Genomic DNA, 57,671 nt, shown 5'->3' with positions numbered 1-57,671 from the left:
AGGTCCTCGGCGGCCTTCCGGAGGAGGTCGATGGATTCGTCCGCGGACAGCGTCTGCTCCAGAAGGAGCTCGAAACTGTCCCGATAGTCCGTGATCTTGTCGTCGTCTCCGGTGACGAGCGCGCTGGCTCCGGGACGGCCCTCCAGGTACAGGACGTCGTTCAGCCCGCCGTCGAATTCCAGGATCACGAACGGGCCGTCCAGTCCCAGATGGGCGCCGCTCTTGAAGGGAATGATGCGGACGGTGATCCGTTCGTCCTCTTCCACCAGGTCGGCGATGTGCCGGAGCTGGGCGGGCATGATGCCCGGGTCCGAGCCGATGCCGACATGGCGGCGAACGACGGCCTCGTCCAGGATGTACTGCTGGCGCGGCGGGTCCGTGCGCCGGGCGAGTTCCCGCTGGCGCTGCATGCGGAGTTTCACGCCGAACGCCTTCGCCTGCGGGGAGACCCTGCCGGTGTCGAGCACCTCGGCGTACTCCTGGGTCTGCAGCAGGCCCGGGACGATCGTCCCGTGGAAGTGGCGGATGTAGGACGCGCCCGCCGAGTAGCCCACGAACGACAGATAGCTCGGCTCTAGTTCGCCCTTGTAGGTGTTCCACCAAGCGGGCTCGCGCGCGCCGCGCGCCAGTTCCTGCAAGCGTTCCTGCCGGCTCTCGGCCGTCACGTCGTACACCGAGAGGAGGGCTTGCAGGTCGGTGCGGGTGATGGCGTTCTTGCCGCCCTCGATCCGGATGAGCTTCGACGGGGACCATTCGAGCCGCCGCGCCACCTGCTCCTGGGTCACCCCCTTCTCTTTACGGAGGCGGACGAGCTCGGTGCGCAACAACGCGCTCTGGACGATCGGCCCCTGATCACTGGTCATCGAGATCGCTCACTTTGCGTAATCGTTGCCAGCTGCACGACTGCCACATTGCACGGCGTGACCTGGCGGAATACATGACACCAACGAGTCATGTACGTCCCGACCCCGGATGGATGCTCATCGCATGCGCCCTCGCAACGTCGTGGATGACCACATCTCTTGCTGGCAGTGTGCTGCGTGTCGGCTGACTATGTTGTAGCGTGCTAGGTAGCAGATTAGCAGCATCCGAGATGGGACACGCCAGAACGACAGCAACATCTTGAACGGACCGTGAGGATCCGCAGAAGGCTCGACGAGCATCCGGCGGCATCTCACGACGGGGACGCAACGGGAGGCGACACTGGAGACGGACATTTCGGTAGACCGAAACGGCAGTGGCCGGAACAGCAGAAAGAGTCGCCCCCACTTCCCGCCGATCACCCGGTTGGCAGCCAAGAGGATCGACGGAAAGTGGAGAGCGACTCCCGGGACCGCGGAACCGTCCGACCGGTTTTCGAGGATGCCCTGCGATTGCGCGAGCACACCCGTACTGACCTGGTAAAACGCTTCCTGCGGACTCACCCAGTCTAACCGCGCTCTCGCGGTACGGGCTATAGGTGATGCGACTTCCGTCGGCGCGACCGGAGCCATCCGGCGATCCCGAGTGAATCCGGCAAAGGCCACGGAGTCGCCCTTCGAGGGGTAAAACATGTCAACACCGTGCAAGATTCTTCCCCCGACGATCGCCGTCCCGCTCCTGCGTCCCGCGCCGCCGCGGCGCCACGGCAGGTGATCCGATGGACGAGCACGTGCGCGACCACGCCCCCGGTGCGACGCCCGCGTCCTGTCCCGGACGCCGCCGCAAGGACGTCCGGCATCGGCCACGGAACGCCGTCCGGCCCCCCGCCGGCGGCCCGGTGGCCCGGCGGGGCTTCTGGGGCTCCCTGACGCCCGCGCAGCAGGCGGGGTTCCTCGCGGCGGCCGAGCCCGCCCGCTTCTCGCTCGGCGAGGTCCTCTGGCACGAGGGCGAGATCGCCGACCACGTCGTCCTGATCCGGTCCGGCCGGGTCCGGGTGAGCGTCCGGCGCGACGGGCGCGAGCGCCCCCTCGCCGACCGGGGTCCCGGCGACATCATCGGCGAGCGCGCGTCCGTGCGGCTGCGCACCCGCTCCGCGACGATCGTCGCCCTCGAGGACGTCCACGCCCTCGTCCTGACGACGCGGGCGTTCGCCGCCTTCCTCACCCGGCACCCGCAGGTCCTGGCCGTCCTGGAGGACGTGCTGTACGCGCGGCTCACCGAACCCCGCGAGGCCGCCCGGCCCGCCGGGGCTCCCTGGCCCGCCGGGGCCCCCTGGCCCGCCGAGGCCGCCTGGTCGTCCGAGGCCCCCTGGCCCGCTGGGCCCGGTGTCCGGGAACCCATCGCGGACTGCGCGGGCCATGTGTGCCTCCACGGCCCCGCCATGCCTGTGCATGCACCACCGGCCGTCCCGTATCCGCAGTCACCGTGCTGCACGCCCGCCCACGGGAACCACCACGCCGTGCTGCACCAGTACGGGCCGCGCCCACAGCCCGTCCTGGGGCCGGGCGGGACGACGCCGCACTGGGCCGGGCAGAACTGCACCATCATGTTCACCGACATCGCGGGCTACAGCCGCGCGCACCGCGACGACGGCGACCGGCTCGCCGTGAAGAACACCATGTACGAGCTGCTGCGCGAGGCGTTCACGATGTCGAACGTGCCGTGGCACGCCTGCTACCGCGAGGACCGCGGCGACGGCGCGCTGCTCGTCGTCCCGCCCGAGGTGCCGACGACGTCCCTGGTCGATCCGCTGATCACCTGGCTGGCGGCGCGGCTGCGGCGGCACAACAGCCGCGCCGGGGAACTCGCCCGCTTCCAGCTCCGGCTCGCGCTGCACGTCGGGCCGGTCACCCCCGACGGCCACGGCGTCTCCGGCTGGCCGCTCATCCAGACGTCCCGGCTGCTGGACGCCGACCCGTTCAAGGACCGCCTGGCCGCCACCGGGGCCGACCTCGGGTTCATCGCCTCGCCGTTCGTGTACGAGTCGGTGATCGCGCACAGCCCCGGCTACGTGGACGCCGCCGCCTACGAGCCCATGACCTGCAAGGTGAAGGAGACGGAGGTCAGCGGCTGGATGCACCTGCCCGGTGGCCCGTTCCGCGCCGTCACCTGATCCGGCGCGGCCGGCCGGTGCCCGCTCCCCGCGCGGGCCCGCCCCGGCCGCCGGCCCCGGCCGCCCCGCGGCCCGCGACCCCGCGAACGCCGCGGGGTTCTCTGCTTTCCGGGCCGTTCCCTCCGGCCGTCAGCGCTTCCCGTCGCGCTTGTCGGTCCGCGGAACGTCCCGCTGCTCGTGCGGGACGCGCAGGACGAATCGGGCGCCGCGGGCGCTGTCCTCGATCGTCAGGTCGCCGCCGTGGGCCCGCGCGATCTCGCGGGCGATCGGGAGGCCGAGGCCGGTGCCGCCGGCGTCCCGCTGCCGGCCCGCCTGGAGGCGGGCGAACCGCTCGAAGACCTTCTCCCGGTCCTGGACGGCGACGCCCGCGCCGTCGTCGAGGACCTCCAGGCACGCGTCCCCGTCGGCGTGCCAGACGCTCACGTCGATGCGGGACTCCGCGTGCCGTTCGGCGTTGTCGAGGAGGTTCGTGAAGAGCCGGACGAGCCGGAGCCGGTCGCCGCGCACCGTGACGTCGTCCAGGATGTGCGGGACGACCTGCTTGGAGCGTTCCGACCGGGCCAGCTCGATCGTGACCATCGCCCCCAGATCGACGAGCTCGTCGCCGCGCCACGCGGTGGCGTCCAGGCGCGCGAGCTCCAGGAGGTCCGTGACGATCGCCTGCAGCCGGTCGAGGTTCTGCAGCACCGTCCGTCCGGTCTGCGGCCAGTCGACCTCGTCCGGGTACATGAGCGCCTCCTCCATCTGCGCGCGCGCCGCCGCGATGGGGCTGCGCAGATCGTGGGACGCGTCGGAGGTGAAGCTGCGCTGCCGCTCCAGCGCGGCGTCGAGCCGGTCCAGGGTCGCGTTGACGGCCTCCGCGAGCCGCCGGACCTCGTCGCGGTTCTCCGGCACCGTGACACGGCGGCCGGACTTCTTCGCGGTGATCTCCGTCAGCTCGGCGCGGATGGCGTCCACCGGGACGAGCGTGCGGTCCACGGTCCCCCACGTCCGCAGGCACGCCAGCAGGGTGACGAGCACCGACATGCTCAGCAGCACGGTCACGAGATCGCCGCTCACGTACCACGGCGTCGCCGGGACGGCCGCGTACACGATCCAGTCGCCCTCGGGTTCGTAGATCCGGAACGCCACCACCTCCATGCAGCGTTCGAGGCCCACGGGCGGGCACAGCTCCCGGACGGCGTAGACGCTGGAACGCCCCGGGACGAACCGGGCGATCCGTCCCCCGCCCTGGAGTTCGGGCGTCGTCGCGACGATGCGGCCGCGATCGTCCAGGACCTGGATGGCCACCTGCTGCGGCGACCTCAGCCGGGGCGGCACCCGGCCCTGCTTGACGAGGAAGACCATCTGCAGCGCCGCCGCGCCGGCCTGCTCGCGCCGGTAGTCCACGGCCCGGGCGCGCACCCCGATGATGATCAGCGTGGTGAGGATCGCGCAGATGAGGACGGTGACCGTCCCGGCAATGACGGTCATCCGCACCCGTATGGACCATGTGCGCCGTCCGTACACCCGAACCCCCCGGTGGGGAGGTAATCACCCGCAGAGCCGGATCCAGTCCTCCGGACGGGCGACTCGCGGCAAAGGAACGAGAAAGAAGTGGTTACCCCGAGCCTGCCGTGACCTGCGGTTTCACCGCCGCCGCCCGCGGGCGCGCACCCCGCTGTCTAGCATCGGGCCCATGGAACTGCGCCAGCTCGAGTACTTCGTCGCGGTGACCGAGGAGGCCAGTTTCACCCGGGCCGCGGCCCGGCTGCACGTCGCGCAGCCGGGCGTCAGCGCCCAGATCCGGCAGCTCGAGCGCGAGCTGGGGCAGCCGCTGTTCGACCGGTCCGCGCGGACGGTCCGGCTCACCGAGGCCGGCGAGCTGGTGCTCCCCTACGCGCGCGCCGCCCTCGCCGCCGTCCACGGGGCGCGCCGCTCGGTGGACGAGCTGACGGGCCTGCTGCGCGGGCGCGTCACGATCGGGACGTTCGACTGGGTGAGCGCCCTCGACCTGCCGGGCATGCTCGCCGATTTCCACCGCGACCACCCGAACGTGGAGATCACGGTCACGCAGCACGATTCCGCGACGCTCGCCGACCACCTGCGCGCCGGACTCGTCGACCTCGCGTTCCTCAGCATCGGGGACGAACCGCCCGAAGGACTCGCGACCGAGCTCGTCTTCGAGCAGGACCTCGTCGCCGCCGCGGCCCGCGACCACCCGCTGTCCGGCCGCGCCACCATCACCCTGCGCGCCCTCGCCGAGCACGCCCTGATCAGCCTGCCGCGCGGGACGGGCGTGCGGGCCGTCCTCGACCGCGCGTGCGCCGCCGCCGGGCTCCGGCCCCGGGTCGCGTTCGAGGCCGGCGAACCGCCCGTCCTCGCCGAACTCGCCGCGCGCGGCCTCGGCGTCGCCGTCGTCCCCGAGTCGGCCGCGCGGGCGTTCGCCGACGGCCTGCACGTCCTGCCGATCGTCCGGCCCCGGCTGCGCGGGCGCGTCGTGCTCGCGTGGCGCGCCGAGGGCCCGCGCAGTCCCGCCGCGCGCGCCCTGACGGCCCGCGCCCGCGAGCTTCCGGCGTCCGGACGTCCGGCCGGCTGATCAGGCGGCCGCGGCGCCCGCGCGGGCCGACAGGACCTCGCGGAACACGTCCGGCCGGTCGGTGATGACGCCGTCCACCCCGAGGCCGAGCGCCTTCCGCATGCTCGCCGCGTCGTTGACCGTCCAGGTCAGCACGTCCATGCCGGCGGCGTGCACCTTCTTGACGTACGCGGCGGTCAATTCGCGGTGGTTCGGGTTGATCTGGTCGGCGTACTCGGCGTGCCCGCGCAGCGACGACGCCTTCGGCCTGCCGATCAGCGCGGTCGACACGCGCGGCATGATCGCGTGGAAGCGGCGGACGGCCGCCCAGTCGAACGACTGCACGACCAGCCGGCGCGAGTCCGGGCTCGTCCAGTACGCGTCGCTCCGCAGCGCCTCGGCGACGCGCTTCTCCACCCCCGGGTACTTCGCCGGGTTCTTCAGCTCCACGAGCATCCCCAGGCCGCTGCCGCGCATCTCCCGCATCACCTCCGGCAGCGTCGGGACGCGCTCCTTCGCGTAGCGCTTGCCGAACCAGGAGCCCGCGTCCAGGCGCTTTACCTCCGCCAAGGTGAAGTCGGAGACCTTCCAAGGCTTCCGCTTAGGGAAGACCTCCTCCACGTTCGTCGTCCGCGCGAGCGTGGAATCGTGCAGCAGGACGAGCTTGTGGTCCTTGGTCTCCTGGACATCGAGCTCGAACATGTCCGCGCCCATGCGCGCGGCCGCCCGGAACGCCGCCACGGTGTTCTCCGGCGCGGCGTCGGACGCCCCGCGGTGCGCCACACCGACCGGCTCGTCCTCGACCAGCACCTCGGGGACCGCCCGGAGCACGGGGACGCCCCGCGGCCGGGGCTCCGGCGCGGCGGGCTGGGAGAGAGGCGGCTGCGGGTCCGCCTCGGCGTGCGCCGCGGGTCCCACGACCACCGCCGCGGACACGACCGCGGTGACCATCAGACGCTTCCGTCCGAACATCTTCACCTCTCGAAGCCGGGGCGACTCGTCCGCTTTCGACACTGGGCCCGCCGAATGTCCGCGACGTGACGACACGGTAGCGGAGCGTGTACGGAGGGTGACAATACGCATCGGCTTCGAGGGACACGAGGGAGACACGGTGCGCGACGCGCACCAAGGTCACTCGGCTTCTTCAGGCTCCGCACGGGCCCGCGACGGCCGGTTCACCAGGACGAACGCGCCCCGCAGCGCCCGCCGCCTCCGCCGCCGCCCCGGCTGCTCCGGCACCTCCGGCGGGCGCGGCACCGCGAGCCGCGTCGGGCGCGTCCGTCCACGCAGCGTCACCGGCTTGCCGAGGTCCCAGTGCCCGGCCTCCACCAGGTGCGCGAGGCCCAGCACCGTCCCCGACGCCAGCACCCGCCGCGGCGCCACCTTCGCCAGATCGCTGAGCCGCGCCGCCTCGTTCACCGGATCGCCGATCACCGTGTACTCGAACCGCTGCTCCGCGCCGATGTACCCCGCGACGACCTGCCCCGCCGACACCCCGATCCCCGCGTCGAGCTCCGGCACGTCCGCCCGCAGCCGCACCGCGAGCTCCCGCGCCGCGCCGAGCGCCCCGCCCGCCGCGTCCTCCAGCTCGCTCGGCGCCCCGAAGATCGCGAGCGCGGCGTCCCCCTCGAACTTGTTGATCCAGCCCCCGTGCGCCGCCACCACCGACACCACGACCCCGAAGAACCGGTTGAGCAGCCCCACCACCTCGTCCGGCCCCCGCGTCTCCGCGAGCCGCGTCGACCCCGCCAGATCGACGAACAGCACCGCGACCTCGCGGACCTCACCGCCCAGCGTGATGTCACCGCGTTCGAGCGCGAGGTCCGCGACCTCCTCCCCGACGTGCCGGCCGAACAGGTCCCGGAGCCGCTCGTGCTCGCGCAGCCCCGCCACCATGTGGTTGAACCCCGCCTGCAGCTGCCCGACCTCGCTCGCGTCGTACACCGGGACGACCGCCTGCAGGTCGCCCCGCTCGACGTGCGCCATGCCCGTCCGCACGGACTTGATCGGGTCCGCGATCGCCCGCGTCGCCATGTACGTCACGTACATCCCGGCGAACAGCGCCGCGCCGCCCAGCCCCAGGATCGAGATCGCCAGCCGCGTCACGTCGATGTCCGGCGCCGCCAGCGCCGCGATCGCCACGCAGATCAGCCCGAACACCGGGATCGCCGTCCCGAGCGCCCACGCCAGCATCACCCGCGTCGTCACGCCCGGCAGCCGGAACCGCCGCGGCGGCTCCGCCGCCAGCACCAGCGCCGCCGCCGGCCGCAGCAGCCGCTCCGACAGCAGGTACACGATCGTGCACGTCGTCGCCGCACCCAGCAAACACGTCAGCCCGGTCTTCACCGCGAGCCGTCCGGTGAACAGCACCAGATCCAGCACCGCCCACCCGGCGGCCCCCACCCCCCACATGCCCCCGACCAGCAGCGTCAGCCGGAGCGGCCCCAGCAGCACCGCCCGCTTCTGCTCACGGTCGGGCGGCCCGCCGTCCCGCACCAGCCGGACCACCGGCCGCCACAGCCACAACCCCAGCAGCAGCGCCCCGGGAACGGCGACGACCGGATAGCTGAAGAACGCCACCGCGTTCACGAGATGCACGTGGTCCGGATCGTCCAGCGGCGGATCGGGCACCACGAACGTCGCGAACAGCAGCACCACCAGACCGCCCACCGCGTTCGCGACGCCCACCACCACCAGCAGGACCCACCGCACGCGCATCTCGAGCATGCTCCTGCGGCTCACGTGGGCCTCCCCGGACGTCCATCCGGATCATCCCACGCCGCTCTCCTCCGCCGGCACCGGCGCCGCGACCCGTCCCGACGACCGCCGCACGAACGCCCACCCGGCGACCACCACCGCCGCCCACGCGGCCATCACGTACAGCGCCACCCGCGTGTCCGCGTCCCACGCGATCGTCCCGACCACGAACGCCAAGAACCCCAGCACGGCCCAGTTCGAGTACGGCGCCCACGGCATCCGGTACGACGACCGCACCTCCACCCGCCGCCGGTACACCAGATGCGCCACGACGATCACCGACCACACCAGGATGATCCCGCCCGTCGAAACCGACGTGATGTACGCGAACGCCTTCTCCGGCGCGACCGCGTTGATGACGACGCCCACGCCCATCACCAGCGCCGAGATGACGACCGTCAGCACCGGCACCCCGCGCCCGTTCAACCGCGCGAGCACCCGCGGCCCGTCCCCGTTCACCCCCGTCGTCCGCAGCATCCGCGACGTCGAGTACAGCCCGCCCGCGTTGCACGACGACAGCGCCGCCGTCAGCACCACGAAGTTGACGATGTCCCCACCGCCCGGAATGCCGATCCGGTCGAACGCGAGCACGAACGGGCTCGCGCCCCCCTTGAACGCCGTCCAGGGCACCACCGCCAGGATCACCAGCAGCGACCCCAGGTAGAACAGCGCGAACCGCACCGGCAGCGCGTTGATCGCCCGCGGGATGTTCCGCTCCGGATCCTTCGCCTCACTCGCGGTCACGCCCACCAACTCGACGCCCAGATACGCGAAAACCACCATCTGCAGCGTCATCAACATCGCGCCGCCGCCCTCGGGGAAGAACCCCCCGTGCGCCCACAGGTTCGACACGCCCGCCGACTCCCCGGCGTCCCCGAACCCGAAGGCCAGCACGCCCACCCCCACGAGGATCATCATCACGATCGCCGCGACCTTGATCATCGCGAACCAGAACTCCAGCTCCCCGAAGAGCTTCACCGAGATCAGGTTGACCACGAACAACACGACCAACGCCACGAGGGCCGTCTGCCACTGCTCGACCCCGGGCCACCACTTCTGCACGTACTGCCCCGCCGCCGTCAGCTCCGCCATCCCCGTCGTGACCCAGATGACCCAGTACGTCCAGGTCGTCGCATAACCCCAGAACGGCCCCAGGAACTCGCGCGCATACCCCGCGAATCCCCCCTCCGTCCGCCGATGCGTCAGCAGCTCCCCCAGCGCCCGCATGACGAAGAACAACATCAACCCCGCGAACGCGTACGCCACCACGAGGCTCGGCCCCGCCTTCGCGATGTTCGCCCCCGCCCCGAGGAACAGCCCCGTCCCGATCGTCCCGCCGATCGCCAGCATCTGGATCTGCCGCGTGCCCAGCCCCCGCTGGTACCCCCCGCCGTCGGCCAACCCCCCACCCCTCTCGTCCGGTCCGCACCCCCGGCGCACGAACCCCCCGACCACCATCCCCACCACGCGCCCCGGCACTCCCGACAACCGAGTTGGCGCCACCCTCGGGCATCGCGTATGCTCTCGGACGTCGCCAAGGACCGGGAAAACCGGCCCGGACACACCGCCCGAGCCACTAGGCTCGGACACGCAAGGTCCTGTGGAGCAGTTAGGAGTGCTCGCCACCCTGTCAAGGTGGAGGCCGCGGGTTCAAATCCCGTCAGGACCGCCAGACGTGCGACAGCACGTCATGGGCAGGTAGCTCAGTCGGTACGAGCGTCCGCCTGAAAAGCGGAAGGTCGGCGGTTCGACCCCGCCCCTGCCCACCTTCACCCTCTGACCAGCGAGAACACCGGTAACGGATTGATCACCGTCGGTGTACACCGCTTGAACAGAGGAAAACTTTCTCCTGATGGGTACCGCCCGTACGCGGCGTCCGAAGGACCTCCGAGCAGGCACCTTCCAGGCCGCGATCAACTCGTTCATCCTCCACCTCAACGCTGAGGGGAAGTCCCCCAAGACGGTCCGAACCTACGCCGAAGCGGCGCAATGGTTCGCAGCCGCACATCTCCGCCGCAACCCCGAGCACTCCGACTGGGAAGACGTCACGCCCGACGACGTCCGCGCGTGGATCGTCCATCTCCTGGACCAGTACTCGGACAGCTACGCGAACAACCAGTACCGAGCCCTCCAGCAGTTCTTCAAATGGTGGTCCACCGACGAAGAACTCCCCGACCCGATGGCCAAGCTCCGCCCGCCCTCGGTCGGCGAGAAGGTCGTCCCGGTCTTCACCGACGAGGAACTCGCCAAGCTCCTCAAGCACTGCGAGGGCAAGACCTTCACCCAACGCCGCGACTACGCGATCCTCACCCTCTTCAAGGCCACCGGCCTGCGCCTGTCCGAACTCGCCGGCATCACCTACGACCCCGACGAACCCGACCGCAGTGACCTCGACCTCATGCGCCGCGAACTCCTCGTCCACGGCAAGGGCAACAAGCAGCGCATCGTCCGCTTCGGCCACCCGTCGGCCCGAGCCATCGACCGCTACATCCGTATCCGCAACAAGCACACGTACGCGTCCAGCCGCCGCCTGTGGCTGGGCACCAACAACCGCCAGCCCATGACCGCCAACGGCATCTACCAGATGGTCGTCCGCCGCGGCGAAGCATGCGGCGTCGCCGTCCACCCGCACAAGTTCCGCCACCACTTCTCCCACACCTGGCTCGACAAGGGCGGCGCCGAAGGCGACCTCATGGAGCTCAACGGCTGGTCATCACCCCAGATGCTCCGCCGCTACGGCCGGCGGTGTGCCCGACCGCGCCAACTCCCTTACGGTGGCCGAACGGTGGCGCTGGTTTCGTCCAGAGGATTACAAAACAATCGCATACTCTTGCGGATCCACCGCATTTTTGATCCTAAGTACGCCACGCTCCACAAGATGACGCGCCGTTTCCTCCACTTGTGACCGATTGATTGTACAGTGCCCACCATCCGTGTCACGGAAGCGACAGCCTGATTCAGGATGCCGGCAAGGGTTTCCATGTAGAAGCATGGTGATGGCTGCACCTGTTGGCCGGTCAGCTTTAGGCAACACTTCCACGATCGACCGCTCCCCATGCTCGACCTTGAGGCGCGATATACGGGTACTCAAAGCCACGATGCCAACCGCTGTCAGTGCCTTTGGATCCATATTGCTCGTTCCGATAACCATCGCTGCAGCAGTGATCGCACCGGTCAGCTCACCTTGTTCCCAGCGCGACAGTCGGACAACGATCCCCGTTCCTGGAATACGAAAATCGAGTGAAGTGGAAACCGACACCTCACTCAGGCCTCCTACTATCAACCCACTGTCACGCGCTAGGTCTACGGTTGCCTCAAACAACAATTCTCGATCACCAGGCGAACGCAACTCCCTTTCGATTTCCGATAGACCCAAAACTCGGAGGAAAGTCTCTGGAGTCAGAACGAACTCTTCCGTCATTGGCGCTCCTTGAACGTAGCGACTGGAAACGATGGGGCAGACTTGTCTGGGTACAGCACCATGGCCAGTTCTGGATAATCTCGACACCACTCCTCGAGCGGTCGAGGTGGCGCCGCTGTATTGATTACGCTTATCCACTTGCCACCGCGGGAAGCCGGGACCAGTGGCATTCGAACAGCGAACGGGTTCGCGCCTGCGAGTGGCCCGACGATACGTCGCTCCCGACTCGGCCCGTCGACGGCAATCGGGACATGCGCGCCCACGCTAGCTTTTGCTACGGGAACTGCATCCAGGTTCGGCATATCGAAGACTTTGTGGATGCCTTCATCTACTACCTGGCGCCAATGCTGAGCATCCGGCGAGGATCGACCCAGAGTCGCCTCCAACATAAGGGCATACAACGACTCTGGTGCAACGTCTTCGAGTCCCTCAATCTTAGAAATCTCAAGCCGGGCACGCTTTTTCAATTCCTCCAAATTGCGCCACGAATACTCTTTTATTCGCGCCTCCGGAAAGGAGTGTTGAAAAAGGCGCCAGAGCATTTCATTGGATTCAAGGGGGAGCCCCTCCTCTAGAGTCCTCTGCGCCAATGCATCGGGGTCAATTCTTGGCGGAACGAGCATATAACTTGCCAGCCTATTGGCATCCTTTTCCAATATTGAACGATCACCGAATACAGTCGAGATGCGTCGCTCAACCACATCCAGGATGCTGGGATGTAGCCATGACATCTGCTCTGCAAGCTGCCCGATAAAAAGCAACGGCAGGTGCAGCACAGTATGAGCAAGTTCGTGCGCGAGTACCACATATTTGTAGGCGGTCGATAGATCCCTATTAATCGATATCACGATCTCGAAAGTCAGATCCTCGGCTATCCAGTCCAGACTGAGAGCCCCGAACCGGCCGGCTGTTGATACCGCCCGTTCTTCAACTTTTATTCCAAATCCTTCGCGAGTTTCCCTGCGCAGCCATTGATAGCTTCCATTGGAAATCATTTCATAAACGAATAGAAGGATTTCGCGGCGAAGATCATCCCAGTCATCTATGGCGTGTCGACAGGGCAACCGTCGCCTATGTGCCACCTCAGGAAGTGCCCAGCCGGGCGTGTCATTTCGCTTTGCGACATCCTTGAAGATGGCACTCCGGACTTCAAATCCTTTTCCCAACTGAAGGATCTCCGATATGTCATCAAATAGGTCCGCGTAGGCAATTATGTTGCCGTAACAATACCGCAGTAAAGGGGTCGCTCCGACGTCGCGAGGATTGCCGTCCCCCACCTCAATGACGCCAACGATATTGTCGAAATGACTTCGGAACATGTTAAATAAATTCGCCGCCGGATTCGACGGGAGTGCGATTCCTCGACACGCTTGCCCGAAAGAGGTAGTCCATTCACAGAAAAAGATCGTCAGGTCGCGCTCACGTAGCCGCTTCGCGCTCACCTTAGCAAGGTTGATCATTACTTCATAGGCCACTCTTCGCAAGTGCTCTATGGAAGAGCTTGGATCACTCTCCATGACTAGGATGGAGATCCGTTCCGGTCGCAGGTACACGTCCACACGACGCCCCGCAGGATCCAGTGTGTCCCGCGTTGTAACGCGCACTTTCGATCACCTCATCGCTTAAGCATAGCGATAAGACGTTCCAGAAGGGCGGACGGTTCCTGTTCTACAACGAGCATCAGGAGACGACCACTACGATCACATTGACGGCAAAAGGTCGGCTGCGTCCTCAGATGCGGAACGCGGTCACGGGAGCGGGACGAGCGGGCCGGTGACAGGACGCATCAGGGCTCGGAAGTGGCGGACGAGGCTTCGCACGGCGGACGGCTCGCGCAGGACCACGCCGATCTCCAGGTTCTCCGCCAGCGCCCGGTCGGTGAGGTTGGCGCTGCCCAGCAGCGCGCTCCGTTCGTCTGCGGCGATCAGTTTGGCGTGCAAGGAGGCGCGAGACCGGCCGAGGACCGGCCGCCGTTCTCGGGGCCAGTGCCAGAACCGAACGCCGTCCCGGCCGCGCAGAGTCCGGAATGCGGCGGCCGCGCCGGGGCCGTCCAGCGTGCCGCCATCGGCCATCGATGTCTCGAGGACGAGGTCGACGCGGACTCCCCGCTCAGCGGCCCAGGCCAGCTCGGTGACGATCTCTGCCACGCCGTGTGCAGCGAAGCTGACGATCAGCAGGGAGGTCGTGGCCTCGCGGACGACCTCGAGGGCGACCTGGCTGGTGAGCCGCACCGGGACCGCGTCACTCAGCGGACCGCTGGCGACGACCGTGCTCCTGTGCGCCGACTGTTCGCGGCGGATCACGCCGGCGGTTTCGAGGGCGAGCGCGACGGACTCGCCGGTTGCTCCGGAGTGTCGCCACGCGCTGACCAGCCTGCGTGCGATGCCGCCCAGCGCGTAGCCCGGCCGGGCCTCCAGCAGGGCGGCCTCCACCGATGCGGACGGACGCTCGGTGGTGCGCAGGACGCGGCACCACGCCGCCAGGTGCCCCGGTGCGAGTTCGGCGGCGGTGGCGGCGATGATGGACGGCAGGTCGCCGGTCATCGGAAGAAGCCGTACTGGCTTCCGGTGATCGTGTCGGTGACCAGGGCACGGTCGAGGTAGTGATTGCCGCGTTCGCAGGACGTCTCGGCGGCGAACAGGCACGCGTGGCACGCCGCGCCGTAGAGGCGGCCGTGGTGGCGGGGATCATGCTCGGAGCAGAGGGGGTCGGAGCTGCAGAGCCGGGCCGCGTCGAGCGCCTGCCGGATCAGGGGACCGAGGCGGTCGGCGTGTCCGAGCGAGACCAGGCCGCCGAGCGTGCCCTCGCTGTCAGGGGCTGCGGTGTAGAGCAGGACGCCGGCCATCGGTTCGGCGGCGCGGGCGTAGACGCGCTCGGCAATGCCTGTGGCGCTGTAGCCGCTTTCCAGGGAGAACTCCCGGATCAGCGTGTGGGCGAACGTGTGCAGCATGACGTAGCGGATCCCGGGCCAGTGGCCGGGCTCCAGCCCACGGGCGGCCCGCCAGGCGTCGTGGGCCTCCCGAAGGATCTTCTCCCGTTCCCTGACCTCGGGGCGTTCCTCCCACGCGGCGAGGCGCTCCTCCTTGAACTTCAGGAAGATGCCTTCCCCGCGCATCTCCGCACAGGGCACCCACGTCGGGGCGTCCCTGGAGAGCCGGGCGCGGCGGTTGTCGTCGGTGGAGACGACATCCCATTCGGGGGCGTCGATCCTGGTGAAGCCGTAGAGGGCCGCGACCTCGCGGAGTCTCGGGACGAGCGTGACCCGCTCCAGCAAATTCCGTTCGCTGGACGGGACGCTCACCCGGCGCGTGGTGAAGTCGGGCAGATCAACGTCCTCGTCGTGGGTGAAGGCCGCCCACTCCGGCCCGGCGAGGTCGAGTTCGTCCTCGTCGGCCTGCTGATCCCCACCCTGGTCGGCGCGGTCCCGGACGGCCCGCAGGACCGCTTCGGCCCCGTGCACCTGGAGCTCGGGCCACACACTCAGCTTCGGCAGGAGCTTCCGGGCGGCGAGCTCATCGAGGTGAGGCAGCAGATCGAGGTCGTCCCAGAGGTCGGCGACGAGTTGGGCGAGGTCGTTGTCGGCCTTGGGGAGGCTGAACACGCGCATCTGCATGGCGAACCAGCCGTTGGTCGCGCCCAGCGCGAGCGTCCGGGTCGGCAGGCCGCACGGTTCGAAGGTGCCGAGGTGAGGGTGGCGGCCCCGGCATGCGGGCAGGTTCCGCTCGCCCGCGAGGCCGATCGCCTCCGCCATGGTGCGGCTCGCGCCGCACGAGCACGCGACGAAGACGTTGGCGGCCTCGCCGCCGGTGCCGCGTTCGCCGAGCCGGAGCGTGTGGTCGCCGTCTTCCGGGGGCACGCCGCGGTGCGCGAAGTACAACCAGGGGAAGTCGTCCAGGTGGCCCGCCTGGGTGCAGGCGAGGACGAACCGGGCGGGAACCGCGGTGGGTCGCCGGTTGCCGACACCCCGGCAGTTGTGCACGTAGCGAACCTTGTCGGGAGAGAACGCGCTCGGCACCAACTCGAACAGCCGGGAGTCGATCGAGGCGAGGCGGTTGCAACGCAGGTCGGTGCAGCGCAGGTAGCGGGGGAACGCGGCGACCGGCACCCCGACCCTGGTCCATTCGCCGAACGGGTCGCCCGCGTCCTCCGGCGTGTACGGCGGGGTGCGCAGCGTCTCGACCTGCGGCCCGAGTTTGCGGCGGACGGCGGCCAGCAGCCGGTCCTCGGTGAGGACTCGCGCCTGCGGGTCATCCCAGAACTCCAGGCCCATCAGGACGACCGAAAGGTTGGGCAGGTCGGCCACGGCGCCGACGCCGTAGGTGTGCAGGAGCTGGTTGGGGCGCAGCTCGCCAACGCGCATGGTCATGCCTGCTCCTCCCGGGGGACGGGCTGGAAGGGCGGCGCGTCGGCGCCGCCGAGGTCGTACTGGTCGAGGAGCAGGAGCCGGACGCCCGGTTCGACGTCGCGCAAGGAGGTCGGGCATGTCGTCTTGGTCCACGGGGCGCCGTCCGGCTGCCGCAGCAGTCCCGCGACCGCGTCGGAGCGGCGCGGGGTCCGGTAGCCGAGGACGCGTTCGGGGACGGTGCGCTCGCGGGCCCAGTAGTCCAGGCGGGTGTCGAGCTCGCGCTCGACGTCGACGGCATCCCGCGCGTTGCCGAGGACGTCGCGGGCGCGCCGCCGGATCACGTTCACGACGTGGTCGGCGAGCTTGCTCTCCCGGCCGAACAGCCGGGCGGCGTCGTTGGCGTTGAACGCCGGTTCCAGGCCGCGGACGAGCGCCACGAGGACGCCGGTCAGGCCCCGGTCGACGGCCCGGTAGGCGAACGGGGTTACCGAGAGCGCCTCGACGTGCTGGTAGACGGTGGCATGGAAGTGCTCGAACTTCTCGTAGTGCGACAGGTCGCGGGGGCGCGCCCAGTTGTAGACGGTGAACACCAGGCCGGGGTCCTCGCGGCCGACGCGGCTGGTGGCCTGGATGTATTCGGCGGTGGACTTGGGCTGGTTGGCGACCACCATGACGCCGAGGCGGGAGACGTCGACCCCGACCGAGATCATGCTGGTGGCCAGCAGCACGTCGATCGGCCTCCGCTCGCCCTTGGCGCGGGGGCCGAACCGCAGCTCCAGCTCGGCGAGTACTTCGGGGATGTCGCCGGACGAGAGTCGGGACGTCAGCTCGCGCAGCTTCGGGTCGTAACGGCGGGCCAGGCCGCGTTGATCGGCGCGGGCCAGACGCGTGGAGACATCGTCCTCCACCAGGCGTCGCATTCCGCCGAGGTCGCGGAGGCTGTTGAAGTAGCCGACCAGGGTCATGTACGGGTCGGTGACGAGGTTCTGCCCGTATTTGTCATGCAGTGCCTGTGCGGCCGCGAGCACCGCCACGTAGACCCGGATGAGGGTGGACTTGATGCGGACGCCGTGCGCGCAGACGCCGACGTAGCGGCGGCCGGGCTTGACCACCCCCTGGTGGCCGGGGGACGGTTCACTCGGCCGTTGGCGGGCGAAGAAGTTGTCGTCGGCGGTGAGCCCGGGCGGTGGGAAGATCTCGGTACGCGCCCGGTCGAAGAGGGCGGAGAGCTGCCGGTCGGCCCGCCGTACCGTCGCCGTGGAGGCGATCACCTTGGGCCGGACGGTGCGGCCGCCGGACGCCTCCCAGGTGCACAGCCGGTCCACGGCGGTCTCGTACAGGCCGACGAGCGAGCCGAGCGGCCCGGAGATCAGGTGCAGCTCGTCCTGAATGATCAGGTCGGGTGGCCGCACCGGCGGCACCGGGACGTGCCGCGCGGCCGGCAGCGGACCGGTGCGCTGGTGGCTCGTGTGCCCCTCGCAGCACACCTCCGCGAGGTCGGGGGTGACGAAGCCGTGCCGCTCGCAGCGCCGCTCCGCGCGCCCGAACAGAGTCTGGGTGTCTCCGACCCACGGGAGCTGGGCGAACTTGTCGACGGTGGCGATGACGAACGCCGGGCCGAGCCGGTAGATCTCCTCGTCCACGACGACGACCGGCAGGCCGTCGCCGTCTCCGGCGTAGGCGTGGAACTCGCAGTCGAAGTCGGAGCAGCGGATCAGGGTGCGGCGGCGGACGGTGTCGACCTCGATGTCGCGGCCCGCCTCGACGGCCGTCCCGCACCATGGGCAGGACGTGAGCTGGTGCGGGGACCCGGTCACGTGCCGGGGACGGCCGGTGCGGCGCTGGTCCTTGGCCCACTCGTTCGCCTGGTCGGTGCGGTTCGGGGTGACCCGGCCGCCCACCCAAAGGCCGAGCCGGAACGGCGTCCGCCCCCACCTTTCCTCGCCGTCGCGGCGCAGCCGCTCGCAGGCGCAGATCAGGGCCGCGGCCCGCTGGAACTGCTGGATGGTGAGCAGCCGCAGCGTGTATCGCATGAGCACCGCCACGCCGCTCTCCGCGTCGTGTCCGCCGAAGTCCGGGCGGAGCCGCCGGATGGCGAGGGTGAACGCGGTCAGCCCGAGGTACGCCTCGGTCTTGCCGCCGCCGGTGGGGAACCACAGCAGGTCGGCCACGGACTCGTCCCGGCCGCTGCGCTCCGGGTGAAGCGGGTCGGCGAGCGCCGGCAGGTTCAGCAGGATGAAGGCGAGCTGGAACGGGCGCCAGCTGCGATTGCGGACGAGGTCGGCCTCCCGCAGCGCCTCCGGCAGCGGGAGCCGGGGCCTGCGGCGCCGTTCCGCAGCGGCGATGGTGTGGACGCGCTGCAGGTGCATGGCCGCGTTGGCGAACGCGAACGCGCGCCGGGCGTCGCCGTCCTCGGCGAGCAGCGCGATGCCGGCCTCGATCCGGTCGGCGGCGCGCCGCGCGTCGGCGAGGTTGCGCCGCGCCTCGTCTTCGTGGCCAGTGAGCCGGGCGGCCGGGTCCGCGATGGAGTCCGCCTTCCTGCCGAGCCAGGCCCGGTACCCGTCCACCAGCGGCGACAGGGCGGCCCGGAGCTCGTCGGCGTCCATCCCGGCGAGTTGCTTCATGTCGACCTTCAGGTCGGCCAGCTCCGGAAGGTCGGGGTCGGTGTCCGCGTGGGGAACGTCGGTGGCCGGTACCTCGTAAACCGGGACGGCGGTAGTGGAGATCCGGACGGCCCGCATCGGGTCGCGGGGTGATTGCTCGGCGCGGACGGCGACGCCGTGGCCGGTCGCGAACTCGGGGCAGAATCGGTAGGACATCGCGAGCCGGCGCCGTTCGGCCTGGTCGGCCGGGTCCCCGCCCGCCGTCCGGACGGGGCGCCGCACGAACACCGCCGCGTCGCCCGGCGCGTCCGCCCACATCCGGGCCTGGAACACCCACGCGTCGCCGCGGCTCACGTCGCCTCGCTGGGCGTTCACGAGGAACAGCGTGACCAGCCAGTTGCCGTCGTGCTTGCGGACCCGCCCGCGCACCACGACCTCCGGCTGGTCGTCGGTGAGCGGCTGCGGCTTCACCTTGCCCGAGCGGAGCGGAAGGGTGACGGCTCCTGCCATCGGTTCCCGCCGCCACACCAGCTCTCCGGCGCGTTCCTCGGCGGCCGAACGGGCCCGGACGTACCGTGCCCATTCGGCCGTCACGGTCAGGCGGTCGACGTCGCCCGCGACGTGCGCCGTGAAGCCGTAGGAGGAGGGGAACATGCTGGGGACGTTGGGTGCGTTCTGGTCGGGCTCGGATTCGGTGTCGGGTTCGACGTCGGCCAGCGAATCGTGCTCCCCGGGATCGACCGTGGCCCCGTTGGGCGCCAGCCGGCCCAGCAGGTAGCGGTCCGTCGGCCGCTCGGTGAACTCCTCGTCCTCCCCCGCCGCCGGGCCGTGCAGGTCGTTGCAGACGAGCTCGGTCAGCTCGTCGCGGATCGCGGCGGCGTCTGGCACGGTCAGCGGGGGCTGGTCGGTCATGGCAGCACTTTAGGGTGCTGGTCGGACGAACGTCCTCGTTCCCGCTGTTCACAGCGGACCGGCCCGTTAGGGTCTGCAGGTATGGCCCTGGTAAATCTCTCGCTTCGCAATTACCGGTGCTTCGCCGAGCGGCAGGACGTCGAGCTGCGCCCGATCACCGTGGTGCTAGGGAAGAACAACTCGGGCAAAAGCGCACTGGTCCGGGCGCCCCTCATCTTGCAGAGCGGAATTCGCAACGACCACCCTGTGCCTCTCGACCTCGAACAGTTCGGTGACGACGCGCCCGACTTCATCGACCTCGTCCACCGGCGGCTGGACCTGGGCAACATCTCGGTGGGCCTCGGGCTGACCGGTCCGGAGGGCGAGAAGTACACGCTCGACGCCACGGTTCAGAACGTCCCCGAGCTGTACAGCCAGCGGGTCATGGAGTGGTCGCTGCGCTCGGGAGAGGACGATGCGTCCTATACGTGGGTTTTCGGGAGTGCCGGGGAGGAGCTGGATCAGCAGGTCTACCGCAGGCCGGGCCGCCGCTCGACCGTTTCGATGGACTTCAAGGGCCTGCTGCCGACAGAGCTACCGGACGGTGACGGCACGGGATGGTTCGACGCGGCGCGCATCCGCTCGTCCTTCGACCACGTCCGTCACCTCGGGCCGTTCCGTTTCAAGCCGAAGCGACTGGTGCGTCTCCCGGCCCGGGAACCCGACCATGACGAGTTCGGCAGCCGCACGGCAGAAATCCTGGCCTTCGATCACGTGCGCCGGAAGGGCCGTTTGATCAAGAAGATCAACGAGTATCTCCGTACTCCGCTACCGGCGTGGGAACTGGAGGTCCAGCCTCTCCTGGACGGCTTCGCGGTGGGTTTGCGGTCGCGGGAGAAGACCGACCTGTGGGTCCCGGCCACCGACGCCGGAACCGGCATCTCCCAGATCCTGCCGTTCCTGGTACGCAGGGCGCAGGACGAACTGTCCCCGCCTGATCAGGATGTGCTGGAGGTCGTCGAAGAGCCCGAGCTCCACCTCCATCCGTCCGCACAGGCCATCCTGGCCGACCTCTACATCAGGGCCATCGACACGGGCCCGGTCCGGTTCCTGGTGGAGACGCACAGCGAGCCCTTCCTGCTGCGGCTGCGACGCCGCGTCGCGGAGGGCGCTCTGGACGCGAGACGGCTGGCGCTTTACTTCACCGACGATGGCGGCGAGTTCTCGACGATCCGCCGGATCAACGTCGACCTGCTCGGCAACGTGGACTACTGGCCGGAAGGGATCTTCGAGGAGGGGTTCGAAGAGGTGCGGGCCCTCGCCGAGGCCCAGGAGACGCGGTTGGAGAGCGATGCGGGTTGAGCTGACGGCAGCGGCCCTCGAGATGGACGAGCCCGCGGACGAGATCTCGACCCTCCTCGGACATTTCAATAAGAAACGGCATTTGTGGGTGATCGCCCCGCTGCACGTCAAGGCCGCAGAGTCCTTCGTCGAACGGCACATGGCCCCGCCGCGCGTACCGGCGTACAAGCAACTCGTCCGGAAGGCGTCCCAGCAGCAGCACGCCTACAGCACGCCGGCGACTCCGGCGCCGGTGCGGGTCTCTCCTGAGGATTTCAAGGAGCATGTCGAGGACCTCGACCGCCCGGCCGTCCTCGTGGTCGAGAACGACGGGTCCGATAAGAGCTTCGTCAAAGCCATCGCCAAGGTCTTCGGAGCCTCGGACATCCTGGAGGCCATCGACAAACGCTGGCTGGAACTCGGACACGGAGGCGGCACAGACATCTACCGGAGGGCTCGAGAGGAACACGATTCCTTCCACCGGGTCAAGCGCGCGGCGGCGCTGCTCGACAGCGACCGGTGGACGCCGGGCACCCCCGAGAAGAACCGTCACATCATTGCGGAGCTGCGGGCGCTGGGCCTGCGGGTTCATGTGCTGACCCTGCGCGAGGCCGAGAACTACGTGCCCAACAGGGTGCTGCAGGCGGTGAGACCGTTCCGTACGTCGTCGGCGCGGCTCGACCATCTCAAGAAGCTGGACCATGACCAGCGCGGGCACTTCGACATGAAGCACGGCTTCAGGAGGACCAACGGAGTCCCCGAGAAGCAGCGGGAGCTGTTCGCCGGTGCCGACCCCAGGACGGTCGCCGGGCTCGAGGACGGCTTCGGCCGGGATCTGCTGACCGCCTTCGAGTCCATGGCCGACCGCCTCACCGGCGCCGACCTCGCCCGCGACGTCGGCGAGGCCGTGCCCGACGAGCTGCGCAACCTTCTCGCGATGCTCCGAGAGATCCTGTAGGGATGGGTTCATGGCCGCCGACGAGCACGAGATCACCGTCAAGCCGGAGATCCTCCTCATGGAGGATCTGATGACGCTGATCGACCAGGGAAAACTGCGGGTTCCCCGGTTCCAGCGTCCGTTCGTCTGGCGACCGCAGCAGATTCTCGACCTGTTCGACAGCATCGAGCGGGGGTACCCGATCGGCAGCCTGCTCTTCTGGGAGACCCACGAGGAGTACACCACTTTCGAGAGCATCGGCGGCATCGAGCCGCCTGGGGAGCCCGCAGCGGGCTCCGCGGTCTCCTATGTGCTGGACGGCCATCAGCGTCTCTCCGCGCTCTACGGGACCCTGCGACGCCCGGAAGCCCTCGCCCGTTCGGCGGAACAGCGGGACTGGATGTGGTGGCCCTACCGGACCCTGGGAGAGACCGACGACGGCCTGAACCGTTACCGGCATTGGAAGTCCGCCATGCCTCCGCCCTCGCATTACCTCCCGCTTCGCTCTGTCCTGCGGACCATGGAGTTCCTGAGCTTCTCCCGGGCGCTGCTCGACGACCCTCCGGAGGGAGCGGATCCCGATCGGCTGATCAGGGAGGCCGAGGTCATCGCCCAGCGGATCCGGTCGTACCGCATCTCGGTCGTCCGGCTCGTGGGCGGCGACCTCACCAACGCCGTGGAGGTGTTCTCACGGGTCAACAGCACCGGGCAGGCGATGCGCCCGACCGAGATGGTCTCGGCGCTGACCTACCGCAAGGGCGAGGGGCCGACCCTCGCGGAGCGCCTCGACGGGATGGTCGAGCAGGTCGCCGACACCGGGTTCGGCGAGGTCTCCTCCGACGCGCTCTTCCGGGCCGTCCTCGCGGTCGCCGGAGAGGACAACGTCCAGGAGGCCCGCTGGGAGGTGCTGGCCAAGCGCATCCAGGAGGGCCTCGGCGACTCCGCCGAGGCCACCCAGGAGGGGCTGATCCGGGCCGTGGTCTTCCTCCGCGACACGGTCGGGGTGCCGCTGGCGCGGCTGATCCCCTATGACGCCCAGCTGATGCTGCTCGTGACGTTCTTCCACGAATGCCCTGAACCGAGCGCGCGCCAGCTCTCGGAGTTGGCACGATGGTTCTGGGTGACGTCCTGGTCGGGCTTTTTCGCGGGGGCCAATACAACGCAGATCAAGCAGGCGATCCAGCAGATGAGGCGGTTCGCGAAGGACGGAGGCTCGATCACTCCGGCGGACGTCCGGGCCCAGCCCTTCCCGAGCCGTTTCGATCTGCGCAGCGCACGTGTCCGCGCCTTCATCATCTGGGAGCTGCGCGAGTTCCCCGACCGGCTGGCGGCCGACGGCAGCGAGCTCAAGGGCGTGGACATCCTGGCCCACGAAGCCACCGCGGCCTACCGGCACATCGTCCGCAAGCGCGGCCTGCCCGCCACGTCGAGCCCGGCGAACCGGGTCATCATGACGACGGAGCCGGGAGTGTCGGTCAAGAGAACTCTGCTCGATCTCCCCGACGGCATCCGTGACCAGGTGCTCGCCGGCCACGGGATACCGAAGGAAGCGATGGATCTGCTCGTGGCCGGAGACGAGGAGGGCTTCATCAAGTCCCGCCGCGACTTCCTCGCCGACCGCGAGCGGGCGTTCATGACCCGGTACGGGCTCGCCGCCGCCCTGGAGTGGGACAGCGAGCCCGACATCGACACCGGGTGAGGCCCTACCTCACTTGAGGTCGTTGAGCTTGACGCCGTCGGCCTCCCAGGCGTCCCAGCCGTTGGTCTGCTGCCCGGCAAGTGCGACCGCAGCCGGTGACGGCTGGGTGAAGATCCGGCCGTCGGCGAGACGGATGCAGCCGCGCTCGGTGACTGTGGCGTGGTGGGTCTCGTTCTTGCGGGGACGGTGCCAGACGAGCGTGTCACCTGCCTTGAGCCGTCCGGCCTTGATCAGCGGGAGAAGCTTTCCTTCCTCCTCGCCCTCGGCCTGCGGCTCCGCCTTGCCGTCCAGACCCGCCAGGCGGCGCAAAACGCTGTTGGGGTCGTCGAAGCCGACGGCCTGCTTCTCCAGCCAGGCGTAGACATCAGCATCGATGCGGATCGTGGGCATGCCGCCTCCAAACTCTGGACTCTCTACTTTAGAGTTTAGCAAACTTCAGAGTGCAGAGTCCAGGAGGCTCGATGGTCGCCGTACTCGCGCGTGAGAACGTCCACCGGCAGCCGCGGCCAGCGGGTCAAGGCGCCGGTGCGGGCGTCGACGATCAGGACGAAGTCGCCTTCGCCCATGTCGAAGGCAGGCCAAGCCACGAAGCCGTACTCGAACGGCTGAACCCCGAGGGGGACCGTGGGACGGTGGTCGCGGGCGAGGCAGGCGTCCGCGCGGCGCCACGCCTCGGCTCGGTCGATCGCGGCGGGGCGGACGGCGTGCGCGGCAAGCACCCCGGCGACCCGCCGCAGCGTGCGGCACTCCGTACTGCGGCACGCCAGGCAGTTCCACCCGTCCGGCCGGTGCCTTTCCAGGACGGCGACGAGCGCGGTGGTGCAGGCCAGCGCCAGGCTCCGAGCGTCACGGAGGAAGTCGCGGGTGTGCCGGTCGAGTCCCGGCGGGTCCTGGACGAACACGGCGATGGCCTGCGGATCGGCGCGCATGGCGGTGATGGCGGCCGAGTGGACCCGTTCCCGGACCCACGCGTGGAGGGCGGCGTGGCCCTGGGTCACGCCACGTCCCCTGCTTTGAAGACGGCGGTGACCGGGCGGCCCCGGTCGTTGCCGTGCCAGCCCCACGACTCGGCGGTAAGGGAGATGGTCCGCAGCCCTCGGCCGGACTCGTCGGTCACGGCCGCGTCGCGGGCGGCGGGCTCGGCGGCGCCGCCCTGGTCGGCGACCGAGACGGCCACGAGATCGGACACGAACCGCACCTCCACCGTGAACGTCCCGCCGTCCTGTCCGGACTTGGTGTGCCGGAGCGCGTTGACCACCAGCTCGTCCACGGTGAGAACGACGTCGTCGAGGCATGGACGGTCGGCCAGCAGGCTGGAGACGAACCGGCGGGCGGTCCGGGCCTGCGTGACGTCGCCGGGGAACGTCCGGCGCCAGCAGAGCGCCGCGGGCGCCGTGTGAGCGGGAAGCGTCGAGAGCATGCGCACTCCGTGAGCTGAAGTCGGGAAGCGGACGGGGCCGCCTGCACAGTGGCCACATGCTCACACGCGGCAACGCCCAGGAGGGGCGAAGTGCGCTGGTCAGGCGGGGCTGAGACCCGATTCGTGCTTCCCGACCACCGAACGTTCGCCACCGGAACGTGCGGATCCGTCAAGTTCGATTTCTCGTGCCGCTTGTCCGGATCGGACCATGTGCCGCACAGCTTGATCGGTGAACGCATAGCGTTATCTATGTCAACGGAAGGTAATCCCTCGTGGTCGCCGGGCGACGCACCGCGAAGGTCTTGGGAGGTCGCTGATGACCAGCCCGTATATCCGACGCCGCCGCCTCGCCACCGAGCTGCGCAAGCTACGCGAGGCCCGAGACCTCACCATGGACGAGCTGGCCAAGCTCGTCTACCAATCCCGCACCAAGATCTCCAAGCTGGAGAACGCCCAGGTCCGCCCGGACGTGGGTGAGATCATGACCATCCTCGAAGCCCTGGAGGTATCCGCCAAGCAGTACGACACAGTCCTGCGGCTCGCGCGAGACGCCTCCACGAAGGGCTGGTGGGACCGATACGGCAACGCCATGGGTCCACGGCAACGCCTCTATGCCGACCTGGAGTCCGGCGCCGAGTCCATCCGCAGCTACAACCAGACGGCCTTCCCCGCCGTCCTGCAGATCCCCGAGTTCATCGACGCGATGGTCGCACTGGACGAGCATCAGGGGACGCTCGACTACTCACCGGCCCGCATGGTCGAAGCCCGCACCCGCCGACAGCAGCATCTCCTCAGCCCGGACGGTCCCACCTACGAGGCCGTCCTGGACGAGACCATGATCCGCCGGCTCGCCATACCGGCTGACGTGAAGGCCGCGCAGCTCCGACACCTGATCGAGGTCGTCTCGGCCCAGCCGCGCATCATCATGCGGGTGCTGCCGTCGGACGTCCTCATCACCGGCGGCTTCCTGCCGAAGGCGTCGTTCTCCCTCTACGTCTTCCCTGGCCCAACCGACCCGGCAACGGCCGTGGTCGATACCGTCACCACGGATCTCATACTTACGCAGCGCGGCGAGGTGGCACGGTATACCGAGATGTACGACCGCCTCCGGAAGATGGCTCTGTCCCCCGCCGACAGCATCGCCTTCCTCGACAGGGTGGCCAACCAGCTGACCAGCGAGACAGAATCGGACACATGACCAAGAACTACGCAGGCTGGCGCAAGTCGCAGCACAGCGAGCCGAACGGCGATTGCGTGGAAGTGGCCCAGGCCATGGACGGCACCGTCGGCGTTCGCGACTCTAAGGCTCAGCCGTCAGCCGGAATCATCGAACTCAGCCGAACCGAGTGGGCTGGACTCCTCACCTGCCTGCGCAACACCTGACGCTTCGCTTCAGCCTTGGGCTGAGCCCACATGATGTCACCCAGGCTCAGCCCAAGTGCGTCGCCGATGAATCAGAACAGAGCGCCCGGCGGCGGAAACAGACCTTCGATGGAAGATTCCTCAGCGCCCGCCGCTCTGTCCTCGCCAGCGGCCCCGCCCAGCCGCTCGTCAGCCGCACTGGCCTTCTTCCGCGACTTCTTCTTACTGCGCGCGCCTTGATCGGTCTCTTGCTTTTGCCGGTAACGGTTCAGCGCGAGCAATTTGTCGAGCACGAGGTCACGCGCCTGCGGCGATATCGTGAACCGAATGCCTTGCCGCGTCTCATGGAACCCGTGGTCGAGCTCGATGTCCCGCCACGACGGCAACGGTTCCGAGGCCTTCTCCACCTCGAACTCCCGGATCGCAGGCTCCCGCTCCTCGTCCAGCGCGTAAGCTTCCCGAACAGCCTCGTCGATCTTGACATGTATTCTACGCAGCTCAACGATTCCACTATCCCGACAAACGGGATCATTGAAGCGATTATACAACACAGTTAGTCCAATTTTTCCTCGCTCCATCAACGATTGCCTTGCGGTATCTATTTCGCCACCCACGCGCGACATCTCTGCTGTTGAGGTGGGCCTTGGAAAGGTATCAAAGCAGTCCGATGGAGCGTATTGCAGGTCCGCTTTCAATCTCCCTGAATACTCCCATGCCCATTGGATGTGGAGGCTTGAAGACAGGAGAGCCAAGTCTTCCGACTTGTCTGTAGCAAAGACAACGACCTTTTCATTCAACACTCGATCATTATTCACGAAGGTCGGCGCCGCCGTGCTACTGACCCTTGCGATCACAAGGACACGATCAAAATCCTTAGAGATTTCATGGAGACCGACCGCACGCTCAGCAAACTGCCACCACCGCTCCCTGCGAACCTTGCGTTTATTCTGCGCCCGAAAGGGCTTAACTTGACGCTCTACAATCTCAAAGCAATCGCGGTAGGTTCGAGCCCTACCCTCATCCCAGTCATGGAAGTTGATAACCCAGCGCGGAGCCGACAAGTCCCATCGAGAGTTGATATCCTCTCCGCCCATGTAAGGGAACAAGACGTCTTTGTTGCGCGGGTCCTTGGCGATGAGTTCCTGAGCCTTCTCCGGCTCCAGCACGAAACCCTTCCCGAGCACAATGGAGCCCTGGAACGACTGCCCCTCGTTCGCGACGAGACGGTACGGGTCGCCTGTAACCCGGGACTGAGGATCCAGACTCGACGTGATTCCGACGACCTCGCGGCCGTCCAGGATCGGCTTCTCCTCCTCCCCCGGATGTCCCGTCCAGACCAGCGAGACCTCCAGGGACGCCGTGCCCGGCCAGGGTTGGGACTTCTCCGCTCGGTAGATCTTCCAGCCCTTGTCGCGGGCCTGGGCGAGGCCAACTTCCCGCGTGTCCCCTTGGGCGAGGGTGTTGGTGGCGATGATGCCGACCCGGCCGTCTTTCGTGATGGCGAGGTCGCGCAGGTAGAAGTACGCGCACAGGTCGGCGCTGCCGCGCCGGCCGCCGCCGATGTGGTGGACGAGGTACTCGCGCATGTCGACGCCCATCGCGCCGGTGAGCCGCTGGCCGCCGATGAAGGGTGGGTTGCCGACGACGGCGGAGAAGCCGCCCCGACGCATGACCTCGGGGAATTCGAGCGGCCAGTGGAAGGGCTTGACCGGGGCCTTCCTTGTGCCCTTGAGCCAGCTATGCAGCTTGCCTCGCAGTTCACCTTCGAGCGGTGACGGTGGGGCTTCGCGGGCGAGGTCCTTGATCTGCTCCACCCGTTCCGAGCGGAGAACGGCCTGCACATCGTTCGCGAGGTCGTCCAGCCGCGCGTCCAGTTCGTCTAGCGGACGTCCGGCGGTGGAGAGGGCCGCGGCGGCAACGGCGTCGGCGGCCAGCCGGAGAGCCTCGGTGAGGCGTTCGGCCTCGGCCAGCTTCCGCTGCTTCTCCGCGACGCGCTCGATGTCGTCGGCGGGGAACGTCTCGATCTCCTCGCGGAGTTCCTGCGCCTGGGTGAGCACCGAGGAAAGGTCGTCCATGACGCTCCCGAACCGGGCGTTGACGCTTCCGCCCCAGCCGGGATCGAGGTGGAAGCTCCAGACCTGGGCCTCGTCGATCAGGCCGACGAGGGAATCGCCGTGCCGGAGGGCGTGGTCGAGGAAGCTGAACGGCTTGTCCTTGGCCAGGGTCTCGATCCACAGGGACAGCTTGGCCAGCTCGACGGCCATGTCGTCGCGGTCGACGCCGTACATGCAGCTCGCGGCGGTGCGGCGCTTGGCGAAGATCAGGAGGTCGTCGCGGTCGTGTTCGGGGCCGAGCAGGTCGAGGACGTCTTCGGGTACGCCGTCGCGCTCCCAGGCATCCACGACGCGTTCGGCGATGTACCGGCAGGCCGACACGAGGAACGCGCCGGAGCCCATCGCCGGGTCGCAGACCTTGAGGCTCAGGAGTTCGTCCGCGGGCTTGGGCCGCCATTCGTCCTCGGGGGCGCCTTCGGCGGGGCCGGGCCGGTGGCACAGCGGCGCGAGAGTGTGCTGGACGATCTCCTGCGCGAGCGACTTCGGCGTGTAGTGGGTGCCAGTGGCGCGGCGGTCGCCGACCTGGGTGAACAGGACGGAACCGGCCGGGTAGACGGTCGGGTCGCCGCGCAGGTCCGGGCGCAGCAAGCCGAAGAACGGCCGGATGCGTCCGGCGAGTTCTTCATCGTTGTCGCAGGCGGCGTGCAGCGCGGCTGCCTGTTCGGTGTTCGGGGCCGTGCCGAGCGACTTCTCCACCTGCTTCGGGGTGGCGCCGCACTCGTCCTTGAGCCATGCGAGGAACGATTCGGTGCCCTTGGCATGCTCTTCTTCGAGCCGGCGCAGCGGCAGTTCCGGTTCGAGCTTGCCCGTCAGCCCGACGTAGGGTTCGTCGACCTTCAGGCAGGAGAATTCCAGCAGGCCCTCGTAGACGTGGCCGATCTGCTCGACGTCCAAGCCCTTGTACGAGAGGCGTTCGGCGGCTGCCTTGCCGCGCTTGTGGCGCAGGATGAGGAGAGCGTCCAGGACCTCGTGCACGACGCGGTCGGTGACGGGCGCTTCGGCCAACCATTCGTGTCCGGACGGGTCGAACAGCGATCCGCCGTAGGCGGGGATGCGCAGGTCCGGGTGTTCGCTGCCGCCGTGGACGGCGCGGAACAGGGCGAGCAGCCGGTACCAGGCCGCGGAACGGCGATCCCCGACCTCCTCGCCCTGCTGGTCGCGTTCGGCCGACAGCCGGTCGTACAGTGCCGCGACCCCGTACGAGAGCCGGTACAGCTCGTCGGTGGGCAGGAGTTCCTGCTCCTCGGCGTACAGCAGGAACACCAGGCGCATCAACACGATGAGCGCGGCCCGGTAGATGTCGCGTTCGGTGACGTCCGCGAGCAGGGTGCCGCCGGATTCGCGGTCCAGCCGGGCGAGTTCCCCGACGAGGAGTTCGACGGCCTGCCGGACCTGGCGGCCGAGGGTGTCGGTGACCTGCGCCTGCGCCTGGGCGCTGCGGGCGAACAGCGAGGCCAGCCCGTCGGAGGGGGTCCCGTCGGGGCGTTCGGCGGGCGCCAGGGAGCGGCGCGCGCCCAGCAGCGTCGTGAACGCCCGCAGTAGGAGCGGTTCCTCCAGCCACAGGTCGGCGTCGAAGACGGCGGTGGAGGTCGCCTCCTTGTGCCTGGCGTGCACCAGGATCCAGAACCGGCCGTTGGTGACCAGGGCCAGCGGCACGCCGGTTTCCCGGCACAGCGCGGCAGCCTGCTCGACGGGAGACAGACGGTCGCCGCGCCCCCGCGTCAGGGGCTCGTCCCACGGATGCTTGTAGATGAACAGCCGCATGGCGCGGCCGGCGGGGCTCGGCCCGTACGCCACGAAGTCGGGACGGGCGCGGCGGTACAGCTCCTCGATCGTCGAGCCCTGGACGAGGGCGTTGAAGGGGATGCCGAGGAGGGTCCGCAGGACGCGGTCGTACCAGCCCGGCAGCAGCAGGTCGGGATCGTCCTGCACCTGGTTCCATGCCTGCCGGATCTCGTCGCGGGTCTCGGCGGGCACGGTGTCGAGGCCCTGCGGCAGCGCCTCGACGAGCACCGGCAGAGCGAGGAACGGGCCGTCGGGGCGCAGCAGGCCGAGCCATTCGGCGTGCTGGTCGGGAACCGACTGAACGGGGCGGCGGGTGCGGGGCGGCATCAGCGCGTGCCTCCCGGGCGGTGCGCGACCGAGTCGGGCACCAGGAACGTCACGGCAGCGGGGAACCAGCGGCCGCGGGGGTCGGCGTAGCGGCGGCGCAGCGCCGCCGCCTCCTGCTCCCGCTGCTCGGGGATGGTGCGCAGCCGTTCGGCGAGGGCCTCGCGGTCGCGGTGCAGCTGCGTGCGCTGCTCGTCGCTGTCGAAGAGGCTTCCCTGCTCCCAGCGTCCGACGTCGTCGAGCGCGGCCCCGATGGACCGTTCGAGCTCGGTGAGCACCGCCTGGATCGCCTCCACCTCTTCGTCCCCGCGCCGGGCGATCAGCTTGTCGAGGCTGCGGGTCCGCTGCCCGGCCCGGGTCCGCAGCGCCCGGCCCAGCGGCTCCGACAGGTTCCCCCACAGCCCGGCGAGCCGGTCCCGGACGTCCTCGGATACCGGCTCCTCGCGGGCGGCCGAGAGCCAGTTTTCCACTTCGTCCTCGCGCGCACGGACGAACTGCCCGCCCTCGATGAAGCCGCCCGCCACGATGATCTCCTCGTGCAGCCGGGTGCCCTCGGCGCCGGTGACGACGACACGGCCGTGTGCGACGACCGCGGGCGTCCGCAGCACGTCGCCGGGGACGGTCCGGGCGGTGACCCGGGACAGCTTGGCGCTCTGGCCGGTGGCGCCCGCCCACAGCTCCGCGCGCAGCAGCCGCAGGCACATCTGCACCAGTCGGTGCCCCAGGTGGAGGAGCACCACGTCGGTGCGTCCGGCCACCGCGTCCTGGTCGAAGGTCACGAGGCGTTCCGCGCCGGTGACCGGGTGGTGCAGGCCCGCGTTGCGCGCCCGCGCCCACGCGCCCGGCAGCTCCGGCAGCCGAAAGCAGCGCGAGGAGAAGCCGTCCGGGGCGGGGGCGTCGATGAGGTCCTTGCGGTGGGCGAGCCCCAGGCCCGTGCGCACCACCCGCTCGATCATCTCCGGGAAGAGGTTCAGCTCGGTACGGCTGCTCGAGAGGGCTCCGGTGAGGCGCTCCAAGTCGCGCGCCAGGTCACGCTCGACCTTCAGCCGTGCGCTCGTCGACCTGCGGGCGATCTCGACGTCCGCGCTCTGCCAGTCCGCGCGGCGGCCCAGCATCTTCTGCTCCACCTGCGCCGCGATGACCTCGCCGGCGCTGCCGAGGTCCTCGCGGATCTGCTCGACCTTGCGGACCGCGGTCTGCAGGAACAGCATCTCGTCCTCGAGGGTCCCGGCATCGAAGTCGGCACCGTCCCAGCCACGCGGAACGAAGTGCAGGACCCGCACCTCGTCGGCGCGCTGGCCGTGCCGGTCGACGCGGCCGTTGCGCTGTTCGAGGCGGTTGGGGTTCCACGGGATTTCCCAGTGCAGCAGCCGGTGGCAGTGGTTCTGCAGGTTGATGCCCTCACTGGCGGCGTCCGTGGCGAGCAGGATCCGGACGTCCCCGCCCGGCAGGTCTGGGGACTCCTGGAAGACGTTCTTGACGTGCTCGCGCTGGTCGGGGTCCTGCCCTCCGTACAACAGGGCGATCCGGTCCGCGGGGTAGCCGGCGGCGACCAGCCGCTCGTGCAGCCAGCGCTGGGTGTCGCGGTACTCGGTGAAGACGATGACCCGCTCGGACGTCCATTCGCCGCGCGGGCCGTCCGGACAAACGATCGGCTCCAGCCAGGTGCGCAGCGCGTCGAACTTGGCGTCGGGACGATCCTGCGCTCCGCGCGCCCACGTGTGCAGTTCCCGAAGAATGCCACGCTCCTCCTCGGTGAGCGGTGGAGACATGCGCCGGACGGCGGTGAGCGCGTCGGTCTCGACGGTGCCGTACGCGGTGTCGTCCTCGGCGGTCTCCTCCAGCCGTTCGACCAGCGGCCGCAGCGCCCTCGCCCCAGCCCGCGCGGCGACTTCCCCGAAGTCGTCGCCGCCGGTGTCCCGGGCGCTCATGGTCTTCAGGTGCGTCTCAACGGTCTCCGCGAACGCCTTCGGGGAGGAGAACAGCCGCTTCTTCAGCAGCATGGTCACGAAGTCGGCGGCATGGGCGCCGCCCTTGCCGTTCGTCCCGGATCGGGTGCGGCGGCTGTCGGCGTAGCGGGTGAGCAGGGCGTGGGCGTCCCGTTCGGCCTTGGAGTAGTCAACCTCCAGAGGGTCGAGCTTGCGGGCGGGGAACGCCGGGGAGCCGTCCCAGCGCGCCGGTAGGTCGCGCTTGAGGCGGCGTACCATGATCCGCTTGAGTTGCTCGTCGGTCGGTTTGACGCCGCGGGCGAACCGCTGGTCGTCCAGCAGTTCCAGCAGCGCGGTGAACGACTCCAGGTAGCCGTTGTGCGGTGTCGCCGACAGGAACAGCCGGTGCTCGCAGTGCGGAGCGAGCTGCCGGATCGCCTGGGTGCGCAGCGAGTCCACGGCGTACTTGCCGCGGCCGGACGGCGCGCAGGTGTGGACCTCGTCGACCACCAGCAGGTCGAACGTGCGGGGGTGGCGCGGGACGGCGGGCAGCACGTCCCGCAGCAGGCGCAGCGGCCGTTCCCGCTTGAGCCAGTCGATGCTGACGATGAGCCGCGGGTAGTGCGTCCACGGGTTGGCGTAGAGGCCGCGTTCCCGGCGGAGCCGCTTGAGCAGTGCCGTGTCGACGATGTGGAAGTCCAGGCCGAACTTGTCGCGCATCTCGTCGTGCCACTGGACGGTGAGTCCCGCCGGGCACACGATGATCATCGTGCGGGCGCGGTGGCGGAGCAGCAGCTCCTGCATGACGAGGCCCGCCTCGACCGTCTTGCCGAGGCCGACGTCGTCGGCGATCAGCAGGTTCGTGCGCGGCATCGACAGGGCGCGGACCACGGGGTCGAGCTGGTAATCCTCGATCTGGATACCGGAGCGGAACGGGGCCTGCAAGGCGGTCTTGTCGGCCGAGGCGATGGCGCCCCAGCGGACGGCGTCGAGGAAAGCGTCGAGTTCCGCCGGGTCGTCGAAGCCGTCGGCGGGGTCGGGCAGCAGCGCCTGGTCGTGCACGACGGCGCCGTACTCCAGCTCCCAGACGACCCGGAGTTCCTCATCGCGGGCGTCGTCCTCGATGCTGATCAGCGTCACGAGGTGCTGCGGTTCGCCCGTCAGTTCGTAGGGGTCGCTGCTGGCGACCGTCCCGCGGACGACCTCGGCCACCACCCACTGGCGGTTGCGCACGGTCACCAGCTGTCCCTGCGCCGGCGCCCCGCTCTCCGTCGCCACCATCGTCACGCTCCCCATGCCCGCAAGTATCGCCGGGCACCGGACCCCGTCGTCCATGCAACGGCCCGACGATGACCACCTTGTTAGCACTCGAGACATGCCCGGTCAGTACAAAACGCCAAAATTTCCCTCTTTGTGCGACACATCCCCTGACCTCAGCTTGGCCGCTCGCGCCCGCTCCCTTCCACGGTGCCCATGACGGGCTCACTCGAGCGGCACATGATCATTGCTTGCGCTCGTCCGGCAGGCCGGGACCACCCATTCGACGCAATGTCAACTCACGGTCAGGACGTCGGCATGAAGCCCCACTTCTGGCACACTGCAAACCGTTCAACACCGAGCAAAGGCTCATGTACCGGGGGTAGCGTTGGCCTCTTATTCAGATTTCGGTCTGACCATTACCGATCACCCGGAGACGCGCATGCTCAAGCACGTCCGCCATCTATCGCACAAACCGATGACGTGCCACGAGCCGCGGCGACAGCGAGGCACTGTCGGGCCGGGCGGCCCCTTCTAAGCCCACGACAAGGCGCGGTTCGGTCGCGCTCGACACGTTCCACGGTGTTCGGGAAGGAATCGATGACGGAGAGGCAAGCCGGGCCGTACCCCATGGCCCTTTTGCACCGTGCGGTGCAGTTGGAGATCGCAGCGATCCTGCACGCCGACATGACAAATGCAGAGAAGGTATCACTGCGTGACGGTCGAATCGTTCGGCAGTCCGGCTCCGAGCGAGAGTATCTGTTCTCCTGCAAGGGGTGGAAAGAAGCTTTCGGCAGCAAAGACCTGCTGATCCGGATGTCGCGGTCTCGCGGCCCGTGGGAGCGCGCCGAGGCGACGCGGTCGCCGGACGGCAAGATCCGGGTGACCACCGACGCGGACCTGGGGACCGAGCCGGCGAATGCTCAACTGGTCGAGGACGACACCGCGGGCCTGGTGGCGCTGACCGAACGGCTGGAGCAGATCGGCACCGGCACACCGGCGATGAACCTCACCGCTGCGGGGTGGCTGGTCGGGCAGGGCAAGCCGAAGTTGGGCCGGTGTGCCGACACGGAACGCTTCGTCCCGGGGTATCGGAACCGCCAGCTGAACACCCGGCAGCGGCAGGCCGTGGAACGGGCGCTTGACAGCGAGCTGACCTTCGTCTGGGGGCCGCCGGGCACCGGGAAGACAGAAGTGGTGGCGAGCATCGTGGAGGGCTGCTACCGGCAGGGCCTGCGCGTGCTCTTTCTGGCGCCTACGCACGTCGCGGTCGACCAGGCGCTGCTGCGGATGTGCGACCTGCTGGCCCGGGAACCTCAGTTCAAGTCGGGGCTGGTGCAGCGCGCCGGGGACATCGCCGTCCCATCACTCGCCGCGAAGTACGGGGAGCAGATTGACCGGAGCCGCATCGCCGACAGGCTGGGGAGCGAGCTGGACGCCGAGATCACGCGGGTCACGACGGAACTCGCCGGGGTACGCGAGGGCATCGCCCGCCACGAGGATGCGGCGCGTGCCACCACCGAGCGCCATGAGCTCGGGCGGCAGCTGGCGGCCGCCGGTCGGTCCGTCCTCGACGCCGAAACCGCGGTGAACGCTGCCGCCGGGCAGATCGCGCGGGTCAAGGAGGAGATGGCCCACATCGGGATCCCTTCCGGTATGTTCACCCGCCGCAAGCAGGCGAAACTGGAAGCGCTCGACAACGAGCTCTATCACCATCGCCATGCCTGGGAAACCAGCCAACAGCGGCTTGGAGTCACTCGGGCGGACCATCAGCGTTGCGAATCCGAACTGGCCGCCATCGACTCGGCCTTGCCGGGCATCCTGGCCCGGGTGCAGGGGCTCCCTCCGGTCGCGCGGCTGCGCGAGGACGCAGACCGGCTGCAGCAGCAACTCGACGACCTGCAGAAGCAGCGCCAGAAGATCCCGGAAACCGTGCGGAGCCGCTGCCGGGTGCTGGGCACGACTGTGTCCAAGGCGGTTCAGACCCGCCGGCTGCTGGACGAGGTCGATGTGGTGATCATCGACGAGGCGGGGATGGTGAACCTGCCGTCCGCCTGGTACGCGGCGGGCCTGGCCCGCGAGCGGGTCGTTCTGGCCGGTGACTTCCGGCAGTTGCCCGCCGTCACACGTGGTTCGAACAACCGCAAGGCGTCGGCGCAGGACATCGAGCACTCGCGGCTGTGGATGGATCGGGACGCGTTTCACGCCGCCGGGCTCGTCGACCCGCAGGGCGGCGCCCGCGTTGGCGACCCCAGGATGGTCGCGCTCAACGAGCAGTACCGCATGCGCCGGGCGATCTGCGCGGCGGTGAACGAGGTCGCCTATCCGGACGCGCCGCTGCTGACCGGCCGCCAGGAGGGGACGCGACTGCCGCCTTCACCATTGATCGACAGCCCGCTGGTGCTCATCGACACCTCCAGTCGGGTCCCGGATCGGGGAAGGAGAAACGCCCACACCGTCAACGCCGTCCACGAAGCCGTAATCCACGAGCTGATCCGGGGGTTGCAGTACGACACGGTTCTGCCCGCCCGAAAGCACACCGGGTTCGCTGAAGGCGAAGGAGCGGCCGACCGGCTCGCCGTCATCTGTCCCTACAAGAACCAGAAGAAGGCACTGAATACGAGCCTGACCCACCGCTTCGGCGAGACCTACGACGGTGTGGTGGACACCGTCCACCGCTTCCAGGGAAGCCAGCGCCCGCTCGTGGTGATCGACACCGTTGCGGGAGCCGGCGACCGGCTCGGCTTCTTCTACGAGGGCACCGGGCTGTCCTCGGCCACCTGCCGGCTGCTGAACGTCGCGCTGAGCCGCGCGCAGGACCATCTCGTTCTGGTCGCCAACACCGAGTTCATGCACCGCGGGCTCAGCCCCACGAGCGAGGCCGCCCGGATGCTCGGATATTTCGAGAAGCACGCACAGCGCATCCCGGTCGAGGAGCTCGTCCCGGTCCGCAGCGCCGCCGACCTGGGCGGCCTGGCCCCCGAAGAACTGGCGCGGCCCGCGTTCTTCCCCGCCGACGAGGTCTCCCGCGCCGTCGAATGGGACATCACGCGCGCCCGCCGTAGCATCGACATCTACTGCGCCTTCCTGGCCGCGAACCCGGTGCGGTACTGGCTCCGGCGTCTCGAACCGCGGATCGCCGCCGGTACGCGTGTCACCGTCCACACCCGGCAGCACGAACCCGGCACCAAGGACGCCGACCTCGTCGCGACACTGCGGTCGGCCGGCTGCCGGATCGAGGCCCGCGAGCGCATGCACGAGAAGGTCCTGATCATCGACGACACCGTCCTTTGGCACGGCTCCCTGAACCTGCTGGCCCACGGCGGCTCCACCGACCTGATGATGCGGATCACCGACCCGACGTCCTGCGAACGCGTCCGACGCATCGTCGACCGCGCCCGGATGGACCGGCCCGCACGTTCTTGGCGCCCGGGGCCCCCTCGGGCCGCGAAGGCAGCACCCGCGAATGGGATTTCCCCCGGCGACGTGGTCAACGGCCGCCTCTATCTCCGTGTGCCATACGACGAGAAGGACGAGGCCAAGCATCTCGTGCAGGCGAGGTGGGACCCCAGGCACGAGCTCTGGCACGTCGCGGCAAGCGTGCCGCGGGCCCGCCTGAGCCGCTGGCTTCCCAAGGACACGTGAAGCGCGCGCCCCTCAAGGTGCTCGCCTCGTGGGACCACCGCGAGTCCCAGGACGGTGAAGCAAACGAGTCGTTGTATGGGGTAGCGCACCGGCGGGCGGGCAACCGGGCCGCCAGCCGGTCCACCTCACACCGGTTCCAGCGAGCCTTGCTGATCCGCCATAGAGCAGTAGCCGGTGCGCCACCCCGAAAACCCTTTTTGTCTAACTGACAAAAAGGTACTCTCACTGCATGACCGACGACCACTGGACACCGCCGCCCGTGATGCTCGCGGTCGACTTGGTGATCTTGACGCTGCGCGCTTCACACCTGCACGTCCTGCTCGTGGAACGTGGCATCGAGCCGTACAAGGGCGCCTGGGCGTTGCCGGGAGGCTTTCTGAATCACGCGGAGGAGGACCTCACCGCCGCCGCTCATCGTGAACTGGCGGAGGAGGCCGCCATGGACGTGGAGACGCTGCATCTGGAGCATCTGGACTTCTACGGCACCCCAGGACGTGATCCACGCGGGCGAGTGGTGTCCGTCGCTTACCTGGCGATCGCCCCTGGGCTTCCGGAGCCGACCGCAGGGACGGACGCGGCAGGCGCCCGCTGGCAGCGCACGGATCAGGTGCTCCGCGGGGAACTGAAACTGGCCTTCGATCACCGGAAGATCGTTGCGGACGGCGTCGAGCGCGCCCGAGCCAAGCTCGAGCGATCGTCCTTGGCAACGGCGTTCTGCGGGCCGACGTTCACGATCACCGACCTTCAGCGGGTCTACGAGGCGGTCTGGGGGATGCCGCTCGAACCCCGCAATTTCTATCGCAAGGTCCAGAAGTCCAGCGGCTTCATCATCGCGGCGGACCTCGATCGCAAGGTCACGACCGGACGGCCGGCTCGGCTGTTCAAAGCCGGCCCGCGCAAGGACCTTTATCCGCCCATGCTCCGGCCGACCGAACCTCCCGACACGAAGGATCCAGAAGGATGAGTGGCAGCACGATTGTCGTGCTCACGGCACTGGACGTCGAGTACGACGCCGTCCGAGAGAAGCTCCGCGACCCGCGGTTGCACCGGCACGCGCAGGGCACCCGTTTCGAAGTCGGCCGGCTTGAGGGAGGTCGCTGCCGGATCGCGCTCGGGCTCGTCGGCAAGGGCAACCAGTCCGCAGCGGTCCTGACCGAACGCGCCATCCACGAATTCTCCCCCACCGCCCTGCTGTTCGTGGGGGTAGCGGGAGCCCTGCACTCCCACATCGCTCTCGGCGACGTCGTCGTGGCGACCCATGTCTACGCTTTCCACGGCGGGACCAGCGAGGACGACGGTTTCAAGAGCCGCCCCCGGGTCTGGGAGGTCTCCCACGACGCCGACCAGATCGCCCGGCACGTCGCCCGCGAGCGCGCCTGGACGGCGAGCGAGCACGCGAAGCACCCCCGGCCCAAAGTGCACTTCGGACCCATCGCCGCCGGCGAGGTGGTGCTCAACTCTACCATCTCGGGGCACGCCGAGTGGATTCGGCGGCACTACAACGACGCGCTCGCGGTCGAGATGGAGGGGGCCGGAGTCGCGCAGGCCGCGCACCTGAACAGGTCGCTCCCGGTGGTCGTGGTCCGGGGCGTCAGCGACCGGGCCGACGGCACCAAGGAGGCCACCGACCGCGAGCGCTGGCAGCCGCGGGCGGTGGGCAACGCCGCTGCCTTTACCGCCGCATTGGCGGAGAGCCTCACGACGGACGAAGCAAACCACCAACGGCCCGAGACGACCGGAACGACGGGGAACCGACAGATGGACGACACGGTCCGCAACATCGCCAAGGACAACGCGAGAGTGGGCGTCCAGGCCGGCCACGTGCACGGCGGCGTCCACCAGTCAACCGACAAGGCCGCGCAGTCGGACCCATCGGCGGCGCTCGGGGACCTCACCACCCGGCTCCAGCAGGCGCGCGACGCGGGAGTCATCGACGAGGACACGTACCGCGCTACGCGCGCCGAACTCGACGACGCCCGCGAAGCCCTGCACGCGACCCCTCGGGACACGGGCGCGGTGACGCTCGCGCTGAAGAAGGCGCGCGGGCTCGTCGCGGACGTTGCCGCCCTGGCGGCCGAGGTGGCGATCGTTCTCGGCCTCGTCCAGGATCTGTCATGACCGGGCCGGAGGCGGCCACGCTCAACTACGCCGACGACGACTCCCAGGTGGGGATCCAGGCGGGAGTCGTCCATGGCGACGTCACTATCTATTCGACTCCACCGACTGCCTCGCCCACGGAGAGGTTCGAGATCGGCGTAAGGCTGCTCGACGGCGGCCAACCGGGCAAAGCCCGGGAAGTCATCGGCGAGGCCGTGATGGCCGGTCTCACTGGCAACAGGGTGTGCTTCCACTGGCAACTCGCCCTCGTCAGCGGGAGGGCGTGGAACGAGATGCCGGACGCGGACGCCGCAATGCTGCGGCAGGCGCCGTCCTTCTGCCGCCTGAGCGGCGGGGATGCCTGGGCGGACGGGGCGAAGACCGTAGTGCGACTCATGGACGCCACCGCGCAACCCACCACCGACCTCAGACCGCTGCTGAAGGACTTCGACAACCTCGCCGAACCGCAGCGCGGCATGATCCTCCGGCACCTCGAACTGTTCCTCGAAGGGCCGTTGAAGAACGAGGTTTGGGACCGTGCCCTGGACGAGGCGCGGGAAGAGCAGATGGCGGACAACCGCAGCGAACGCGTCTGGAAGTACTTCCACCCCACCCCTGCCGCCCCCCGGTTCCTTCCAGTCCGACCGCGGGTGATCCCGGCCGGCACGCGGAGCCGGGCCGTCTGCGGCGGGGTCGTCTTGGCCGGTGCGGCGCTCAACCTGGGCTACCTACTCCTTCGGGATCTTCAGCTGCTCACGCTGCTCGTGTACGCGCTGGGCATAGGCGGAGGATTTTGGGCCGTCCACGCGGGCACCCAATGGCATTACCTCACCGAAAGGCTCCACGCGAAGGAAAGGGAGTTCAGGCCACCGCGGGATTTTCCGTCCCGGGCGACTTCCTCCGGCTTCGCCGGCAAGGTGGACCAACGCTTCGACTACTACTTCGCCAGGTACGTGCCCCGCAACGCGAGCCGTCCGACCTGGCTGAACGGCACGGCGGGCATCCGCAAGAGCATCAGGGACGAGATGGTCGAGGTCTACCGGGAGCAGCGCACCAGCGTCGGGCAGATCGCCTGGCTGATCCGGTACCGGGTGAGCGAAGTCCGCCGACAGTGGGAGAACGGCACCCTGTGGGACTACCGACAGGAACTCGCCGTCCCGCTGAGCACGAAGGCGGCGACCCTCCTCGGCCTCGCCGCGCTCGCCCCCGGGACGGTCTGGGCGGTGGCGGGCGCGGCGCGGACGGCACCCATGAACGCGGCGGTGTCCGCGCTCCTGGCGCTCGTGGCCGGAGTGGTCGCCGTCCGCGCCCGGATGCGGATCGTCACGGAGACCCGGCGGTACGCGGCGGACGACGCCGAGCAGGACCGGATCGAGGAGGACTGCTGGGCGGCCCTTGAACGCTGGAAGTGCAAGCTCGCCGACAAGCCGACCGACCCGGAGATGGCAATCTGGCTGGACCGCGACCGGAAGGTGCTGCTAAGTGATGCCCTGCGCCATTACGGCCTCACCATGAGCGACGTGATCGCGCACGCCTTCATCGAGGCCCCCGGATCATCCACCAGGCGCGCACGAGTCCCCCAGGGTCCCCCGCGCTACACGCGCTACCGCCTGCTCCTCTTCCTCCTCACCAAGGACGGGGTACGCCAGCTCACCGCTGACCTCGACTTCGAGCGGGGTACCTTCCACAATCGAGCGCGCACCAACTACCGCTACGAGGCCGTGGCAGCCGTCCGGGTACGCCAAGCCGACGACGGCAACCATAGTTTCGAACTCGCCCTCGTCAACGGAGAACTGGTCAAGGCCGACATGTTGGCTCCGGCGATGGAAGAACTCCAGGTGGACGAAACCCTCGCGACAGTGTCGGAGGCGACGCTGGACGCCGCCGGCCTAGGCCACACGCTGCATGTCATGGAGGGGATCGCAGCAGAGGGCAAGCTGTGGATCGAACAGGACCGCCGGCGACGGCCAGATCGCTGAGACCGTGCAGGCACGTAGACAGCGCTTAGGCCACTGCAGGCGACGGCATACACAGCACGATCAGCCGAACGCCGCAACCACGGACCCGGAAGAACCTGCGCTACTCCAGACCACGCGAACTCGCGACACCCAATGCAGTTACTCCGGCTGGCCCACGTGGCCCTGGTGATCACCGCTCCGGGTTCCGCTGACTGCAGCCGGAGCCGACGCAAGTGCCGTACCCGCGAGCACCGACACTTGGGATCCATAGGAGACCGGCGGTGTGCTACCTGGATGGCGAACGCCTCTGGCCGCCAGACTAAGAGGCTTGAGCAGTTCAGGCGCTGGGTAGTCATCATGTAGCTCAGCGTGCTAGCTTCGTGACGAACACAATCCGCTTATCGGCTTCTCGCTCGTGAGCGACCAGGGTTTTCGCAGGTCAGTACAGCGCTCAGGCGGTGTGACCTGAAAAGCGGAAGGTCGGCGGTTCGACCCCGCCCCTGCCCACACCAGATGACCAGCCAAAAGGCCCGGAACCTAATCCTTCCGTGCCTTTTGACAGCAGTAGCGACAGCAGCGGCGTCAGCCGAGCGCATCCCCAGCTTCCGAAGCGCCGCCCGCTTCTCTTCCAGCGCCGCGTGAGCGTAAATCGTCATCGTGACCTCGATATCGCTGTGCCCGACGATCTCTCGCACGATGTGAGGCGGAACACCGAGGTCCAGCAGCAGCGAGACGCAGGTGTGCCGCATGTCGTGAAAGCGCATCGAGTCCAGCCCTGCGGCCTCACGGATGCGGTACCAGCTACGCCGAAGGTTGTCCGGCTCCATGGGCGTCCCGAGGCGGGACGGGAACACGAGCCCGTGATCCTTCCAGGTGGCCCAGCCGTCGGCCCGTTCGGCATCCTGCCTCGCCCGGTGCTCCCGCAGGGCCGAGATGCACAGGTCCAGCAGCGGGACCGTGCGCGTGGAGTCGTCCGTCTTGGGCGGGACGAACCGCAGCGCTCCCCCGACCCGCTGTAGCGTCTGCACGATTTCGAGCGTGCCCGACTCAATGCCGCTCCCAGCGCACCGCCCGCAGGAGTCGCCGGCGCCCTCGTCACCGCCGCACGCCCGGCAGCCGACGAGGCGGATGTCCTCCCACCGCAAGCCGAGCAGTTCCCCACGGCGCAGGCCGAGGCAGAGCGCCAGAACGTACAGCGCATAGAGCCATTCGTCTTTCAGCTGCCGTAGTAGGCCCTACGCCACACCTCTGGCCTGGGCACAGTTGTAATAGGCGTCACCCGCGTATTCGCAAACTAGGACATCCACGTAGTACCCATCGGCAAAGAAGTTTCCGTACGTCGACTTGCAGGCCCCGTCGTTGGACGGGTCATTTATCGTGACCCTGAAGGGTCCACCGGTGTCAGGGTGGGTTCCATCAAGAACGGCAAAGACGCCCCGGCTATTGGATCTGTTGTCACACAACGTCACCTTTTCACTCGACGGATAGCCTGCCAGGTCAGCGTCGAAGAACACCGCACCGCCGCCACCCGCCGTGTAGAGCCAGTGCACGTTTTGGGGCGGCACCGCGGCACTCGCGTGCGCGGCGCCCCCAAATGCGACGGCCGTCATCACGGCCGCCAGCAGGCCCATTCGTCGTAGCCAGCGCATCTGCGACTCCTCCACTTCGTCATTCCGGTTACGGCTGGCGTGACCGGAGGGAATTCTCTGTTGTGACGCTTGCCAGAGCCTTGCCGCACGGACGAAATTTGTCAAGGTCGGTGGGATCAGTGAGGACTTTTCATCGTGATGGCCTGCTCACGATGGGTGCCGGCGTAACTCGTGTCGTCAAAGGACGAGGCGATCGCGCGGCACACCGTGCTGGTCATGGCCGCCCTCGCCGTCTGCGCGGTCACCGCCGCCCATCTCACCGACCGCACCAACACCCAGGCGCCACCACCCGAGCCCGGGATGGTGAATGGCCGATCCACACCACAAGATCCAGGAGACACTCTCTAACTTGTGAGGTGCGGTGGCATGTCGAGGCCCGGTCGGGCGACTCCGAGACAGGCCAGGTGCTCCGGTGGGAGTTCGACAACCAGGATGAAGCGCGGCGCATGGTGCAGCGCTGGATCCGCGCTGGCGGCGGGCGGTGGGGGAGCAGCCCGGTCGGGCTGCCAAGCCTGCCACCGCCGTCCGGCGCATGCGGCGTGGGCGGCGTGGGCGCCAGTCCCGGACGGCGGGCGCACGGCCGCGATCGCGGCACTATGCGCACTGCTCGCTGGCCACGGCGGTCACCGGAGCGCGCCACCGCCCCGAGTTGTCGCACACAGTAGGTTCAGGCCCCTTTTATGCCACCGGTGGGGCACTCCGGCTCCGGGAGCCTGGGCCGCACAATGACGGAGGTCGAGGGCTGATATGGAGAGGAGTTTCCCGTCTGCCGCCGTCCCGATCGGAGATCGCCCCGTTCGGTTGGTCGGCAGCGGGGTCCCACGGGCACCTGCGGAGGGTCGCCGGATTCCTGTGACCTGGGCGGAAGCCGGTCACAAGATCGCGCACCGATATCTTTCCAAACTGGCTACGCGGATTCGCCTTCTTCGCCGTTCCCCATGTGCGGGACAGCCCGTGGCCGTTGGAATCAGGTCAAGGGCGCCCAGAGCGCTCGCCGGTCACTGCCGCGATTCCACCACGACAGCCACGGTGAGCGGCAGGTTGGCGATTTGCCCGCCGCTCTCATCCGCCGCGAAACTCGCTCCATGGAGATCCTCCGTCGCCTGTTCTGCGACTACGTGACTGGCGAGCTGGCACCCGAAGCGCTTCCCCTGATCGGCGCCGAGGCGCTCGCAAGAGGCGTCGACTCCCCAGCGCTCCGGCAGTTGGCCGGGTACAACGCCCGAGACGATGTCCGGGACATTCAAGATCTCTATCTCGCCGCCATGGCCGAGCTGGGACTACCGATGCCGGATGCAGAAGCGGGTTGAACGTGCCCGACGGGGGCTTCGCAGCCCCCAGGCCCCCGCGGGCCGGAGCACTCATTCGCGCGAGACTGTCCGTTACGGGGAAGCGCGCCGTTCGCGCGAACGAGCACTCCGGTGCGCACTACGGGCGAACGGATGAACGGTGAACGACGGCATCCTACGGATGTCGCAGGTCAGGCAGCAGACGCGAGCGAATAGCGAACGATTAGCCACGGTGATCAAGGGGCATTCACGGTCACTCGCGGCACCCTGGAACGCCAGGTCAGCAACCCCGAGCGGCTCGATCCGAATGATTTCCAAGCTGACAGCGCGGGTTCGATTCCCATTCCGGCATCGAGCCCCGCAACCTCACGAACACGGTCCCAGCTACGGCGGAGGTTGTCGGGCTCCGTGGGCGTCCCGCGCCGAAACGGCGGGCGAGGTGGCGGCGGAAGTCCTTGAGTCGGGGCAGATGGATTGTTCGAGGCGGGAACCGTCTTCGTCGTGCCGGATGCCGCATTTCTTGTCGGGCCTCGGAGTCTCCTCAAGTGGATGCGCACCGCTCGAACACCACCTGTCTATCGGGCGTCGATGGTTCCGGCTCTAGTTGGATTTTGTGTTTACCGCGTTCCGGGTGTCGGCTAGTAGAGCCATCGGTCTAGTGTTGCGGGCCAGAAGTGGGTCTGGTGGTCGCCGGCTCCGACGGCGGGCGGGTCTAGGGTTCTGATCTGGTCCAGTAGGTCAGCGAGTTCTGCTAGTGCGTCTTGTTCGGTGTCTTCGTTCTCGGGCCAGTGGGTTAGGGCGGACGAGTTGGACAGGCGGCTGCCGAACAGGTGCAGTGAGCACAGCCAGTGGTTGATCGTGGAGTTGACGAACCTCGTGGCGCCGTCCGGCATGGCTGTTTCCAGTACCTCGCCGCTTCCCTGTGCTGCGGTGTACTCCCAGGTCACGTTGAAGTCTTCGTTGGTGAGGCGGCTCAACCGGTACGTCGTCGGCGTTGAGTGAAACGACACCTCGCTTATCAGGTCGTCTATCAGTGGTATGCCGCTGGAGGTCAGGGCCGCCTTTTGTGGGGCGGGGAGCCGCCAGGTGGACACGTCCGGTTCGGTGGCGCGTACTAACCGGCCGGCGCCTGCCCAGGAGGCGAGCGCTTCGAAGGTGGGAGGCGCGGGGAGATCGTCGACGGGCATATCGGTGAAGGTATCCGGGCGGCGGCGCGAGGCGGTTGTCTCTGGTCAGCGGAGGTAGTGGTGGGTTTTGTCTAGGAGGCCTCGGGATTTCAGTTCGGCTCGGAGGGGGATGGAGTCGTCCCAGACGCCGGAGTCGAGGGTGAAGCCGAAGTGGCTGGCGGCTTCGTCGCCGTCGCCGAGGAGTTGGCGGCGGAGGGGGGTGAGGTTCTGCCACCAGGGGGAGTGCCGGTTGATCGTGACATCGTCGCGCCAGCGGATCCAGCGGTAGGTGTAGCAGAGGAAGACCATTTTGCGGGTGATGGTCGAGAGGTTCGGGGAGCGGGAGTGCCAGAGGCGGCGGTCGAAGAGGAAGGCGTCGCCGGGGCGGGCGGAGATCTCCACGGTGCCCGGGGGGCGGGGGTGGTGACCGTCCGGGCCGGGCTCGGTGCGGTCGAGGGTGTTGCTGTACTGGCTGCCCGGTAGGACGAGCGTGCCGCCGCGGCCCGGTTCGGAAAGGTCGCTGAGGACGTAGGCGACCTTGATCGAGAACATCGGGCGGGGGTCCATGTCGAGGTCGGCGTTCTGGCGGTAGCCGTCCTGGTGCCAGCGCCAGGCGGGCGGGTCGTCCTCGGGGACGGGCGGGTTGACGTCGATGTGGCTGTGGTGGACGTAGATGTTCCAGCCGAGGTGGCCCCAGAGGTGGGGGAACGTGGCGGGGAGGTCGAGGAGTTCGGTGAACGCCTCGTCGCGGAAGACGGCGCCGAGGGTGTGCATCGCGCCGTGGGGGCCGAGGCGGCCGGCGCGTTCCTCGGCGGCGTGGACGCGGTCCACGGCCTGTTCGATGGTCGCTCTCAGGGGGTCGTCGAGGGCGCCGCGGATCAGGAGGTAGCCCTGCTCGGCAAAGGTGCGGCGATCGGCGTCGGTGATGCGCGCGTAGCGGGACGGCATCTGGTGCTCCTTCGCGGTGGGTGAACCGGTCGAACACTGAAGCGGGCGGCGGCGAAGAACCGTTGAAGAACCTTTGGAGGAGTGATCATGATTCGGAGATCTCCCGTGCGCGGCTCCCGCGTTCTCGTGGCCGAGGACGATCCGAAGCAGGCGCGGCTCGTCCGGGTGTACCTGGAGCAGGACGGGCACAGCGTGGTCGTGGTCGGGGACGGGCGGGAGGCGCTGGAGCAGACGCGGGCGCGGTGCCCGGACCTGCTGGTGCTGGACGTGATGATGCCCGGAGTGGACGGCCTGGACGTGTGCCGGATCCTGCGCGCGGAGTCGCCGGTGCCGATCCTGCTGCTGACCGCCCGTTCGCGGGAGGACGACCTGCTGCTCGGCCTCGATCTGGGTGCGGACGACTACGTCACCAAGCCGTACAGCCCGCGGGAGCTGTCGGCGCGGGTGCGGGCGCTGCTGCGCCGTGCGGGGGCGTCCGGGCCGGCGGACGGACGGGACGTGCTGCGGGTCGGGGATCTGGAGATCGACCCGGACCGGTTCGAGGTGCGGGTGGCGGGGCGGCGGGTGGAGCTGACGGCGAAGGAGTTCGGGATCGTGCAGGCGCTGGCCGCCGAGCCGGACCGGGTGTTCACCCGCGCGCAGATCCTGACGCTGGCGTTCGGGTTCGACCACCATGTGCTGGAGCGGACCGTGGACGCGCACGTGGGGAACCTGCGGCGAAAGATCGAGCCCGATCCGGCCAATCCCGTCTATGTGCGGACGGTGTACGGGCGCGGGTACCGGATCGGTCATGGGGCGCGGTAGGCGCGGCCTCCTGCGCCGTTTCCGGGTGCGGGTGTTCGCGCTGATCGTGCTGGTGGCGCTGGTGTCGACCGGGGCGACGGCGTGGCTGGCGGCGTACACGACGGGTGTGCAGCTCACCGAGTCCGCCGCGGTGGAGCAGGACACGATGGACACGATCCATCGCGTCCTGGTGGAGTACGGCACGCTGCACGGCACCTGGGAGGGGGTGGACCGGACGGTCCGGGAGCTGGGCGAGCGCACCGGGGAGCGGATCCGGCTCAGCACGCTCGACGGGGTCGTCGTCGCCGACACCGACACGCTGGCCGGGCGGACGGCCCGGCCGCCGTCGACGCGGCCGGCGACGTTCCTGGACGCCCGGCCGCGGCTGACGGCCGAGGCGGCGGGGCTGCCCGGGCCGCGCGGTGTCGCCGAGCTGATCGACCATCGGCGGCGGGTGCTGCGGCTGTCGACGTGCCTGACCCGCGGCGGCGTCCCGATCGGGCGGAGCGTGCTGGACGACGGCCGCTGGACGGTCGTGGCGACGGGCGGGGCGGCGGGGGCGCTCGCGGCGTGCCGGTCGCAGGCGGGGAGCAGCGCGGGCGAGCGGCGGGCCGACGGCCGGGAGCTGGAGACGTGCCTGGACCCGCCGGTGGTGACGCCGGTGCTGGATCCGTCGGGTGGGGGGCGGTTGCCGGGTTGCGCGGAGCAGGTGTACGCCGACCGGTTGCGGCCGCTGGCGCCGGTGATGCTGCAGCTGGAGCTCGGGTTCCGGGACGATCACGTGGGGCGGGTGGCGATCGAGCCGCAGCGGGCGCTGCCCGCGGCGGGGGCGGTGGCGGTGCTGGTGATCGCCAGTACCGTGCTGCTGAGCCGGCGGATGCTGTCGTCGATCGCGGCGGTCGGCCAGGCGGCGCTGCGGCTGGGGTCGGGCGACCTGTCCGGACGGGTGCGGGTCCGCGGCGACGACGAGATCGCCGATCTGGCGGTGGCGTTCAACCTGATGGCCGATTCGCTGCAGCGCAGCGAGGAGCGGCAGCGGCGGATGATCAGCGATATCGCGCACGAGTTGCGCACGCCGCTGGCCAACATCCGCGGCTACCTGGAGGCGCTGCACGACGGGGTGCTGGCGCCGGACCGCGGGCTGTTCGCGTCGCTGCACGAGGAGGCGGTGCTGCAGCAGCGGCTGATCGACGACCTGCAGGAGCTGGCGCTGGCGGAGTCGGGACGGCTGGTGCTGCACCGCGCGCGGGTGGACGCGGCGGAGCTGCTGGAGACGGTGCGCACCGCGCATCGCGCGATCGCGGAGACGGCGGGGGTGACGCTGCGGGTCCGGGCGTCCGGGGAGGATCTGCCGCCGGTGGACGCCGACCCGGACCGGCTGCGGCAGGCGATCGGCAACCTGGTGACGAACGCGGTGCGGGCGACGCCGCCCGGCGGTTCGGTGACGCTGCGCGCGGGCCGTCCGGACGGCCCGGGGACGGGCGTCGTCATCACGGTGGCGGACACCGGGTGCGGCATCGCGCCGGACGAGCTGCCCCGGGTGTTCGACCGGTTCTGGCGGGCCGACGCCGCGCGGGGCCGGGACACCGGGGGCCGCGGGCTGGGCCTGGCGATCGCGCGCGAGATCGTCCTCGCGCACGGCGGCTCGCTGACCGCCGACAGCGTCCTCGGGGCGGGTTCGGTGTTCGCGATCCGCCTCCCGGCCGGCTAGGTCTTGCGGTGGGCGACGACCGCGGCGATCTCGTCCGCCGAGACGTGGGCGTGCTGGACGCGGATCGGGACGTCCGTGCCCATCGGCAGGAACAGGGCGTCGCCGTTCCCGAGCAGCCTTTCCGCGCCGGGCCGTTCGAGCACGGCGCGGCTGTCGGCGGCGGACGGCAGCGTGAAGGCCAGGCGGGACGGGACGTTCGCCTTGATCGGTTCCGTGACGACGCCGGCGGACGGGCGACGCGTCGCGAGGACGAGGTGGATGCCGGCGGCGCGGGCGAGCCGGGTGATCCGGACGATCGCGTCCTCGGCGTCGCGCGGCGCGGCGGCCATCGGACCGGCGAGTTCGCGGACGACCGCGAGCACGTACGGGTACGGGGTGTCGCCGCGGCCGGGGGACGCCTCCTCGCCCGCGCCGATCGCCCGGTTGAGGTCGTCGATGTGGCGGTGGCCGGAGGCGGCCAGGTGGTCGTAGCGGCGGTCCATCTCGGCGAGGACCCACGCGAGCGCTTCGACGGCTTCGCGAGCGTCCGTGATGACGGGCCGGAGGAGGTGCGGGACGCCGTCGTACCTCGTCAGGTCGCGCGGTCGGGCGTCGGCGAGGAGCATGCGGACGCGGTCCGGCTCCGCCCGCAGGAGGATCGAGGTGATCATCCCGTTGAGGCTCGCCGACGTGTCCGCCTCGTCGCCGGCGACGAGCAGGTGCGGCAGTTTCGCGGCGTTCACCGCGATGGCGGCGCCCGTGACGTCCTTGCCCAGGCCGAAGACCAGCGGGTGCCGCTGCTGCGCCGCCACCGGGTGGCGCAGCACGGCGCCGAGGGCGACGGTCTCCCTGTCGTCGTTGGGGATCTCCACGCGCATCGCCGGCCCGCCGCGAAGGATCCGGGCGCCCGCGATCGTGCGCTCGACGTGCTCGGTGAACGCGGCGGTCTCGGCGTCCCCGACCTCGTCCCCGACCTCGATCTCGTACCGGCTGACCGTCGGTCCGCGGGTGAACCCGGTGACCCGGGCGTCGATGGCGAGGCGTCCGAGCAGGCCGGTGAGCAGGCGCACAACGGCGTCGTTGGCCTCGGTGCGCGGCCGGGCGGGGCCGCCGGGGCTCAGCAACGACAAGCCCGGCCAGGCGGACGGACGCCCGACGCGTTCGAGCACGCGCGCCACCGCGGCGGCGTCCGAGGGCCGGTCCCCGGGGTCCTTGGCGAGCAGGGACCGGACGAGTTCGTCCAGTTCGGCGGGGATGTCGGGGCGCAGCTCGCGGGGCGAGGGCGCGGGCCTGGCCAGGTGCTGGGCGACGACGGACCCCAGGCCGTCGCCGGTGAAGACGTACCGGCCGGTGAGCATGTGGAACAGGGTGCAGCCGAGGGCGTACAGGTCGGCGCGCCCGTCCAGGGGTTTGCCCTCGGCCTGTTCGGGGGGCATGTAGGCGACGGTGCCCATCCGGGCGCCCGTCACCGACAGCCCGGCCGTGGCGCCTTCGAGCCGGGCGATGCCGAAGTCGCAGATCTTCACCCGGCCGTCCGGCAGCAGGATCAGGTTGGCCGGTTTGATGTCGCGATGCACCACCCCGGCGGCGTGCGCGGCCGCGAGGCCCGCGGCCGTCTGGGCCCCGTAGTCCGCGACCCGCTCGACGGGCAGTCCGCCGGGGTGCCGGGACAGGACCTCGCGCAGGTTCCGCCCGTCCAGCAGTTCCAGCACGAGGAACGGACGGCCGTCGTCCTCGCCGACGTCGTGGACCGCGGCGATCGCCGGGTGGGACAGGCGGGCGGCGGCGCGGCCCTCGCGGCGGAAGCGGGCCATCGCCCGGGCCGCCTCGGGCTCGTCATGCCGGTCGCGCAGTAGGACCTTCACCGCAACGGGACGGTCCAGGGCCAGGTCGAGGCCCCGCCACACCTCGCCCATGCCGCCGCGCCCCAGCAGTTCGTCCAGGCGGTACCGGCCCGCCAACTCCAGTCCCGGCTGCACGACCCCGCCCTCGCCCCGCTCCGTCCGCACGGACCGGACAAAGCCTAGTGCGGGCATTGCGATTGAATTTTCAACTTGTTACCGTGCATGCATCTGGTTGAAGCTTCAATTACAGAAGGAGGTCTCGATGAGCGTCGCCCTCGTGCGGAACCCCGGAGACGGTCCGCGCTTCGACTACTACGACATCGACATCGAACAGGTCGTCTCGACCACCGAGACCGACGGGGTGCTCACCGCCTCGCGCTTCGTCATGCGGCCCTCCGGCGCGCCGCCGCTGCACACCCACGGCCGCGAGGACGAAGCCTGGGTCGTCCTGTCCGGCGAGGTCCGCTTCTGGGTCGGCGGGACGACCCTGGACGCGTGCGACGTGCACGTCGCCGAACCCGGCGCGTTCGTCTACGGCCCCCGGCACGTCCCCCACACGCTCCAGCCGGTCACCTCCACCGCCGAGATCCTCCAGATCAACAACCCCGGGGCCATCGAGGGCTACTTCAAGGGCATCGGGCCCGCCGGCGGGCGCGCCGACGCCGACCACCTCGACCTCCTGGAGAGCTACGGGGTGACCGTCCTCGCCGGTCCGCCGCCCGCCTGACCGCCGTCGCGTACGCTTGACCGGTGTTCTCCCCCCAGGGCCCGTCGCTGCGCGAGCTGGCGGTGCAGGCGCTGTCCTCCGTCGAGCACGGCTACGACCTGCTCGCCCCGAAGTTCGACCGGACGCCGTTCCGCACCCCCGACCGCGTCCTCGACGCGACCGCCGAGGCGCTGCGCCCGCTCGGGCCGTTCGGCGACGGGCTGGACGTGTGCTGCGGCACCGGCGCGGGCGTCCGGGCCCTCGCCCCGGTCTGCCGGGGCGGGATCACGGGCGTCGACTTCAGCGCCGGCATGCTCGCGCAGGCGCGCCGAGCCCATCCCGACGCCGCCTGGGTGCGGGCGGACGTCCGCGCCCTGCCCTTCGCCGACGCCTTCGACCTCGCGGTGACCTTCGGGGCGCTCGGGCACCTGCTGCCCGCCGAACGTCCCGCGCTCTTCGCCGGCGTGCACCGCGCGCTGCGGCCCGGCGGGCTCTTCGCGTTCCCGATCGGCGCGCCGCCGCCGCCGACGTCCCCCCTGTACTGGGCGCTGCTCGGCTTCGACGCGGCGATGCGGGTCCGGAACGCCGTCTGGCGGCCCCCGTTCGTCATGTACTACCGCACCTGCCCGCTGGGCGCCGTCCGCGACGACCTGGCCGCCGCGGGCTTCACCGTGACGACCGTCCCCCTGACGTCCCTCGGACGGCGCGACGACGGGAGCCCCCGGGGCCGCCTCGTCCTCGCCCGCCGTCCGGCCACGACGGGCTCCTGACCTCGAACGACGTCGCGGGCCCGAGCGTGTTCTCCGTCCCGGTGGGCAGGAAGACCGCCATGAAGGTCGTCGTCATCGGGGGTACGGGCCTGATCGGGTCCAAGGTCGTGGCGAGGCTCGCCGAGGACGGGCACGAGGCGGTGGCGGCGTCGCCGAACACCGGCGTCGACGCCCTCACCGGCGAGGGCCTCGCCGAGGCCCTGGACGGCGCGTCCGTCGTCGTGGACGTGTCGAACTCCCCGTCCTTCGAGGACGCCGCGGTGCTGCGCTTCTTCGAGACGTCCACCGGCAACCTGCTCGCCGCGGAGCGGAAGGCCGGGGTCGGCCACCACGTCGCGCTGTCGGTGGTGGGGACCGCGCGGCGGCCCGACGTGGGGTACTTCCGGGCGAAGCTCGCCCAGGAGAAGCTGATCAAGGAGTCGGGGATCCCCTACTCGATCGTGCACGCCACGCAGTTCTTCGAGTTCGTCCGCCGGATCGCCGACGAGGCCGCGGACGGCGACGCCGTCCGGATCGCCCCGGTCCTGTTCCGTCCCGTCGCGGGCGACGAGGTCGCCGCGACGGTCGCGCAGACGGCGTCCGGCACACCGCTGAACGGCACCGTCGAGATCGCCGGCCCGACGCAGTACCGGATGGACGACTTCTTCCGCGAGGCCCTCGCGACGTGGGACGACCCGCGCGAGGTCGTCACCGACCCGCACGCCCGCTACTTCGGCGCGGAGATGCACGAGGGCGACCTGGTCCCCGACAACGGCGCCGTCCTCGGCGAGACCGACTACACCACCTGGCTCCAAACCACCCCCCACTGACCCCCACCCCGGGCCGGGCCGGCGTCCGCGGACGATCCGGCCGCGAGGTCCGCCCGAACGTGGCCATTTCCCTCACTTCGCCTTCGCGGGGCCAGGAGCCGTACGAGCATGGGAGCGCACCGACGTCGAGGAGCCCCCCATGTCTTTCACCGAGCACATCGCGCCGATCTTCCGTGCGGCCCTGGAGGTCCTGCGGGAGGAGGGCCGGCCGATGCAGCCCGCCGAGGTTCGGGAGGCGGTGGCGACCCGGGTGGCCATCGCTCCCGAGCACGAGAGCCTCAATGCCCACGGGCAGGTCCGCTGGCACGCGCAGCTGGGTTTCCGCACCGGGGAAGCGGCGTCGCTGGGCTGGATGACCAAGCGGAACGGCTGGGCGATCACCCCGGTCGGTAGCCAGGCTCTCGAGGAGTTCTCCGGAGACGAGCTCTACCGGGAGTTGGTGCAGCGGTATCGTGCGCGGCGGCAGGCGACCGAGGTGCGGTCCTACACAGACCCTCGATGGGCGCAGGTGCGGGACGCGCTCGCGCGGGTGGCCCCCGGGTTCTGGACGACCTACGGGGACCTCGCCGGGTTGGTCGGGCTGTCGGCCATGTCCGTCGGCGGCTTCATGGCCGAGGCCGCGGTTCCGGGTGCGCACAGGGTCCTGCAGCGCAGCGGCAAAGTCGCGAAGGGGTTCCGCTGGCCGGACCCGGAGCGCACGGACGATCCGTACGATGTGCTGCGGCAGGAGGGGCTCACCTTCGACGGTGCCGGGCGGGCCGACCCCGCGAAGCGGATCACCGTCGAGGATTTCCGCGGCATGTTCCCCGAACTGGCCGGCCGAACGCCCGCTCGGGACGCCGACGAGGAGCCCGACGAGGGCCCCGGGCCCTTCGACCAGTTCCAGCAGAACATCAGCTATGCGCGCCAGCTCGTTCGCGGCGGCAAGAGCCTGGAGCACCTCGGGGTGGGCGCCTTCGATGTCACCGACCTCTACCGCGCGGCCTGGAGCCAGGCCGTCGCGGCGATCGACCACTGGGTCACCCGGGAGATCGTCGACCGGGGCGTCGTGCTCGCGCTGCGCCCCGGTGTGCCGCGCCCGGCCAAGTTCGACAAGCTCACGATGCCCGTCCAGTTGTTCGAGCGGATCCACCACCATTCGGAGCCGCTCGCGGAGACGTTCCGCACATACCTGGAGGATCACTTCGAGTTCAAGACGTTCCAGAGCCCCGAGAAGATCGCGGAAGGCTTCGCGCACGTCAGCGAGGTGAAGCTCTGGGTGAAGGTGGCGGAGATCCTCACCGCGCAGGACCCGAGTTCCCCGGTGACGTCCGACGAGGTGCGCACCAGGATGCGGGAGATCGCCCGGCGCCGGAACAACATCGCCCACACCGCCGACCACGATCCCGGGCAGCCGGACCAGAAGCTGCCCATCACCGCGGACGAGGCGGAGGAGACCATCGACTGGCTGGAGTCGATCGCGATCGCGATCCAGGAGGCCGTCGGGGACCCGCCCGCGGCGACGGCCGACTACGACTCACCGCCGTTCGCGCCGGGCGTCCTGGGGGACGTCCCCGAGCACTCCGGCGGCCGCCGGGCGGACGCGCCGGGCGCGAAGCCGCAGTGGGACGAGGAGAGCCTGCTGCAGGCGATCGCCCGGCATTGCCCCGACGACGTCGCGTCGACGCTGCTGCGGGTGTACCGGCACGCCGAGCGCAAGGCGGCGTTCCGCGGCTATCACTATGGCGAGGGCGAGTACCCCTCCGTCACGGCCCGGTTCAGCGTCGGGACGGACGAGGCGTCCGTCTGGAGCATCTACGTCGGTGTCTCGAAGTCCGTTCTCTCGATCAACTTCGGGGCGCTGCGCGGCCACGGGGTCCCCGTCGACGCCCTCACCCGGCTGGCGGCGGCCCTCTCAAGGCTTCCGGGCTGCGAGAAGCTGCCCGGGCAGTTGCGGACGTCGGGGTATGCCGACCGCGTTTCGATCGAACCGACCGCGCTGGGTCGGCCGAAAACGCCCGAAATCGTCATCACCGCGTTCGACGAGCTCTTCGGCTCGGCCAACGGAAGGGCCTGACGCGCGGACGTCGTCAACGGCCGGATCCGCCTTGGGGCCGCGTGCCGTGCGTCCATGTGGGGCGCGACTTGTGGCGGTGGACGGTTTCTTTGCCGGGCGGGGTCGGTTGGGGCTCGGCTGGCCGGGTATCGCTTGCCTGAAATATTGGCATATCACCTGGTCAGGGAGGGGTTCTCATGACTGGGACGATGCGAGCTCCCCGCAGCCGCGGCATGCTCAGCGGGCTTCTGCTGGTGCTGCTGGCGCTGTGGGGCGGGCTCATTCCGTTCATCGGGCCGTACTTCGACTTCGGCTTCGGGTCGAGCGATCCGTGGGTGTGGTCCAACGACTGGCTGGTCCTGTCGGTCCTGCCGGCGATCGCCGTGGGGATCGGCGGCCTCATCCTCATGTTCACCGCGAACCGGCCCGTCGCCATGTTCGGCGGGTGGCTGGCGGCCCTCGGCGGGCTGTGGTTCGTCGTCGGCACCACCATCGCCGCGCTGTGGAACATGGGCGTGGGGACGGCGCTCGGCGGCGAGGCGCGGCAGATCACCGAGCGGCTGACCTTCTTCGAGGGGCTCGGCGCCGTGATGATCCTGCTGGCGGCGCTGGCACTGGGCCGGTTCCTGGTGGTCGGCGTGCGGGAGGCACGGCGCGCGGAGGCCGAACGGCGCCCCGTCGACGACCGCGCGGGTCCCGAGTACACCGCCGTCCCGGCGCAGCGCAAGCGGCACTTCCACCTCGGCAGGCCGAAGGCGGGCACCGGCGCGGGACGGTCCACGCGCAGGGAGTGACGCCCGGCGGACCCCGGACCGGACGCCGCGGTGACTACGATTGCCGCGGGTTCGGTCGGGAGTTCGTGGAGGACGGGCATGACATCGCCGCGCAGGATCGGTGCGCCGGACGCCAAGAACCGGACGGCGCTGCTGGACGCGGCGGAGCTGCTGATGCTCGAGGAGGGGTACGCGGCGGTGACGTCGCGGCGGGTCGCGGCGAAGGCCGGGCTCAAGCCCCAGCTCGTCCACTACTACTTCCGGACGATGGACGAACTGTTCCTGGAGGCGTTCCGGCGGCGGGCCGAGGAGGGCGTCGAGCAGCAGGAGCGTGCGCTGGCCTCGGCGCAGCCGCTGCGGGAGCTGTGGGCGTTCGGCACCGACCCGGCGGCGACCGCGCTGACGATGGAGTACGTCGCGCTGGCGAACCACCGCAAGAGCCTGCGGGACGAGATCGGCCGGTACGCCGAGCGGATGCGGGTGATGCAGGCCGAGGCCATGGAGCGGCTGGCGGAACGGTACGGGATCGACCTCGGGGAGTATCCGGCGCCGTTCCTGTCGGCGCTGCTGACGAGCCTGTCCCGGCTGGTGACGATGGAGAGATCCCTCGGGATGTCGGTGGGGCACGACGAGACCGACGCGGTCGTCGAGCGGTTCCTGCGCCGGTTCGAGGGCCCCGCGCGCGAGGGGCCCCGGACGGCCGGGGCGTCCGGGGCCGGGTAGCGGTCCGTCAGTCGAGGACGTAGCGGGGGCGGGCGTGCGCGCCGTGCTCCCGCTGGCGGCGGACGGCGTACGCGCCGGGCGCGACGCCGCTCGCGCCGTGCTCGGGGTGCATGAGGTAGGCGACGGCGGACGTCTCGAAGACGCCGAGGCTCAGCAGCGTGGAGTCCTGGACGTGCGTCGTCCAGCGGCACGTGCCCGGTTCGGCGACGAGGGAGTGCGTGTTGCCGCCCGCGACGCCGCGGAGCAGCTCGACGCCCTCGGGCGGCACGTCCGTCCAGGCGGCGTTCGTCCGGACGTGGACGGACGCGGACAGGACGTGCAGCGGGACGACGATCAGGTCGCCCTGCGCCTGCAGGCCGTCGATGACGGGGACGGCGAGCGACGCGTCGAGGCGGGCGAGGTCGGACAGGACGGTCATGTGATCACCTTCAGGTTCGGCGGGCGAGCGCGGCGTACTGGTCGGCGGACAGGCCGTAGGTCCAGCCGGCGGCGGCCACGGGGTCGGTGAAGTGGCCGGGGACGGTGAGCCCGTAGCGGCGGCGGGTGCCGTCGCGTTCGCGGGAGCCGTTGACGGCCAGCAGGACGCGGCCGTCGCCGCGCAGGTCGTAGAGGCGGAGTTCGTGGCCCGGGTTGCCGGGGTCGGGCGCGGCGCCGAGCAGCGTCAGCCCGAGGGCGTCGACGTAGGCGGGCCAGCCGACGCGTTCCAGCGCGCACCGCCTGACCTCGACGTTCTCCTCGCGTTCGATGCGCGCGGCGTCCGGGTCGTCGATCACCCAGGACGGGACGGGCGTGCCGTGCCACGCGTGGACGGTCCAGCCGTCGCGGTACCGGACGGCGGGGCCGTCGGCGCTGTGCAGGCGCACCTCGCCGCGGTCGCCGGCGGGTTCGGTGCGGATCTCGGCGGGACGTTCGGAGACGACGCAGACGTCGCGGCCGGGCCACCAGGGGCCGCACCCGCGGACGAGCGCCGCCCAGGGGGCGATCCGGCGGTCGAGGCCGGGGGCGAAGGCG

Annotated in this window: 43 protein-coding genes and 2 tRNA genes (2 of these 45 running past the window's edge); 23 read left to right on the top strand and 22 right to left on the bottom strand. The window is 69.6% G+C overall.

What is annotated here, in order from left to right; genetic code table 11:
• Nucleotides 1-863, bottom strand: the 5' portion of a protein-coding gene (locus tag AB0L25_RS10885) for a helix-turn-helix domain-containing protein (RefSeq protein WP_500170784.1). Its footprint begins 10 nt before the window's first position; 863 of the gene's 873 nt are visible here — the first part of the coding sequence; its start codon is at nt 861-863; its stop codon lies off the left edge, out of view.
• Nucleotides 864-1,639: 776 nt separating this feature from the next.
• Here AB0L25_RS10885 and AB0L25_RS10880 point away from each other — a divergent pair.
• Nucleotides 1,640-3,034, top strand: a complete 1,395-nt coding sequence (locus tag AB0L25_RS10880; protein WP_500170782.1) for a cyclic nucleotide-binding domain-containing protein — start codon at nt 1,640-1,642, stop codon at nt 3,032-3,034.
• Between the two features lie 129 nt (nt 3,035-3,163).
• On the opposite strand, the gene AB0L25_RS10875 is transcribed toward AB0L25_RS10880, so the two are convergent.
• Nucleotides 3,164-4,507: a sensor histidine kinase gene (locus AB0L25_RS10875; protein WP_500170780.1), complete on the bottom strand. Its 1,344-nt coding sequence runs from the start codon at nt 4,505-4,507 to the stop codon at nt 3,164-3,166.
• 205 nt (nt 4,508-4,712) lie between these two features.
• Here AB0L25_RS10875 and AB0L25_RS10870 point away from each other — a divergent pair, with 205 nt between their 5' ends.
• Nucleotides 4,713-5,612: a LysR family transcriptional regulator gene (locus tag AB0L25_RS10870; protein ID WP_500170778.1), complete on the top strand. Its 900-nt coding sequence runs from the start codon at nt 4,713-4,715 to the stop codon at nt 5,610-5,612.
• On the opposite strand, the gene AB0L25_RS10865 is transcribed toward AB0L25_RS10870, so the two are convergent.
• The 3 genes from AB0L25_RS10865 to AB0L25_RS10855 all read right to left on the bottom strand — a co-directional run bounded on the left by AB0L25_RS10865 (nt 5,613) and on the right by AB0L25_RS10855 (nt 9,749).
• On the bottom strand, nt 5,613-6,542 hold the full coding sequence (locus tag AB0L25_RS10865) for a glycerophosphodiester phosphodiesterase (RefSeq protein WP_500170776.1): 930 nt from the start codon (nt 6,540-6,542) through the stop codon (nt 5,613-5,615).
• 180 nt (nt 6,543-6,722) lie between these two features.
• The gene (locus tag AB0L25_RS10860) at nt 6,723-8,333 is read right to left on the bottom strand and encodes an adenylate/guanylate cyclase domain-containing protein (protein ID WP_500170774.1); all 1,611 of its coding nucleotides are present in this window, start codon (nt 8,331-8,333) and stop codon (nt 6,723-6,725) included.
• A gap of 27 nt (nt 8,334-8,360) precedes the next feature.
• Complete coding sequence (locus tag AB0L25_RS10855; RefSeq protein ID WP_500170772.1) at nt 8,361-9,749, bottom strand: amino acid permease; 1,389 nt, start codon at nt 9,747-9,749, stop codon at nt 8,361-8,363.
• Between the two features lie 193 nt (nt 9,750-9,942).
• On the opposite strand from AB0L25_RS10855, the gene AB0L25_RS10850 reads away from it, so the two are divergent.
• The 3 genes from AB0L25_RS10850 to AB0L25_RS10840 all read left to right on the top strand — a co-directional run bounded on the left by AB0L25_RS10850 (nt 9,943) and on the right by AB0L25_RS10840 (nt 11,253).
• Nucleotides 9,943-10,020, top strand: a tRNA-Asp gene (locus tag AB0L25_RS10850).
• Between the two features lie 20 nt (nt 10,021-10,040).
• Nucleotides 10,041-10,114 (top strand) — tRNA-Phe (locus AB0L25_RS10845).
• 86 nt (nt 10,115-10,200) lie between these two features.
• Entirely contained in the window at nt 10,201-11,253 is a 1,053-nt protein-coding gene (locus tag AB0L25_RS10840; RefSeq protein ID WP_500170770.1) for a tyrosine-type recombinase/integrase, read from the top strand.
• Here AB0L25_RS10840 and AB0L25_RS10835 read toward each other — a convergent pair.
• From AB0L25_RS10835 to drmA, 5 genes are all read right to left on the bottom strand, one after another.
• Nucleotides 11,158-11,769, bottom strand: coding sequence for a hypothetical protein (locus AB0L25_RS10835; RefSeq protein WP_500170768.1), 612 nt, complete (start codon nt 11,767-11,769; stop codon nt 11,158-11,160). The genes AB0L25_RS10840 and AB0L25_RS10835 overlap by 96 nt on opposite strands.
• A complete protein-coding gene (locus AB0L25_RS10830) occupies nt 11,766-13,211 on the bottom strand; it encodes an ImmA/IrrE family metallo-endopeptidase (RefSeq protein WP_500170766.1) in 1,446 nt (481 codons plus the stop codon). Before AB0L25_RS10830 ends, AB0L25_RS10835 begins: the two co-directional genes overlap by 4 nt.
• A 306-nt stretch (nt 13,212-13,517) precedes the next feature.
• Entirely contained in the window at nt 13,518-14,312 is a 795-nt protein-coding gene (gene drmC, locus AB0L25_RS10825) for a DISARM system phospholipase D-like protein DrmC (RefSeq protein ID WP_500170765.1), read from the bottom strand.
• Nucleotides 14,309-16,135, bottom strand: coding sequence for a DrmB family protein (drmB, locus tag AB0L25_RS10820; protein ID WP_500170763.1), 1,827 nt, complete (start codon nt 16,133-16,135; stop codon nt 14,309-14,311). Before drmB ends, drmC begins: the two co-directional genes overlap by 4 nt.
• Nucleotides 16,132-19,629 carry a DISARM system helicase DrmA gene (drmA, locus tag AB0L25_RS10815; protein ID WP_500170761.1) on the bottom strand — a complete coding sequence of 1,166 codons (3,498 nt, stop codon included), beginning with the start codon at nt 19,627-19,629 and terminating at the stop codon, nt 16,132-16,134. The genes drmB and drmA overlap by 4 nt, the downstream gene beginning before the upstream one ends.
• Before the next feature lie 81 nt (nt 19,630-19,710).
• On the opposite strand from drmA, the gene AB0L25_RS10810 reads away from it, so the two are divergent.
• From AB0L25_RS10810 to AB0L25_RS10800, 3 genes are read left to right on the top strand one after another with little or no spacing between them, the layout of a single operon-like run.
• A complete protein-coding gene (locus AB0L25_RS10810) occupies nt 19,711-20,970 on the top strand; it encodes an AAA family ATPase (RefSeq protein WP_500170759.1) in 1,260 nt (419 codons plus the stop codon).
• Complete coding sequence (locus AB0L25_RS10805; RefSeq protein WP_500170757.1) at nt 20,960-21,907, top strand: hypothetical protein; 948 nt, start codon at nt 20,960-20,962, stop codon at nt 21,905-21,907. The genes AB0L25_RS10810 and AB0L25_RS10805 overlap by 11 nt, the downstream gene beginning before the upstream one ends.
• Before the next feature lie 10 nt (nt 21,908-21,917).
• A complete protein-coding gene (locus AB0L25_RS10800; RefSeq protein ID WP_500170755.1) occupies nt 21,918-23,585 on the top strand; it encodes a DUF262 domain-containing protein in 1,668 nt (555 codons plus the stop codon).
• Nucleotides 23,586-23,594: 9 nt separating this feature from the next.
• On the opposite strand, the gene AB0L25_RS10795 is transcribed toward AB0L25_RS10800, so the two are convergent.
• The 3 genes from AB0L25_RS10795 to AB0L25_RS10785 are packed head-to-tail and all read right to left on the bottom strand — an operon-like array spanning nt 23,595 to nt 25,005.
• Nucleotides 23,595-23,975 (bottom strand): DUF4357 domain-containing protein, encoded by a 381-nt coding sequence (locus AB0L25_RS10795; RefSeq protein ID WP_500170753.1) that lies wholly within the window; start codon nt 23,973-23,975, stop codon nt 23,595-23,597.
• A 35-nt stretch (nt 23,976-24,010) separates the two neighbouring features.
• Nucleotides 24,011-24,583, bottom strand: coding sequence for an SUKH-4 family immunity protein (locus AB0L25_RS10790; RefSeq protein WP_500170752.1), 573 nt, complete (start codon nt 24,581-24,583; stop codon nt 24,011-24,013).
• Nucleotides 24,580-25,005, bottom strand: a complete 426-nt coding sequence (locus AB0L25_RS10785) for an ATP-binding protein (RefSeq protein ID WP_500170750.1) — start codon at nt 25,003-25,005, stop codon at nt 24,580-24,582. The genes AB0L25_RS10790 and AB0L25_RS10785 overlap by 4 nt, the downstream gene beginning before the upstream one ends.
• Nucleotides 25,006-25,321: 316 nt before the next feature.
• On the opposite strand from AB0L25_RS10785, the gene AB0L25_RS10780 reads away from it, so the two are divergent.
• Together AB0L25_RS10780 and AB0L25_RS10775 are read left to right on the top strand one after the other, a co-directional pair.
• Complete coding sequence (locus AB0L25_RS10780) at nt 25,322-26,203, top strand: helix-turn-helix domain-containing protein (RefSeq protein ID WP_500170748.1); 882 nt, start codon at nt 25,322-25,324, stop codon at nt 26,201-26,203.
• Nucleotides 26,200-26,388 carry a DUF397 domain-containing protein gene (locus tag AB0L25_RS10775; RefSeq protein WP_500170746.1) on the top strand — a complete coding sequence of 63 codons (189 nt, stop codon included), beginning with the start codon at nt 26,200-26,202 and terminating at the stop codon, nt 26,386-26,388. The genes AB0L25_RS10780 and AB0L25_RS10775 overlap by 4 nt, the downstream gene beginning before the upstream one ends.
• A gap of 71 nt (nt 26,389-26,459) precedes the next feature.
• On the opposite strand, the gene AB0L25_RS10770 is transcribed toward AB0L25_RS10775, so the two are convergent.
• Together AB0L25_RS10770 and drmD are read right to left on the bottom strand one after the other, a co-directional pair.
• Nucleotides 26,460-30,593 (bottom strand): Eco57I restriction-modification methylase domain-containing protein, encoded by a 4,134-nt coding sequence (locus AB0L25_RS10770; protein WP_500170744.1) that lies wholly within the window; start codon nt 30,591-30,593, stop codon nt 26,460-26,462.
• Nucleotides 30,593-33,814: a DISARM system SNF2-like helicase DrmD gene (gene drmD / locus AB0L25_RS10765; protein ID WP_500170742.1), complete on the bottom strand. Its 3,222-nt coding sequence runs from the start codon at nt 33,812-33,814 to the stop codon at nt 30,593-30,595. Before drmD ends, AB0L25_RS10770 begins: the two co-directional genes overlap by 1 nt.
• A 612-nt stretch (nt 33,815-34,426) precedes the next feature.
• Between drmD and AB0L25_RS10760 the strand changes: the two genes are divergently transcribed.
• The 4 genes from AB0L25_RS10760 (at nt 34,427) to AB0L25_RS10745 (ending at nt 41,496) form a co-directional block, all read left to right on the top strand.
• Complete coding sequence (locus AB0L25_RS10760) at nt 34,427-37,420, top strand: AAA domain-containing protein (RefSeq protein WP_500170740.1); 2,994 nt, start codon at nt 34,427-34,429, stop codon at nt 37,418-37,420.
• A 229-nt stretch (nt 37,421-37,649) separates the two neighbouring features.
• Nucleotides 37,650-38,384, top strand: a complete 735-nt coding sequence (locus tag AB0L25_RS10755) for an NUDIX hydrolase (protein WP_500170738.1) — start codon at nt 37,650-37,652, stop codon at nt 38,382-38,384.
• Nucleotides 38,381-39,538: a 5'-methylthioadenosine/S-adenosylhomocysteine nucleosidase gene (locus AB0L25_RS10750; RefSeq protein WP_500170736.1), complete on the top strand. Its 1,158-nt coding sequence runs from the start codon at nt 38,381-38,383 to the stop codon at nt 39,536-39,538. The genes AB0L25_RS10755 and AB0L25_RS10750 overlap by 4 nt, the downstream gene beginning before the upstream one ends.
• The gene (locus AB0L25_RS10745) at nt 39,535-41,496 is read left to right on the top strand and encodes a hypothetical protein (RefSeq protein WP_500170734.1); all 1,962 of its coding nucleotides are present in this window, start codon (nt 39,535-39,537) and stop codon (nt 41,494-41,496) included. The genes AB0L25_RS10750 and AB0L25_RS10745 overlap by 4 nt, the downstream gene beginning before the upstream one ends.
• A 377-nt stretch (nt 41,497-41,873) precedes the next feature.
• Here the strand turns inward: AB0L25_RS10745 and AB0L25_RS10740 are convergent, their stop codons facing one another.
• Both AB0L25_RS10740 and AB0L25_RS10735 read right to left on the bottom strand, forming a co-directional pair.
• Nucleotides 41,874-42,620, bottom strand: coding sequence for a site-specific integrase (locus tag AB0L25_RS10740; RefSeq protein WP_500170732.1), 747 nt, complete (start codon nt 42,618-42,620; stop codon nt 41,874-41,876).
• Nucleotides 42,621-42,710: 90 nt separating this feature from the next.
• Nucleotides 42,711-43,124 (bottom strand): hypothetical protein, encoded by a 414-nt coding sequence (locus AB0L25_RS10735; RefSeq protein ID WP_500170730.1) that lies wholly within the window; start codon nt 43,122-43,124, stop codon nt 42,711-42,713.
• Nucleotides 43,125-44,209: 1,085 nt separating this feature from the next.
• Between AB0L25_RS10735 and AB0L25_RS10730 the strand changes: the two genes are divergently transcribed.
• Entirely contained in the window at nt 44,210-44,434 is a 225-nt protein-coding gene (locus AB0L25_RS10730; protein WP_500170728.1) for a hypothetical protein, read from the top strand.
• A 617-nt stretch (nt 44,435-45,051) separates the two neighbouring features.
• Here the strand turns inward: AB0L25_RS10730 and AB0L25_RS10725 are convergent.
• Both AB0L25_RS10725 and AB0L25_RS10720 read right to left on the bottom strand, forming a co-directional pair.
• Nucleotides 45,052-45,600: an SUKH-4 family immunity protein gene (locus tag AB0L25_RS10725; protein ID WP_500170726.1), complete on the bottom strand. Its 549-nt coding sequence runs from the start codon at nt 45,598-45,600 to the stop codon at nt 45,052-45,054.
• A 45-nt stretch (nt 45,601-45,645) separates the two neighbouring features.
• On the bottom strand, nt 45,646-46,527 hold the full coding sequence (locus AB0L25_RS10720; protein ID WP_500170724.1) for a phytanoyl-CoA dioxygenase family protein: 882 nt from the start codon (nt 46,525-46,527) through the stop codon (nt 45,646-45,648).
• Between the two features lie 87 nt (nt 46,528-46,614).
• On the opposite strand from AB0L25_RS10720, the gene AB0L25_RS10715 reads away from it, so the two are divergent.
• Both AB0L25_RS10715 and AB0L25_RS10710 read left to right on the top strand, forming a co-directional pair.
• Nucleotides 46,615-47,331, top strand: a complete 717-nt coding sequence (locus AB0L25_RS10715; protein ID WP_500170722.1) for a response regulator transcription factor — start codon at nt 46,615-46,617, stop codon at nt 47,329-47,331.
• Nucleotides 47,318-49,021: a sensor histidine kinase gene (locus tag AB0L25_RS10710; protein WP_500170720.1), complete on the top strand. Its 1,704-nt coding sequence runs from the start codon at nt 47,318-47,320 to the stop codon at nt 49,019-49,021. Before AB0L25_RS10715 ends, AB0L25_RS10710 begins: the two co-directional genes overlap by 14 nt.
• Here AB0L25_RS10710 and AB0L25_RS10705 read toward each other — a convergent pair.
• On the bottom strand, nt 49,018-51,009 hold the full coding sequence (locus AB0L25_RS10705; RefSeq protein WP_500170718.1) for a DNA translocase FtsK: 1,992 nt from the start codon (nt 51,007-51,009) through the stop codon (nt 49,018-49,020). The genes AB0L25_RS10710 and AB0L25_RS10705 overlap by 4 nt on opposite strands.
• A 97-nt stretch (nt 51,010-51,106) precedes the next feature.
• On the opposite strand from AB0L25_RS10705, the gene AB0L25_RS10700 reads away from it, so the two are divergent.
• The 6 genes from AB0L25_RS10700 to AB0L25_RS10675 all read left to right on the top strand — a co-directional run bounded on the left by AB0L25_RS10700 (nt 51,107) and on the right by AB0L25_RS10675 (nt 56,660).
• Nucleotides 51,107-51,571, top strand: a complete 465-nt coding sequence (locus tag AB0L25_RS10700) for a cupin domain-containing protein (protein WP_500170716.1) — start codon at nt 51,107-51,109, stop codon at nt 51,569-51,571.
• Between the two features lie 23 nt (nt 51,572-51,594).
• Nucleotides 51,595-52,320, top strand: a complete 726-nt coding sequence (locus AB0L25_RS10695) for a class I SAM-dependent methyltransferase (protein WP_500170714.1) — start codon at nt 51,595-51,597, stop codon at nt 52,318-52,320.
• Between the two features lie 59 nt (nt 52,321-52,379).
• Nucleotides 52,380-53,129, top strand: coding sequence for an SDR family oxidoreductase (locus AB0L25_RS10690; protein ID WP_500170712.1), 750 nt, complete (start codon nt 52,380-52,382; stop codon nt 53,127-53,129).
• 139 nt (nt 53,130-53,268) lie between these two features.
• Nucleotides 53,269-55,185, top strand: coding sequence for a hypothetical protein (locus AB0L25_RS10685; protein WP_500170710.1), 1,917 nt, complete (start codon nt 53,269-53,271; stop codon nt 55,183-55,185).
• A 176-nt stretch (nt 55,186-55,361) separates the two neighbouring features.
• The gene (locus AB0L25_RS10680; RefSeq protein WP_500170708.1) at nt 55,362-55,958 is read left to right on the top strand and encodes a hypothetical protein; all 597 of its coding nucleotides are present in this window, start codon (nt 55,362-55,364) and stop codon (nt 55,956-55,958) included.
• 78 nt (nt 55,959-56,036) lie between these two features.
• A complete protein-coding gene (locus AB0L25_RS10675) occupies nt 56,037-56,660 on the top strand; it encodes a TetR/AcrR family transcriptional regulator (protein WP_500170706.1) in 624 nt (207 codons plus the stop codon).
• A gap of 7 nt (nt 56,661-56,667) precedes the next feature.
• Here the strand turns inward: AB0L25_RS10675 and AB0L25_RS10670 are convergent, their stop codons facing one another.
• Both AB0L25_RS10670 and AB0L25_RS10665 read right to left on the bottom strand, forming a co-directional pair.
• Nucleotides 56,668-57,078, bottom strand: coding sequence for a DUF8820 family protein (locus tag AB0L25_RS10670; RefSeq protein WP_500170704.1), 411 nt, complete (start codon nt 57,076-57,078; stop codon nt 56,668-56,670).
• A gap of 10 nt (nt 57,079-57,088) precedes the next feature.
• Nucleotides 57,089-57,671 carry the 3' portion of a DUF6745 domain-containing protein gene (locus tag AB0L25_RS10665; RefSeq protein ID WP_500170702.1) on the bottom strand. It continues 494 nt past the right edge of the window, so only the last 583 of its 1,077 coding nucleotides appear in the window; its start codon lies off the right edge, out of view; its stop codon occupies nt 57,089-57,091.

It is taken from the genome of Spirillospora sp. NPDC052242, from assembly GCF_040679555.1.
Taxonomy (GTDB): Bacteria; Actinomycetota; Actinomycetes; order Streptosporangiales; family Streptosporangiaceae; genus Spirillospora.
The sequence above is the reverse complement of the archived record's forward strand: the minus strand, read 5'-3'. Positions and strand labels throughout refer to the sequence as shown.

Coding starts and splice junctions, on each gene's coding strand:
- AB0L25_RS10680 (WP_500170708.1), top strand. CDS start 55,362: ATGACTGGGACGATGCGAGCTCCCCGCAGCCGCGGCATGCTCAGCGGG.
- AB0L25_RS10700 (WP_500170716.1), top strand. CDS start 51,107: ATGAGCGTCGCCCTCGTGCGGAACCCCGGAGACGGTCCGCGCTTCGAC.
- AB0L25_RS10835 (WP_500170768.1), bottom strand. CDS start 11,769: ATGACGGAAGAGTTCGTTCTGACTCCAGAGACTTTCCTCCGAGTTTTG.
- drmB (WP_500170763.1), bottom strand. CDS start 16,135: ATGACCATGCGCGTTGGCGAGCTGCGCCCCAACCAGCTCCTGCACACC.
- AB0L25_RS10720 (WP_500170724.1), bottom strand. CDS start 46,527: ATGCCGTCCCGCTACGCGCGCATCACCGACGCCGATCGCCGCACCTTT.
- AB0L25_RS10750 (WP_500170736.1), top strand. CDS start 38,381: ATGAGTGGCAGCACGATTGTCGTGCTCACGGCACTGGACGTCGAGTAC.
- AB0L25_RS10810 (WP_500170759.1), top strand. CDS start 19,711: ATGGCCCTGGTAAATCTCTCGCTTCGCAATTACCGGTGCTTCGCCGAG.
- AB0L25_RS10670 (WP_500170704.1), bottom strand. CDS start 57,078: ATGACCGTCCTGTCCGACCTCGCCCGCCTCGACGCGTCGCTCGCCGTC.
- AB0L25_RS10730 (WP_500170728.1), top strand. CDS start 44,210: ATGGAGATCCTCCGTCGCCTGTTCTGCGACTACGTGACTGGCGAGCTG.
- drmA (WP_500170761.1), bottom strand. CDS start 19,629: ATGACCGACCAGCCCCCGCTGACCGTGCCAGACGCCGCCGCGATCCGC.
- AB0L25_RS10770 (WP_500170744.1), bottom strand. CDS start 30,593: ATGCCGCCCCGCACCCGCCGCCCCGTTCAGTCGGTTCCCGACCAGCAC.
- AB0L25_RS10715 (WP_500170722.1), top strand. CDS start 46,615: ATGATTCGGAGATCTCCCGTGCGCGGCTCCCGCGTTCTCGTGGCCGAG.
- AB0L25_RS10775 (WP_500170746.1), top strand. CDS start 26,200: ATGACCAAGAACTACGCAGGCTGGCGCAAGTCGCAGCACAGCGAGCCG.
- AB0L25_RS10780 (WP_500170748.1), top strand. CDS start 25,322: ATGACCAGCCCGTATATCCGACGCCGCCGCCTCGCCACCGAGCTGCGC.
- AB0L25_RS10785 (WP_500170750.1), bottom strand. CDS start 25,005: ATGCTCTCGACGCTTCCCGCTCACACGGCGCCCGCGGCGCTCTGCTGG.
- AB0L25_RS10805 (WP_500170757.1), top strand. CDS start 20,960: ATGCGGGTTGAGCTGACGGCAGCGGCCCTCGAGATGGACGAGCCCGCG.
- AB0L25_RS10710 (WP_500170720.1), top strand. CDS start 47,318: ATGGGGCGCGGTAGGCGCGGCCTCCTGCGCCGTTTCCGGGTGCGGGTG.
- AB0L25_RS10875 (WP_500170780.1), bottom strand. CDS start 4,507: ATGACCGTCATTGCCGGGACGGTCACCGTCCTCATCTGCGCGATCCTC.
- AB0L25_RS10840 (WP_500170770.1), top strand. CDS start 10,201: ATGGGTACCGCCCGTACGCGGCGTCCGAAGGACCTCCGAGCAGGCACC.
- AB0L25_RS10675 (WP_500170706.1), top strand. CDS start 56,037: ATGACATCGCCGCGCAGGATCGGTGCGCCGGACGCCAAGAACCGGACG.
- drmD (WP_500170742.1), bottom strand. CDS start 33,814: ATGGGGAGCGTGACGATGGTGGCGACGGAGAGCGGGGCGCCGGCGCAG.
- AB0L25_RS10755 (WP_500170738.1), top strand. CDS start 37,650: ATGACCGACGACCACTGGACACCGCCGCCCGTGATGCTCGCGGTCGAC.
- AB0L25_RS10685 (WP_500170710.1), top strand. CDS start 53,269: ATGTCTTTCACCGAGCACATCGCGCCGATCTTCCGTGCGGCCCTGGAG.
- AB0L25_RS10800 (WP_500170755.1), top strand. CDS start 21,918: ATGGCCGCCGACGAGCACGAGATCACCGTCAAGCCGGAGATCCTCCTC.
- AB0L25_RS10870 (WP_500170778.1), top strand. CDS start 4,713: ATGGAACTGCGCCAGCTCGAGTACTTCGTCGCGGTGACCGAGGAGGCC.
- AB0L25_RS10745 (WP_500170734.1), top strand. CDS start 39,535: ATGACCGGGCCGGAGGCGGCCACGCTCAACTACGCCGACGACGACTCC.
- AB0L25_RS10880 (WP_500170782.1), top strand. CDS start 1,640: ATGGACGAGCACGTGCGCGACCACGCCCCCGGTGCGACGCCCGCGTCC.
- AB0L25_RS10690 (WP_500170712.1), top strand. CDS start 52,380: ATGAAGGTCGTCGTCATCGGGGGTACGGGCCTGATCGGGTCCAAGGTC.
- AB0L25_RS10795 (WP_500170753.1), bottom strand. CDS start 23,975: ATGCCCACGATCCGCATCGATGCTGATGTCTACGCCTGGCTGGAGAAG.
- AB0L25_RS10725 (WP_500170726.1), bottom strand. CDS start 45,600: ATGCCCGTCGACGATCTCCCCGCGCCTCCCACCTTCGAAGCGCTCGCC.
- AB0L25_RS10735 (WP_500170730.1), bottom strand. CDS start 43,124: ATGCGCTGGCTACGACGAATGGGCCTGCTGGCGGCCGTGATGACGGCC.
- drmC (WP_500170765.1), bottom strand. CDS start 14,312: ATGACCGGCGACCTGCCGTCCATCATCGCCGCCACCGCCGCCGAACTC.
- AB0L25_RS10865 (WP_500170776.1), bottom strand. CDS start 6,542: ATGGTCACCGCGGTCGTGTCCGCGGCGGTGGTCGTGGGACCCGCGGCG.